60 protein-coding genes, 1 riboswitch and 1 other annotated feature (2 of these 62 running past the window's edge) are annotated in these 57,671 nt (G+C 40.3%); of the genes, 39 read left to right on the top strand and 21 right to left on the bottom strand.

What is annotated here, in order from left to right; genetic code table 11:
* On the bottom strand, positions 1–417 hold the 5' portion of the coding sequence (locus tag FIU87_RS16270; protein ID WP_152445554.1) for a metal ABC transporter solute-binding protein, Zn/Mn family. The gene continues 732 nt to the left of window position 1, outside the view; 417 of the gene's 1,149 nt are visible here — the first part of the coding sequence; it begins with the start codon at positions 415–417; its stop codon lies off the left edge, out of view.
* 91 nt (positions 418–508) lie between these two features.
* Positions 509–1,699, bottom strand: coding sequence for a GTP-binding protein (locus FIU87_RS16265; RefSeq protein ID WP_152445553.1), 1,191 nt, complete (start codon positions 1,697–1,699; stop codon positions 509–511).
* Between the two features lie 159 nt (positions 1,700–1,858).
* Here FIU87_RS16265 and FIU87_RS16260 point away from each other — a divergent pair, with 159 nt between their 5' ends.
* Entirely contained in the window at positions 1,859–2,422 is a 564-nt protein-coding gene (locus FIU87_RS16260) for a beta-class carbonic anhydrase (RefSeq protein ID WP_152446623.1), read from the top strand.
* Here the strand turns inward: FIU87_RS16260 and yidD are convergent.
* Positions 2,419–2,640, bottom strand: a complete 222-nt coding sequence (gene yidD, locus FIU87_RS16255; protein WP_152445552.1) for a membrane protein insertion efficiency factor YidD — start codon at positions 2,638–2,640, stop codon at positions 2,419–2,421. The genes FIU87_RS16260 and yidD overlap by 4 nt on opposite strands.
* 302 nt (positions 2,641–2,942) lie before the next feature.
* Here yidD and FIU87_RS16250 point away from each other — a divergent pair, with 302 nt between their 5' ends.
* The 3 genes from FIU87_RS16250 to FIU87_RS16240 all read left to right on the top strand — a co-directional run bounded on the left by FIU87_RS16250 (position 2,943) and on the right by FIU87_RS16240 (position 5,999).
* The gene (locus FIU87_RS16250; RefSeq protein WP_152445551.1) at positions 2,943–3,416 is read left to right on the top strand and encodes an S-ribosylhomocysteine lyase; all 474 of its coding nucleotides are present in this window, start codon (positions 2,943–2,945) and stop codon (positions 3,414–3,416) included.
* Between the two features lie 556 nt (positions 3,417–3,972).
* The gene (locus FIU87_RS16245) at positions 3,973–4,980 is read left to right on the top strand and encodes a permease (protein WP_152445550.1); all 1,008 of its coding nucleotides are present in this window, start codon (positions 3,973–3,975) and stop codon (positions 4,978–4,980) included.
* A 17-nt stretch (positions 4,981–4,997) separates the two neighbouring features.
* Complete coding sequence (locus tag FIU87_RS16240) at positions 4,998–5,999, top strand: TIGR03943 family putative permease subunit (RefSeq protein WP_152445549.1); 1,002 nt, start codon at positions 4,998–5,000, stop codon at positions 5,997–5,999.
* A gap of 49 nt (positions 6,000–6,048) precedes the next feature.
* Here FIU87_RS16240 and ytzI read toward each other — a convergent pair whose 3' ends face one another.
* Complete coding sequence (gene ytzI, locus FIU87_RS16235; RefSeq protein WP_152445548.1) at positions 6,049–6,201, bottom strand: YtzI protein; 153 nt, start codon at positions 6,199–6,201, stop codon at positions 6,049–6,051.
* A gap of 131 nt (positions 6,202–6,332) precedes the next feature.
* Between ytzI and FIU87_RS16230 the strand changes: the two genes are divergently transcribed.
* From FIU87_RS16230 to ytkD, 4 genes are all read left to right on the top strand, one after another.
* Positions 6,333–6,773, top strand: a complete 441-nt coding sequence (locus tag FIU87_RS16230; RefSeq protein ID WP_152445547.1) for a Dps family protein — start codon at positions 6,333–6,335, stop codon at positions 6,771–6,773.
* Positions 6,774–6,924: 151 nt separating this feature from the next.
* A complete protein-coding gene (locus tag FIU87_RS16225; protein ID WP_152445546.1) occupies positions 6,925–7,323 on the top strand; it encodes a phage holin family protein in 399 nt (132 codons plus the stop codon).
* A gap of 280 nt (positions 7,324–7,603) precedes the next feature.
* Entirely contained in the window at positions 7,604–7,924 is a 321-nt protein-coding gene (locus FIU87_RS16220; RefSeq protein ID WP_172971084.1) for a hydrolase, read from the top strand.
* Between the two features lie 151 nt (positions 7,925–8,075).
* Entirely contained in the window at positions 8,076–8,543 is a 468-nt protein-coding gene (gene ytkD / locus FIU87_RS16215; RefSeq protein ID WP_152445544.1) for an RNA deprotection pyrophosphohydrolase, read from the top strand.
* Between the two features lie 18 nt (positions 8,544–8,561).
* Here the strand turns inward: ytkD and FIU87_RS16210 are convergent, their stop codons facing one another.
* Genes FIU87_RS16210 through FIU87_RS16200 form a run of 3 tightly spaced genes read right to left on the bottom strand, consistent with a single transcriptional unit; the run spans position 8,562 to position 11,129 of the window.
* Positions 8,562–9,368 carry an ABC transporter permease gene (locus FIU87_RS16210; RefSeq protein WP_152445543.1) on the bottom strand — a complete coding sequence of 269 codons (807 nt, stop codon included), beginning with the start codon at positions 9,366–9,368 and terminating at the stop codon, positions 8,562–8,564.
* Positions 9,346–10,125, bottom strand: a complete 780-nt coding sequence (locus tag FIU87_RS16205; protein WP_152445542.1) for an ABC transporter ATP-binding protein — start codon at positions 10,123–10,125, stop codon at positions 9,346–9,348. Before FIU87_RS16205 ends, FIU87_RS16210 begins: the two co-directional genes overlap by 23 nt.
* An 11-nt stretch (positions 10,126–10,136) precedes the next feature.
* Entirely contained in the window at positions 10,137–11,129 is a 993-nt protein-coding gene (locus FIU87_RS16200) for an ABC transporter substrate-binding protein (protein WP_152445541.1), read from the bottom strand.
* Between the two features lie 121 nt (positions 11,130–11,250).
* Between FIU87_RS16200 and FIU87_RS16195 the strand changes: the two genes are divergently transcribed.
* The gene (locus FIU87_RS16195; RefSeq protein WP_152446622.1) at positions 11,251–12,021 is read left to right on the top strand and encodes an alpha/beta hydrolase family protein; all 771 of its coding nucleotides are present in this window, start codon (positions 11,251–11,253) and stop codon (positions 12,019–12,021) included.
* 18 nt (positions 12,022–12,039) lie between these two features.
* Positions 12,040–12,279, top strand: a complete 240-nt coding sequence (locus tag FIU87_RS16190) for a hypothetical protein (protein ID WP_152445540.1) — start codon at positions 12,040–12,042, stop codon at positions 12,277–12,279.
* A 44-nt stretch (positions 12,280–12,323) separates the two neighbouring features.
* On the opposite strand, the gene pckA is transcribed toward FIU87_RS16190, so the two are convergent.
* Positions 12,324–13,910, bottom strand: coding sequence for a phosphoenolpyruvate carboxykinase (ATP) (gene pckA, locus FIU87_RS16185; RefSeq protein WP_152446621.1), 1,587 nt, complete (start codon positions 13,908–13,910; stop codon positions 12,324–12,326).
* Positions 13,911–14,253: 343 nt separating this feature from the next.
* Positions 14,254–14,417, top strand: a riboswitch (SAM riboswitch).
* Between the two features lie 176 nt (positions 14,418–14,593).
* On the opposite strand from pckA, the gene metK reads away from it, so the two are divergent.
* Positions 14,594–15,793, top strand: coding sequence for a methionine adenosyltransferase (metK, locus tag FIU87_RS16180; protein WP_152445539.1), 1,200 nt, complete (start codon positions 14,594–14,596; stop codon positions 15,791–15,793).
* A 196-nt stretch (positions 15,794–15,989) separates the two neighbouring features.
* On the opposite strand, the gene abc-f is transcribed toward metK, so the two are convergent.
* From abc-f to FIU87_RS16160, 5 genes are all read right to left on the bottom strand, one after another.
* A complete protein-coding gene (gene abc-f, locus FIU87_RS16175; protein WP_152445538.1) occupies positions 15,990–17,870 on the bottom strand; it encodes a ribosomal protection-like ABC-F family protein in 1,881 nt (626 codons plus the stop codon).
* A 104-nt stretch (positions 17,871–17,974) separates the two neighbouring features.
* The gene (locus tag FIU87_RS21600; protein WP_301538634.1) at positions 17,975–18,106 is read right to left on the bottom strand and encodes an RAxF-45 family protein; all 132 of its coding nucleotides are present in this window, start codon (positions 18,104–18,106) and stop codon (positions 17,975–17,977) included.
* A gap of 91 nt (positions 18,107–18,197) precedes the next feature.
* Positions 18,198–19,340 carry a glycosyltransferase family 4 protein gene (locus tag FIU87_RS16170; RefSeq protein WP_152445537.1) on the bottom strand — a complete coding sequence of 381 codons (1,143 nt, stop codon included), beginning with the start codon at positions 19,338–19,340 and terminating at the stop codon, positions 18,198–18,200.
* A gap of 18 nt (positions 19,341–19,358) precedes the next feature.
* A complete protein-coding gene (locus tag FIU87_RS16165) occupies positions 19,359–19,895 on the bottom strand; it encodes a phosphatase PAP2 family protein (RefSeq protein ID WP_152445536.1) in 537 nt (178 codons plus the stop codon).
* 168 nt (positions 19,896–20,063) lie between these two features.
* A complete protein-coding gene (locus FIU87_RS16160) occupies positions 20,064–20,582 on the bottom strand; it encodes a gamma carbonic anhydrase (protein ID WP_152445535.1) in 519 nt (172 codons plus the stop codon).
* 81 nt (positions 20,583–20,663) lie between these two features.
* Between FIU87_RS16160 and FIU87_RS16155 the strand changes: the two genes are divergently transcribed.
* Together FIU87_RS16155 and FIU87_RS16150 are read left to right on the top strand one after the other, a co-directional pair.
* Positions 20,664–21,455: an alpha/beta hydrolase gene (locus FIU87_RS16155; RefSeq protein WP_152445534.1), complete on the top strand. Its 792-nt coding sequence runs from the start codon at positions 20,664–20,666 to the stop codon at positions 21,453–21,455.
* Between the two features lie 2 nt (positions 21,456–21,457).
* Positions 21,458–22,531: a tetraprenyl-beta-curcumene synthase family protein gene (locus tag FIU87_RS16150; protein WP_152446620.1), complete on the top strand. Its 1,074-nt coding sequence runs from the start codon at positions 21,458–21,460 to the stop codon at positions 22,529–22,531.
* Positions 22,532–22,952: 421 nt separating this feature from the next.
* On the opposite strand, the gene FIU87_RS16145 is transcribed toward FIU87_RS16150, so the two are convergent.
* A complete protein-coding gene (locus FIU87_RS16145) occupies positions 22,953–23,525 on the bottom strand; it encodes a tRNA 5-(aminomethyl)-2-thiouridylate-methyltransferase MnmM (RefSeq protein WP_152445533.1) in 573 nt (190 codons plus the stop codon).
* On the bottom strand, positions 23,522–24,496 hold the full coding sequence (locus FIU87_RS16140) for a tRNA modification radical SAM protein MnmL/YtqA (RefSeq protein WP_152445532.1): 975 nt from the start codon (positions 24,494–24,496) through the stop codon (positions 23,522–23,524). The genes FIU87_RS16145 and FIU87_RS16140 overlap by 4 nt, the downstream gene beginning before the upstream one ends.
* A gap of 142 nt (positions 24,497–24,638) precedes the next feature.
* On the opposite strand from FIU87_RS16140, the gene FIU87_RS16135 reads away from it, so the two are divergent.
* The 5 genes from FIU87_RS16135 to htpG all read left to right on the top strand — a co-directional run bounded on the left by FIU87_RS16135 (position 24,639) and on the right by htpG (position 29,564).
* Positions 24,639–24,902 (top strand): YtzC family protein, encoded by a 264-nt coding sequence (locus FIU87_RS16135; RefSeq protein WP_152445531.1) that lies wholly within the window; start codon positions 24,639–24,641, stop codon positions 24,900–24,902.
* A 15-nt stretch (positions 24,903–24,917) separates the two neighbouring features.
* A complete protein-coding gene (locus tag FIU87_RS16130) occupies positions 24,918–25,079 on the top strand; it encodes a glycogen biosynthesis protein GlgD (RefSeq protein WP_152445530.1) in 162 nt (53 codons plus the stop codon).
* 176 nt (positions 25,080–25,255) lie between these two features.
* Positions 25,256–26,455 (top strand): MDR family MFS transporter, encoded by a 1,200-nt coding sequence (locus tag FIU87_RS16125; protein ID WP_152446619.1) that lies wholly within the window; start codon positions 25,256–25,258, stop codon positions 26,453–26,455.
* A 413-nt stretch (positions 26,456–26,868) separates the two neighbouring features.
* Positions 26,869–27,528, top strand: coding sequence for a 2OG-Fe(II) oxygenase (locus FIU87_RS16120; protein WP_152445529.1), 660 nt, complete (start codon positions 26,869–26,871; stop codon positions 27,526–27,528).
* Between the two features lie 158 nt (positions 27,529–27,686).
* Positions 27,687–29,564 (top strand): molecular chaperone HtpG, encoded by a 1,878-nt coding sequence (gene htpG, locus FIU87_RS16115; RefSeq protein WP_152445528.1) that lies wholly within the window; start codon positions 27,687–27,689, stop codon positions 29,562–29,564.
* Between the two features lie 58 nt (positions 29,565–29,622).
* On the opposite strand, the gene FIU87_RS16110 is transcribed toward htpG, so the two are convergent.
* Positions 29,623–29,859: a hypothetical protein gene (locus FIU87_RS16110; protein WP_152445527.1), complete on the bottom strand. Its 237-nt coding sequence runs from the start codon at positions 29,857–29,859 to the stop codon at positions 29,623–29,625.
* Between the two features lie 103 nt (positions 29,860–29,962).
* Positions 29,963–31,714 carry a beta/alpha barrel domain-containing protein gene (locus FIU87_RS16105; RefSeq protein WP_152445526.1) on the bottom strand — a complete coding sequence of 584 codons (1,752 nt, stop codon included), beginning with the start codon at positions 31,712–31,714 and terminating at the stop codon, positions 29,963–29,965.
* A gap of 132 nt (positions 31,715–31,846) precedes the next feature.
* Here FIU87_RS16105 and FIU87_RS16100 point away from each other — a divergent pair, with 132 nt between their 5' ends.
* The 7 genes from FIU87_RS16100 (at position 31,847) to FIU87_RS16070 (ending at position 41,080) form a co-directional block, all read left to right on the top strand.
* Positions 31,847–33,214, top strand: a complete 1,368-nt coding sequence (locus FIU87_RS16100) for a sigma-54 interaction domain-containing protein (RefSeq protein WP_152445525.1) — start codon at positions 31,847–31,849, stop codon at positions 33,212–33,214.
* A gap of 234 nt (positions 33,215–33,448) precedes the next feature.
* Positions 33,449–34,771: a GntP family permease gene (locus FIU87_RS16095; RefSeq protein ID WP_152445524.1), complete on the top strand. Its 1,323-nt coding sequence runs from the start codon at positions 33,449–33,451 to the stop codon at positions 34,769–34,771.
* Between the two features lie 29 nt (positions 34,772–34,800).
* Complete coding sequence (locus FIU87_RS16090) at positions 34,801–35,577, top strand: 3-hydroxybutyrate dehydrogenase (RefSeq protein ID WP_152445523.1); 777 nt, start codon at positions 34,801–34,803, stop codon at positions 35,575–35,577.
* A 142-nt stretch (positions 35,578–35,719) separates the two neighbouring features.
* Positions 35,720–35,971 (top strand) — a binding site (T-box leader).
* Between the two features lie 44 nt (positions 35,972–36,015).
* Positions 36,016–38,433 (top strand): leucine--tRNA ligase, encoded by a 2,418-nt coding sequence (gene leuS, locus FIU87_RS16085; RefSeq protein WP_152445522.1) that lies wholly within the window; start codon positions 36,016–36,018, stop codon positions 38,431–38,433.
* Positions 38,434–38,528: 95 nt separating this feature from the next.
* On the top strand, positions 38,529–38,834 hold the full coding sequence (locus tag FIU87_RS16080; protein WP_152445521.1) for a rhodanese-like domain-containing protein: 306 nt from the start codon (positions 38,529–38,531) through the stop codon (positions 38,832–38,834).
* A gap of 606 nt (positions 38,835–39,440) precedes the next feature.
* On the top strand, positions 39,441–40,379 hold the full coding sequence (locus tag FIU87_RS16075) for a nuclease-related domain-containing protein (RefSeq protein WP_152445520.1): 939 nt from the start codon (positions 39,441–39,443) through the stop codon (positions 40,377–40,379).
* 59 nt (positions 40,380–40,438) lie between these two features.
* On the top strand, positions 40,439–41,080 hold the full coding sequence (locus tag FIU87_RS16070) for a hypothetical protein (RefSeq protein ID WP_152445519.1): 642 nt from the start codon (positions 40,439–40,441) through the stop codon (positions 41,078–41,080).
* Between the two features lie 223 nt (positions 41,081–41,303).
* On the opposite strand, the gene FIU87_RS16065 is transcribed toward FIU87_RS16070, so the two are convergent.
* Positions 41,304–41,834, bottom strand: a complete 531-nt coding sequence (locus FIU87_RS16065; protein WP_152445518.1) for a hypothetical protein — start codon at positions 41,832–41,834, stop codon at positions 41,304–41,306.
* A gap of 63 nt (positions 41,835–41,897) precedes the next feature.
* Between FIU87_RS16065 and FIU87_RS16060 the strand changes: the two genes are divergently transcribed.
* Together FIU87_RS16060 and FIU87_RS21595 are read left to right on the top strand one after the other, a co-directional pair.
* Complete coding sequence (locus FIU87_RS16060; RefSeq protein WP_152445517.1) at positions 41,898–42,077, top strand: sporulation protein Cse60; 180 nt, start codon at positions 41,898–41,900, stop codon at positions 42,075–42,077.
* A 145-nt stretch (positions 42,078–42,222) separates the two neighbouring features.
* Entirely contained in the window at positions 42,223–42,345 is a 123-nt protein-coding gene (locus tag FIU87_RS21595; protein WP_301538633.1) for a hypothetical protein, read from the top strand.
* On the opposite strand, the gene FIU87_RS16055 is transcribed toward FIU87_RS21595, so the two are convergent.
* Entirely contained in the window at positions 42,331–43,608 is a 1,278-nt protein-coding gene (locus FIU87_RS16055) for a BaiN/RdsA family NAD(P)/FAD-dependent oxidoreductase (RefSeq protein ID WP_152445516.1), read from the bottom strand. The two genes, FIU87_RS21595 and FIU87_RS16055, sit on opposite strands and share 15 nt — an antisense overlap.
* Positions 43,609–43,729: 121 nt before the next feature.
* Between FIU87_RS16055 and FIU87_RS16050 the strand changes: the two genes are divergently transcribed.
* The 3 genes from FIU87_RS16050 to FIU87_RS16040 all read left to right on the top strand — a co-directional run bounded on the left by FIU87_RS16050 (position 43,730) and on the right by FIU87_RS16040 (position 46,562).
* Positions 43,730–44,110 (top strand): hypothetical protein, encoded by a 381-nt coding sequence (locus tag FIU87_RS16050; RefSeq protein WP_152445515.1) that lies wholly within the window; start codon positions 43,730–43,732, stop codon positions 44,108–44,110.
* Positions 44,111–44,188: 78 nt separating this feature from the next.
* Positions 44,189–45,802, top strand: coding sequence for a putative polysaccharide biosynthesis protein (locus FIU87_RS16045; RefSeq protein ID WP_152445514.1), 1,614 nt, complete (start codon positions 44,189–44,191; stop codon positions 45,800–45,802).
* A 46-nt stretch (positions 45,803–45,848) separates the two neighbouring features.
* Positions 45,849–46,562: a pseudouridine synthase gene (locus tag FIU87_RS16040; protein WP_152445513.1), complete on the top strand. Its 714-nt coding sequence runs from the start codon at positions 45,849–45,851 to the stop codon at positions 46,560–46,562.
* 48 nt (positions 46,563–46,610) lie between these two features.
* On the opposite strand, the gene FIU87_RS16035 is transcribed toward FIU87_RS16040, so the two are convergent.
* A complete protein-coding gene (locus FIU87_RS16035) occupies positions 46,611–46,832 on the bottom strand; it encodes a DeoR family transcriptional regulator (protein ID WP_152445512.1) in 222 nt (73 codons plus the stop codon).
* A gap of 298 nt (positions 46,833–47,130) precedes the next feature.
* On the opposite strand from FIU87_RS16035, the gene FIU87_RS16030 reads away from it, so the two are divergent.
* The 4 genes from FIU87_RS16030 to FIU87_RS16015 all read left to right on the top strand — a co-directional run bounded on the left by FIU87_RS16030 (position 47,131) and on the right by FIU87_RS16015 (position 51,796).
* The gene (locus FIU87_RS16030) at positions 47,131–47,844 is read left to right on the top strand and encodes an ABC transporter ATP-binding protein (RefSeq protein ID WP_152446618.1); all 714 of its coding nucleotides are present in this window, start codon (positions 47,131–47,133) and stop codon (positions 47,842–47,844) included.
* Positions 47,841–48,968 (top strand): ABC transporter permease, encoded by a 1,128-nt coding sequence (locus FIU87_RS16025; protein ID WP_152445511.1) that lies wholly within the window; start codon positions 47,841–47,843, stop codon positions 48,966–48,968. The genes FIU87_RS16030 and FIU87_RS16025 overlap by 4 nt, the downstream gene beginning before the upstream one ends.
* A 7-nt stretch (positions 48,969–48,975) precedes the next feature.
* Complete coding sequence (pepV, locus tag FIU87_RS16020; protein ID WP_152445510.1) at positions 48,976–50,391, top strand: dipeptidase PepV; 1,416 nt, start codon at positions 48,976–48,978, stop codon at positions 50,389–50,391.
* A gap of 235 nt (positions 50,392–50,626) precedes the next feature.
* Positions 50,627–51,796, top strand: a complete 1,170-nt coding sequence (locus FIU87_RS16015) for an MFS transporter (RefSeq protein ID WP_152445509.1) — start codon at positions 50,627–50,629, stop codon at positions 51,794–51,796.
* 238 nt (positions 51,797–52,034) lie between these two features.
* On the opposite strand, the gene cysK is transcribed toward FIU87_RS16015, so the two are convergent.
* The gene (gene cysK / locus FIU87_RS16010; RefSeq protein WP_152446617.1) at positions 52,035–52,961 is read right to left on the bottom strand and encodes a cysteine synthase A; all 927 of its coding nucleotides are present in this window, start codon (positions 52,959–52,961) and stop codon (positions 52,035–52,037) included.
* Between the two features lie 227 nt (positions 52,962–53,188).
* Here cysK and thpR point away from each other — a divergent pair, with 227 nt between their 5' ends.
* The 5 genes from thpR to pulA all read left to right on the top strand — a co-directional run.
* Positions 53,189–53,776: an RNA 2',3'-cyclic phosphodiesterase gene (gene thpR, locus FIU87_RS16005; RefSeq protein WP_152445508.1), complete on the top strand. Its 588-nt coding sequence runs from the start codon at positions 53,189–53,191 to the stop codon at positions 53,774–53,776.
* A gap of 16 nt (positions 53,777–53,792) precedes the next feature.
* Positions 53,793–54,185, top strand: a complete 393-nt coding sequence (locus tag FIU87_RS16000) for a CidA/LrgA family protein (RefSeq protein WP_152445507.1) — start codon at positions 53,793–53,795, stop codon at positions 54,183–54,185.
* Positions 54,182–54,859 (top strand): LrgB family protein, encoded by a 678-nt coding sequence (locus tag FIU87_RS15995; RefSeq protein WP_152445506.1) that lies wholly within the window; start codon positions 54,182–54,184, stop codon positions 54,857–54,859. The genes FIU87_RS16000 and FIU87_RS15995 overlap by 4 nt, the downstream gene beginning before the upstream one ends.
* Before the next feature lie 16 nt (positions 54,860–54,875).
* Positions 54,876–55,814 carry an NERD domain-containing protein gene (locus FIU87_RS15990; protein ID WP_152445505.1) on the top strand — a complete coding sequence of 313 codons (939 nt, stop codon included), beginning with the start codon at positions 54,876–54,878 and terminating at the stop codon, positions 55,812–55,814.
* Between the two features lie 64 nt (positions 55,815–55,878).
* On the top strand, positions 55,879–57,671 hold the 5' portion of the coding sequence (pulA, locus tag FIU87_RS15985) for a type I pullulanase (protein ID WP_152445504.1). 349 nt of this gene lie beyond the right edge of the window; 1,793 of the gene's 2,142 nt are visible here — the first part of the coding sequence; the start codon lies at positions 55,879–55,881; its stop codon lies off the right edge, out of view.

Below are 57,671 nucleotides of genomic sequence, written 5' to 3'. Positions count from 1 at the left end.
GTCATGTTCGTCTTCATGCGCCTCATCAGCGTGCTCGGTATGCTCTTCACCACTATGCAATTCAATCCCTTGTCCAGCTGCCACAATTAGTACATTTTCTTTTTCTAAAACATCCTTTGCTTTATCAGCAAATCCTTCTGCACCGACACCACTGTATATAAAGGCATCTGCTGCAGCCATTTCGCTCATCGTTTTCGTAGATGGTTCAAAGGTATGTGCATCCGCACCGGGAGGAAAAACAGATTGTACTTCAACATGGTCGCCGCCAATCTTTTTAGTAAAATCCTCCAATGGGAAAATAGTCGTATATATTGTCAATTTTTCACTGCCGTCCGATGCTAAATTGTCCGAATTACAACCGATTAAAAAAGTGAAAACCGTAAGCATCGTGATGACAAAAATAGATTTTGTTTTCATTGTTGTCTCCTTTCATTTTTTATCCTAGGTAATTATATCGTAATTGTTACGATTTGAGAACAGGAAATTAAATTATTGTAAAATTGTTTCTTTATTCGTTTACAAAGGGTGGTATTGGATCATGGAACTCCGACCAATCTTCTAACATTTCTTTTTCTGTGAGCAGGCATGTATCTAGAGACCGTTCAATAAGTTTTTGTTCCATGTCAATACCGATAAAGACTAGCTCTGTCATTCTATCACCAAAGGTAGGATGCCATTTCTGAAGAAGCTCTGGTTCTTCTTTTAATGTTTGTTGTTTTTCTTGTTCACTATAGCTAGCAACCCATTCTCCAGCGCCTTGAAGCATAATAGAGGCACCAGCCTGAGAAAGGAGGCCGGCCATGTTGTTACGGGAAGCCAACCAGAAAAACCCTTTTGCGCGAACAATTTCTTCCGGCCAATTATTCATCCATTTCATGAAGCGTTCTGGGTGGAAGGGCCTTTGACGGCGGTACACAAAGGAGGAAATCCCATATTCTTCAGTCTCAGGTGTGTGCTCTTCGTTCAGCTCCTTTATCCATCCAGCGGCTTGACTCGCTTTTTCAAAATCAAACCTGTTCGTATTGAGAATAGCATCCAAGCTAACCTCACTATTTGTAGTTGGGATGATCATCGCTTCTGGGTTAATCTTTCGTAATAATGCTTGAAAGTCTGCAACATATTGTGGCTCTAGTAGATCTGTTTTGTTCAATAAAAGAATATCAGCAAATTCAATTTGATCCATTAACAGGTCAGAAACTTCCCGAGTGTCGTGTTCATCTGTACCTTGTTTTCGATCAAGCAAACTTTCTCCAGACTGATAATCACCATAAAAACGATATCCATCTACTACGGTAATCATCGCATCAAGTCTGCATTTGCTTGAAAGGTCAATATTCAACTCTTCGTCTAGGTATGTAAAGGTTTGTGCAACTGGAATAGGCTCACTTATTCCCGAGGATTCAATAACAATGTAATCAATATTGCCTTCGTCAACGAGGCGCTCGACTTCTTTCATTAAATCCTCTCTCAACGTACAGCAAATACAACCGTTCTGCATTTCTACTAGCTTTTCTTCTGTTCTGGTAAAACCACCTTGCTGAACCAGCGCTGCATCTATATTGATTTCGCTCATATCATTTACAATAACGGCAACTTTCAACCCTTCTCTATTAGCAAGAATATGATTTAAAAGAGTAGTCTTCCCGGCTCCTAGATATCCGCTTAACACGGTAACAGGTATTTTAGTAGTCAAATTCATAAACATCCTTTCTTTTTAAAACGTAATCTTTACGATTTATAAAATAATACTACTAAAGTATACAATAGAAAACAACACTAAAATTATTGTTATTTTAATGAAACTTTGTCATATTGGAAGAGTGGATAATAATCTTTTAATGGAGAAAGAGGTTTTATGATGAGACTACTGGAACAAATTTTGGATCATAATTTGGAGTTTGTTGATAAGGAAGAGTATAAACAATACCAAACCACGAAATTCCCAGATAAGAAACTAGTTGTTTTATCTTGTATGGACACCAGATTAATGGATCTATTACCAAAAGCGATGAATCTAAAGCATGGCGACATGAAGATTGTCAAAAATGCTGGAGCAATCGTTTCTCATCCATTTGGAAGTATTATGAGAAGCATCCTTGTCGCTGTGTTTGAATTGAAGGCAGATGAAGTGTTGGTTGTAGGTCACCATGATTGCGGAATGGGGAAAATCAACCCAGAAGGCATGCGTGAAAAAATGGAAGCAAGAGGCGTCACAAGTGACACTATTGAAGATTTAAAGTATGCAGGAATAGATGTAAATGGATTTTTAAAGGGGTTTGACAGCGTGGAGGAAAGCGTGCGCCAAAGTGTGGACATGGTTGCAAACCATCCCCTCATGCCAAAAGGAGTACCTGTACATGGGCTTGTCATTGACCCACATACAGGGAAATTAGACTTAGTTGTGAATGGTTACGAAAATTAATCTTTTTTCTCTGGAACATGATCGATGCCACCTGGATGAAACGGGTGGCATTTTGTGATTCTTCGGAGTGTCAACCAGCCACCTTTGAGGGCGCCAAATCTGCTTATCGCTTCAAGACCATACTGGGAACATGTTGGATAGAAACGGCAGGTTGGAGGAGTCAGCGGTGATATGAATTTTCGATAAAATTTTATTATTGCTAAAAAGACATGTTTCAAATTTTTTCACCTCAAGTAAGTTAATAATAAGCTGTTTTCGCATAATTTGTTACTACTGCGTATAGGTAAGACACCCGTAATCAATGTTGCTGTCGTGCTCTTTTCGTCGAGGAAGTTTAAAATATGTAGAAATTTTTCTTCAAATGATGACTGGAAAAAGTCTTAAAACCGACTTTTTCCTTGTTAATAGCAACAATCTTTTGGAAAAGAGCATAGTAATAAAACATATAAATCAGATAAATTTAATTGGAATTAAAATTGTGTTATAATGTAAATAACTTTGAAAAAGGGAGAGTGCAATTATGCCTTCAGTTGAAAGTTTTGAATTAGATCATGATGCAGTAAAAGCCCCTTACGTTCGTCATTGTGGAGTCCACAAGGTCGGAACAGATGGTGTTGTTAATAAATATGATATCCGTTTTTGCCAGCCTAATAAACAGGCAATGAAGCCAGATGCGATTCATACTCTAGAGCATTTATTGGCATTTAACATTCGTACACATGCGGAAAAGTATAGCCACTTTGATATTATCGACATTTCTCCAATGGGTTGTCAAACAGGATACTATCTCGTGGTGAGCGGCGAGCCGACAGTAGATGAGATTGTGGACCTTATGGAAGACACATTAAACGACGCTGTTCAAATTGAAGAGATTCCAGCGGCAAACGAAAAGCAATGCGGCCAGGCTAAGTTACATGACTTAGAGGGTGCAAAGCGTTTAATGCGTTTCTGGTTGGAACAGGATAAAGAGGATTTGAAGAAAGTATTTGGGTAAGTTTTTTAGGTGGTCACCATTGTTGTAGATGGTGACCATTTTTTTGCGTATAGGGAAATAGGCAAGGGGAGATGCAAATTTTGCCGCTTGGTGTCGAATGGCCTTTATATGCGTTCAAATGGACAATAATAAGAAAAAGCGGACAAATTATCATGGAGAGTGGACAATAAAAACGGAAAGTGGACAAATTATCATGGAGAGTGGACAATAAAAACGGAAAGTGGACAAATTATCATGGAGAGTGGACAATAAAAACGGAAAGTGGACAAAATATTATGGAGAGAGGACAATAAAAACGGAAGGTGGACAATATATCGTCGAGACTGGACAGTAAATAAAAATACTACCACAAATTCAACTGAAAAACAGCCTTCGCATCATAATACTGCCCCCATCGCCTACGAAAATCATCCCCCAATCAGCATCCTCATCCACCAACTTCACCAAAACTTATCATTTTCTCAATAAGACGGCATATATTTCTAGTAATAGCTAAAATAATTTGCTAGTTTCATATGATATAATACAAAATAGATTAAGGAATAGGAGAAATAGAATGAGGACAAGCAGTCTTTTTAAGGATCTAATCGGCCTTGTGTTAATAGGAGTATTCTTATATTTGTTCTTTTTTATTGACTTCAAAGAGATCAATCTAGATATTCCTGGCTCATGGCTAAATGTAAATACAATTTTTCTCAGCATCGTTATTGAAGCTGTTCCATTTATATTACTTGGTGTTTTCGCATCTGCACTTATTCAAACCTTTGTATCTGAGGAAACCATTAAAAAATTTCTACCTAAAAATGCTTTTGCAGCGATTATTCCGGCTGCCATCCTTGGAGCAATTTTTCCGATATGTGAGTGTGCAATCATACCTGTTGTGAGAAGACTTATCAAAAAAGGCATGCCGTTGCATGTTGGAGTTGTTCTATTAGTAGGTGCTCCAATACTTAACCCAGTTGTTGTGGCATCGACTTTTTATGCATTCAATGGCGATCCGACTATCTTGTATGGAAGATTTGGTCTCGCATTTGTTCTTTGTATTATCATAGGTTTATTGATGCTGTTATTGTTTGATAACAAAAATCAGCTTCGTTGGACGAAAAATGAGTTGCTAGGAAAACAGGACCCTGAGCTCGAGCAGCCTGCTTTGCAACAAAATAAATGGAAAGCGACTTTCTATCACGCCAGCGACGAGTTTTTTGATATGGGGAAATTTTTAATTGCTGGTGCGTTTATTGCCAGTTTGTTTCAAACCTTCCTTGACCGAAGCATCTTAACGGCGCTTGGACAAAATGAAGTCTTATCGCCTGCTGTGATGATGGCGTTTGGTTACGTGCTTTCTCTCTGCTCAGAGGCTGATGCCTTTGTGGCCGCATCCTTTGGTTCCACGTTTACAACGGGATCTCTTTTAGCATTTTTAATATATGGGCCTATGCTTGATTTGAAAAATACCTTTATGTTGTTTGCTTACTTTAAAACGAAATTTGTACTTGTCTTTATGGCGGTTGTGACCATAGTTGTTTATGCCAGCATACTAATTTTCCAGCAGCTTGTGCTGTAAGGAAGGAATGAAAACCGATGGAAAAAACAAGAGATTATGGTTTCCATATTTATCTACGAGGAATCATTCTTTTAGGGTTTACTTTGCTATTTTTTAAACTTTTAGCCACTGGGAATATCACAAACTTCATTGCGCCACGTATGATGCCGTTTATGTATTTTGCTGCTGCAACGCTATTTATTCTTGGAATAGTGCAGATTTGGCGAAGCGGTTCGAAAAATAAGGAGGAGCTTGTGTGTAATTGTGGCTTTGATCATGGCGAGTCCTCCACGCCAATACAATCCATATTAATCTATTCTATGTTTGTGCTACCTGTTGTCACAGGGTTTATGTTTTATGATAATGTATTAGACAGCTCCATCATTGAAAAACGTGGGTTTACAAGCTCAAAGCAGGTTGTAGAGAAACAACAACAAGCAGGTGCATTTGATGGATCGGGCGAAAAGGAAGAGTCCTCCACTTCAGATGCTTCTGATACTTCAAGGGCCGAAGCGTATCTTGATGATCCTGATTCCTATATGGAAAATCCAGAGGAAGCTAAAGAAGGCATTGATGAAAAGCTAGCAGATGCCCCGCTTGAGCATCCGGAAGGGTTTGAGGTACAGGCTCCACCGGAAGGGTATTATGAGGAGCTTAAAGCTGAAATGCTAGAGATGGATACGATTGTGGTGGATGATGACCGCTATATCCCAATGATGAATATCATTGACATGAATGTGAAAGAGTTTGTTGGAAAACGAATTGAAATACTTGGGTTTGTTTACCGAGAAAGTGATTTTACAAAAGATCAATTTGTTGTGGCGAGATTCGGTCTCTCCTGCTGTGTGGCAGACGCAAGCGTGTATGGTACATTATCTAATATGCCTGGTGCACAAGAGCTGAAGAATGATGACTGGGTAAAAGTAAGCGGGACCTTGACCTCTACCAATTACAACAATTTTACGTTGCCATATGTTCAAGTAGACACGGTAGAAAAAGTAGAGCAGCCAGACTCACCATACATTTATGAATATTACTAAAAGCTAGCACAAGACCCATTGAGCATGGAAAAAGCCAATGGGTCTTGTGTTATTTTTCGTTATCTTTTTGTTCATCTTTTTCATGCTTCGGTTCCAGTGGATCCACCTTGTGTTCATATTTGTAAGCTTTATTGGTTGATAGAAGTGTCAAAAATAGAATAACAAACACAATAATGATACAAACAATCAATATTTTAATCATGGCATGAAATACCTCCTTTAACTCCTCACTTTTCTTATTTTATCACTAAGGATAAGTCTTATGTTTATGGGTACGCTAATGGGGGTAAAAATTATAAGTAGGCTTTTGATATCAAGGAGGGAAAGACCAAGATGTCTAATCAATTAACAGAAGTGGTAAATAAGCAGGTAGCAAATTGGAGCGTTCTTTTCATCAAATTACATAACTATCATTGGTTTGTAAAAGGACCAGAATTCTTTACTTTGCATGAAAAGTTTGAACAGCTATACGGTGAAGCTGCCACGCATATTGACGAATTGGCAGAAAGGCTTTTGGCCATAGAAGGAACACCGGTTGGAACGATGAAGGAAATTCTTGAAATCTCTTCGATAAAAGAGGCAGAAGGGAAAGAAACGGCTGAACAGATGGTACAATCCATCGCAGATGATTTTGCTACCTTAAACGAAGAATTAAAGGCAGGCATGGAAATTGCCGATCAGTCAGGTGATGAAACGACAGGTGATATGCTGCTTGCCATTCATCAAAGTGTAGAAAAACATAGCTGGATGCTACATGCATTCTTAGGAAAGTAAACAAAACATGCCAGTGGCGAAAGCCGCTCGGCATGTTTTTTCTTTCTAGTAATTCTTGTAAAACAGGCTAAAAACTCGTAACCTTCTGCTAGAATCCCTCATAAAATAGATGTATAGATAAATACTGCGTAATTTTGGGGGTAGAAGCATCATGGACAAGTATCATTTATTGTACTTTAGTCTGGTATCATTTATTGGTTCTATTACATCTCTTATGTTCGGTGGATTTAGTAAAATTTTCATGTTTTTAGTGGTTTTTGTAGTAGTGGATTATATTACAGGAATCATGGCAGCTTATCTAGAGAAAAAACTCTCTAGTAGAGTAGGGTTTCGAGGAATAGCAAAGAAGGTTTTTATTTTTGCTCTTGTAAGCATTGCTCATGTTTTAGACACCATTATGGGAACAAACCTCATCAAGGATGTAACTATTTTATTTTATTTAGTAAATGAGTTCATTTCTATTATGGAAAATGCAGCTAAACTAGGTGTCCCGATTCCTAATGTGCTAAAAAAAGTAATAGAAGCGATAAAAAAGAAAACAGATTCGTAATGGGCGACTGGAGAAAAGGAGAGATTCTAACTTCAGTCTTTTATTATGTAAAGCTGTTTGTTTTCGTTAAGCAACACGTATTTAACATTGCTGTCGTGCTTTTTTCGTGAAGGTAGCTTTAAACTTGAGGCAATTTATCTTTCGCTTAATGATTGGAAGAGTCCTAAAGCCGACTTTTTCCAGGTTCACAGCAACGATCTTTAAAATAGAGCTTTATGTAAAGAATAAAGCGTGAATTTTGAGTGAAAATAAGGACAGTTAGTCTGAAAGGGTGGGAAAAATGGAGCGAAAAACATATTACATATCTATTGCTGATGGTGCCATTTCGCAAAATAAAACGGCAGCGTCTTGGGACTATCAGATTCAAGCAACAGATGAAGAAATTACGAAGCTGAGGGAAATTTTTGACCAAAATTATTCCTCTGATTGGCAAGGCTTCTGGAGAGCGCATATACCGTATCTTCAGTATCATCTTGACAGATCAAATGATGCCTATGATAATGGGCTGCAACTGGCGTTTAAGATGATTTATGAGTTAGGTGACGAGGAGACAAAGAACCATATTCGAACACAAGGACTGATGGATGATATTATTGAGTGAAGCTCTTTTCTAAAGGCTTGTTGCTTGAAAATAGGCTGGAGTTGAAAATTATTATAGGTTGGATGGTCTAAATAAGGTGTTTTATTCTCACATTTTCGATTGCCTTATGATAAGATGATATAGAAATAAAGAAAATTGGAGTTTCGATAGTATGTATGAGTTTGACGATATTTATCACAATCGAGTAATGTTATCCTTTGATGATCATCCTTTTTCCAAAACACCCAAACATGTTTGGGTTATTTGCCGATATCAGGACCAATGGCTATTAACGAGTCACAAAAACAGAGGACTGGAATTTCCGGGCGGTAAGGTAGAGCCTGGGGAAACCGCAGAGCAAGGTGCAATAAGAGAAGTGAAGGAAGAAACAGGTGGACACATCTCAAAGATGCAATACATAGGACAGTACAAGGTTGAAGGCAGAGAAAAGGTCATTATAAAAAATGTTTATTTTGCCAAGATTGACAGGCTGGATAAGCAAAGTACATATTATGAAACAAATGGCCCCGTCCTCATTAAGCATTTGCCGGAAAATATTCAAAAAGACAATAGATTTAGTTTTATTATGAAAGATGATGTGCTAACCTATTGCCTGGAAAAAGTAAGAAGGAGCTCTTAACGAAAAGAGGCTCCTTTTTTAATGATGCTTTACAAGCTTTTTCTCTAAAAATTCAACTAGTTGATACATAATGGTGGCAAAAACGGCAATGATTAAGAGGCTAAGAAGTACCAAGGTGAAATTAAAGACCTGAAAACCGTAAATAATCATGTACCCAAGCCCCTTGGAACTTACTAAAAATTCCCCAACAATTACCCCAACCCAAGCAAGGCCAACATTTACCTTCAAGGTCGATATGATGGTAGGATAGGAGGCGGGCAGGACGACCTGCTGAAACAGCTGTTTTCTAGAAGCGCCGAATGTTCGCAGTACTTTCAAATAGTTATCATCGACTTCCTTAAAAGCAGTGTACACCACAATTGTTGTAATAATAACAGAGATAATCGCTCCCATGGTGATGATGGAACCCATATTCGGACCAATCGCGACAATTAGAATTGGGCCAAGTGCTACTTTTGGCATCGCATTTAAAATTACGAGGTAGGGCTCTAGGACTCTTGAGGTCATCGGTGACCACCAAAGGATCGCTGCGAGTATGGTTCCTGCAAGCGTTCCTAAAATAAACCCAAAGACCGTTTCCGTTAGGGTGATACTTATATTGGATAAAAGTGTCCCATCTTGAATTTTTGCAAGAAAGAGGTTCCAAATCCTGCTTGGGTAGCTAAACAATAATGGATTAATCCAGCTGTATTTTCCCGCAAGCTCCCAAAAAGAAAAAAACGTAAGAAAAATAATCAACTGATAAAGACGCACCTTATAGGACGTTTTCTTTCTTTGTTTCAGGTAGCCATGATGCAATTGTTCAAGGTTGGCTTTGTTGTTCAAGCTGCTCCAACTCCTTCCAGATTTTTTGGAACAAGGAGGAGTACGCTTCATGCTGCCTTGCCTCAAAAGGTACGGTATTCCGTATTTCTTCGGGTACAACGAAGGTTTTTGCAATTCGCCCTGGATTTGCCTTTAATAGAATAATCCTGTCGCTCATCGCAATGGCTTCCCCGATATCATGGGTAACAAGCAATGCTGTTTTTTGAAAAGCTTTTAATGTAGTGAACACTAGGTCTTCAAGCTTTAGCTTCGTTTGATAATCTAAAGCAGAAAATGGTTCATCCAATAGCAAAAGTTGAGGCTCCGTGGCAAGTGTACGGACAAGCGCTACCCGCTGCCTCATTCCTCCAGATAGCTGTGATGGATACAGTTTTTCTACTTCAGGTAACCCCATTTCATTTAGAAGATTCAATGTCTTTTTTCTTTTGTCAGGATTAAGTTTTTCTGTAATCTTTAACCCGATTAATACATTCTCTTCAATCGTCTTCCATGGAAATAGATAGTCCTGCTGAAGCATATAACCGATCTCAGACACACAATCCTTGGAAGGCTTTTCTCTTAGAAAAACAGAGCCGACCGTAGGATTTAATAATCCTGCAATAATGGACAACAGGGTGGTTTTTCCACAGCCACTAGGGCCGAGAAAGGAGATGAATTCTCCTTCCTCTACAGTCAAGCTAATGTCCTCAAGAACCTTCGTGGCTCTCTCGGGTGTAAAATAAACATGTTCAATATTTCTTATTGATAATAAACTCATCGTTCATCATCCTATTCTTCCATAACCCCTTCTGCAATGGAGGTATTAACCAGTGTTTCATATTCCACATATTGTGGAAGCTCACCAGCTGTATCCATAATATCTTGTAGATTCTCCCATTCTTCCTTGTCAAGAATTGGATCAGTAGCATAGGACCCTTGACTCTTATAACGGTCCACTACTGTTTCAATTAGTTCGACAGAAGTGTCTTCAAAATATGGCAGGATTACCTTTGCAGTTTCAGAGGCTGGATTATTTTCCACCCATAGCTGGGCTTTATAAAGCGCACGTGTAAACTTCTCCACAGCTTCAGGGTTTTCTTTCATAAAGCTGTCTTTTGCCATGAAGGTAGTGTAAGGGATGTGGCCAGATTCCTCTCCAAAGGAAGCAACAATGTAGCCGATGCCTTCTGCTTCAAAAATACTAGCTTGAGGTTCGAATAACTGGACGAACTCCCCTGTGCCGGAAGCAAAGGCACTTGCAATGTTTGCAAAGTCTATGTTTTGAATTAAATCCAAATCATTTTGTGGATCAATGCCCTGTTTTTTTAGAACAAACTCCCCGGCCATTTGCGGCATGCCGCCTTTACGCTGTCCAAGGAAGGTGCTGCCTTTTAGGTCCTCCCATTTGAAATCTGTCAAATTTTCTCTGGCAACTAAGAAGGTTCCATCTGTTTGTGTTAACTGGGCAAAGTTAATGATTGGGTCATTAGAGCCTTGCGCATAAACATATATGGAGGTTTCTGAGCCCACTAATGCAATATCCGCACCATCTGCTAGGAGCGTCGTCATCGTTTTATCTCCGCCCCAAGTGGTCGTTAATTCAATCTCTAAACCTTCTTCTTCAAAAAAACCTTTTTCAATGGCAACATATTGGGGAGCATAAAAAATAGACCGGGTTACCTCTGCAATCCGAATCGTTTCTTTTTTGCCTCCGCAAGCAACAAGTGCGGTGATGACAACAAAAGTTAAAAGTAAAGTTAACGTGATTTTTATGCCTTTCATATTCAACCTCCTCTAAATTTACGCAAAAGCTTTGTATGTTTTTATAGATTAGCGTATGATTTGGGCTGAATATGTGTGATTGCCTAGTGCGTGAAAAGGGGGGAATATTTTGCAGGACGGAATGATTATCGAAAAGAAGGCTTTTCCTTCACCGAGTCCTACTATCAATGTATTTATGGTGACTTACTATAGTGAGGGTTTAAGGGTGAAAGGATTGATGGCTGAGCCTAAAGCAGAAGGGAAGTATGATGGTTTCCTATATTTAAGAGGAGGCATTAAAAGCGTTGGTCAGGTGCGGGTTGGCCGCATCGTTCAATTTGCCTCTGAAGGTTTTGTGGTGATGGCACCATTTTATCGTGGCAATCAAGGGGGAGAAGGGAATGAAGATTTCGCAGGAGATGATAGGACGGATGCGTTTTCTGCATTTCAGTTGTTGAAGGAGCATGAAAAGGTGCGGGCCGGTCGCATTCATGTGTTCGGCTTTTCACGCGGTGGGGTGATGGCACTAATGACCGGAATTGAATTTCCTGAAACGTGTTCTGTTGTCTCGTGGGGAGGCGTTTCCGATATGTTCCTTACCTATGAGGAGCGAGTGGACCTACGCAGAATGATGAAGCGGGTGATAGGGGGAACACCGAATAAGTATCCTGAGCGATATGAGTGGAGAACGCCACTTTTTGAGCTTGACAAGCTGATGGCTCCGATCCTGCTGATTCATGGTGTGAAGGATACGAATGTTTCGGTAGAGCATTCGTACCGTTTGGAGCGTTGTGCAAAGGAGCATGGAAAAGAAGTGGAAGCTTGGTACTTTGAGGAGTTTACGCATTACTTTCCGCCAAAAGAGAACAGGCGGATTGTGAGGGAGTTAACGGAGTGGATGAAAGGACGATAGGGAAGGTGGGAAGTGATCGTGAGATTGGAACGTCGGAAATTCATCAGCGGAATGGATGCGGTTATCAGCGGGAAATCACATTTATCAGCCCAAACGTTGCGATTATCAGCGGAAATTCCCATTTATCAGCCAAAACGTTGCGGTTATCAGCGGGAATTCCCATTTATCAGCCAAAACGAGTGCTTTATCAGCCGTTCGATTCTTGTCGGCAAACTTCGCCCCTCCACCCCAGCCCTCAAAACGGAGTCCTCCCAATAAAAAAAGTCACCGGAATCTACCGGTGACTCGACTAAAAAATTCTATTATACAGTGGGTCCACCAAGCTCAAGCACTTCACCTGGAACGTTCTCAAACTTTTTGAAGTTGTTTTTGAACTTTCCAGCTAGCTCACGAGCAGCAGTGTCATATTTTGCTTCATCATGCCATGTTTTCATAGGCTGTAACACTTCATCAGGTACACCAGGAACGTGCATTGGGACACTCACACCAAAGTATGGGTCTTGTGCTACTTCCGCATTCGTAAGGTCTCCTTCTAGAGCTGCTTGCACCATAGATCTTGTGTAAGAAAGCTTCATGCGGCTTCCAACTCCATAGCCTCCACCAGTCCAACCAGTGTTTACTAGATATACTTGTACGTTGTGCTCGTCAATTTTTTGACCAAGCATTTCCGCATAGGTTGTTGCTGGTAGCGGAAGGAATGGAGAGCCAAAGCAGGTTGAGAAGGTTGCTTGTGGAGACGTAATGCCACGCTCTGTTCCTGCTAGCTTACTTGTATATCCACTTAAGAAGTGGAACATTGCTTGTTCTTTAGAAAGTTTGCTGATTGGAGGCAGTACGCCTGTCGCATCAGCAGTTAAGAATACGATAGTAGTTGGGTGTCCTGCGATACTTGGTTGAACAATGTTTGTCATCGCATCAAGGGAGTACGCAGCACGTGTATTTTCAGTTAAGGTAGAGTTATCATAATCAGCGAGACGAGATTGACCGTCAATGACCACATTTTCTAAAACAGATCCAAAGCGGATGGCATCGAAAATTTGTGGTTCTTTTTCACGAGTTAACCCGATGCATTTTGCATAGCAGCCACCCTCGATATTAAACACACCAGTGTTTGACCATCCGTGCTCATCGTCTCCAATAAGCTTACGGTTAGGGTCAGCGGATAAGGTTGTTTTACCAGTACCGGATAAACCGAAGAATAGGGCGACATCACCTTCACGACCAACATTTGCAGAACAGTGCATTGGCATGATGCCGTTTTCAGGTAGTAAGTAGTTCATTACAGAGAAAATGGACTTTTTCATTTCTCCTGCATACTCTGTACCACCGATCAGGACAATACGCTTGCTGAAGGAAATGATAATGAAAGCTTCAGAGTTAGTACCATCTACAGCTGGGTCTGCTTTAAAATTTGGGGCAGAAATGACGCTGAATGCGGTTTCATGTTTTGCCAGCTGTTCTTCATCTGGACGAATGAACAATTGTTGTGCGAAAAGGTTGTGCCATGCAAATTCATTGATAACTTGGATTGGTAATTGATACTTCTCATCTGCACCAGCGAAGCCTTTGAAGACAAAAATTTCATCCTTTTGTTCTAAGTATGAAAGTACTTTATGATATAAAGCGTCAAAAACTTCTTCAGAAATAGGAGTATTTACACTACCCCAGTCAATTTTTTCTTTACTGATTGCTTCTTCCACAATAAACTTATCTTTAGGGGAGCGACCCGTGTATTTGCCAGTCGTTGCCACGACAGCACCAGTTGATGTTAAGCTGCCTTCGTTTCGGCTTAAGACTTTCTCCACTAATTGAGGAACAGACAGCTGTACCTGAACATTGCTTCCGTAAACTAATTTTGTCAACCCATTATCGATACCAACCGTTTTCATCATGGATAACTCTCCTTCAATTTATATATTAAATTAGTTGTTTTTCTTATCTGTTAAAAAGTATAACACATTTAACTTAATAGTCCATACTAATTAGGTTATTTTATGAAAATAAATCGTAAATCGTTAACATTTTGTGAAAAAAAGGCTTATTCAACGGTAATGTAACCGCTTTATTTCATTTGTTCTACAAGCAGAGTAACATGTTTTCATAGTGTTGGCGAATCTAAAGAAACACTAATGGAAGGCATGTATTTTTTTCCTGTAATTCCTTGTCGAATTCTTTGTCTTTTTTGTTGACATAGAAGGTTTTCCTACGATAATATAAAACCTTGAACGGATACTCTTATTCCGAGCTGGTGGAGGGGCAGGCCCTATGAAACCCAGCAACCTGCTCAAAGGATGAGCGAGCGCGAAATAGCACGCCGCTATGATTTTTAGACCAAGTATGGTCGCTTGAGAAAAGGTGCTAAACCTGAGCAAGGCACAGACCTTGACCGATAAGAGTGAAAGGCTGATTCTCGAACTTAAACCTTTCCTCAAATTTTGTGGGAAGGTTTTTTCTATTTTTACACAAGCTAACAACGTACATCACATAGGAACTGAGATCCGTATCAACTATAACAATTGTACGTGAAGAGGGGTAAGCTGCTTTTCATCTACAAAAGGAGGAACTTTTTTTAATGACTAAGCAACGTCGTTTATTTACTTCTGAGTCCGTAACGGAAGGACATCCGGATAAAATTTGTGACCAAATTTCTGATTCTATTCTAGATGCTATCCTGACAAATGATCCAAACGCACGTGTGGCGTGTGAAACATCTGTCACAACAGGATTGGTATTAGTTGCTGGAGAAATTACAACTTCTACTTATGTAGATATCCCAAAAATCGTACGTGAAACCATTCAAGGTATTGGTTACACGCGTGCAAAATATGGTTTTGATGCAGAAACTTGTGCAGTTTTAACTTCCATTGATGAGCAATCTGCAGATATCGCAATGGGTGTTGACCAAGCGTTAGAAGCGCGTGAAGGCCAAATGACTGATGCGGAAATCGAAGCAATCGGTGCTGGTGACCAAGGTTTAATGTTCGGATTTGCGTGCAATGAAACAAAAGAATTAATGCCGCTTCCAATCTCTCTTGCTCACAAGCTATCTCGTCGTTTAACAGAAGTAAGAAAAGATGATGTTCTTCCTTACTTACGTCCTGATGGAAAAACGCAAGTAACGGTAGAGTATGATGAAAACGATAAGCCTGTTCGCATCGACACCATCGTTATTTCTACGCAACACCACCCAGAGGTTTCTCTAGACCGTATTCAACGCAACATTAAAGAGTACGTGATTAAGCCTGTCGTACCTGCTGAGTTAATTGATGAGAACACAAAATACTTCATTAACCCAACTGGCCGTTTCGTAATTGGTGGACCTCAAGGGGACGCTGGTTTAACAGGACGTAAAATCATCGTTGATACGTACGGTGGATATGCTCGTCACGGTGGGGGAGCATTCTCTGGTAAGGATGCAACAAAAGTGGACCGCTCTGGTGCTTACGCTGCTCGTTATGTAGCGAAAAACATTGTAGCAAGCGGATTAGCTGACAAATGTGAAGTTCAATTAGCATACGCAATTGGTGTAGCACAACCAGTTTCCATTGCCGTTGATACATTTGGAACTGGCAAAGTTTCTGAAGAGAAGCTAGTGGAGCTTGTACGTAATAACTTCGACCTTCGTCCAGCTGGAATCATCAAAATGCTAGACCTTCGTCGTCCTATCTACAAGCAAACAGCTGCTTACGGACATTTTGGCCGTAACGATCTTGACCTTCCTTGGGAGCAAACAGACAAAGCTGACACACTGAAAGAGCAAGCAAACGCATAATATAGAAAAAACCCCGCTGTGTTGGCGGGGTTTTTTCTATAGGATGTATTCGTAAATTTTGTTGCTGTTGCGTATAGATATGACATCCGTAATCAACGTTGCTATCGTGCTCTTTTCGTGGAGGGAGATTTAAACATGTGGCAATATTTCTTCGAATAAAGAAGGAAAAACAACAATCTTCTAGAAAAGAGCCTTTCTATATTACTTCTTCAAGCTTTTGATAAATTTGTTCCTGCTGAGCTACCATAGATTCCAGCTCTTGCTGTAAATGCTGCAGAGTTTCTAAATCCTGTTCCACACTCATCTTTTCCTCAATTAGCAGAATGTCATGTTCTATCTTCTCTAATTGTTGCTCCAAGCATTCTAATGAAGGCTCTGGAGTTATTTTTCGTTTTGGAGAAACACTGATTTTCTTTTTACGTTCTTGTCGCTCAGTCACTATAAGGGAGAGTTTTTCCTCCCGTTTTTGCTTCGCATACTGATAATTTCCTTCGTAGATAGTTAGCTTACCTTCCTCTAGCCAGCATGTTTTTTCGAAGAATTTATTTAAAAAATACCTGTCATGAGAAACAGCAAGGATGGTACCATCAAAGTCCTCCAAAGCATCTTCAAGTACTTCCCTTGAATCGATATCCAGATGGTTGGTGGGTTCATCTAATATCAACAGGTTTATGTCTTGATGCATCAGTTGTGCCAGTCGAAGTCTCATTTTTTCCCCACCACTCAAATTTTCTACCTTTTTAAATACAGCACTTCCATAAAACAAAAATTTGGCCAGCACATGTCTTGCTTGTTCTAGTGTGATAGAAATGTCTTCCCTAAATGCCTCGATTAGCGTTTGATTAGGGTTATCTTCATACACATGCTGAGACAGATAACCAATTTTCACGTTGCTACCAAGTTGAACATGACCACTGTCTGAGGGAAGGTCACCGAGCATTATTTTTAGAAGCGTGGATTTTCCAGAGCCGTTTTGCCCAATTATTGCCGCTCTTTCTTGAAAATAAATGGCAAGATTAATTTCTTGAAACAGCCTTTTATTGCCAAATGATTTCCCCACTCTTTCTAGAACAACCACGTCCTTGCCGCTACGATCGCCTCCATCAAACTGAAGTCCCATTGTTTTCTTTTCCAGTGTAGGGCGCTTAAGCTTTTCTATCCTATCTAATGCCTTTTCCATGCTTTTGGCACGACGGTGCATGGCGGCGTTTGGCGGGTTGCTTTGATTGGCCCATTCTTTTAATCTTTTAATCGCTTCTTTCATCTTTTTGATTTTTTTCTGTTGTTCTTGATAGGCGGCAAACTCCAGTAGTAAACGTTCTTCTTTTTCCTTAACAAAACCAGAGTAGTTTGTGTGATATACATGTACTTCACCATCGTCTAAATCCAATATCTTTGTGGCAACTTCGTCAAGAAAATATCGATCATGGGAGATGGTCACTACCGTACCAGGGTATTCTTTCAGATATTGCTCCAACCATTCCACAGCAAAGATGTCCAGGTGATTGGTTGGCTCATCTAATAGCAACACATCAGGATTTTGGAGCAGAATATAACCGAGACAGATTTTTGTCTGTTCTCCGCCACTTAACGTGGAAAAAGGTTGAGGGAGAAGATCGGTTATTTTAAGGCCATTTGCTATCCGTGAGATGGTCGCTTCCATTTCGTATCCACCTAAAAACCCAAAGCGATCTTGTAAAATACCATACTCCTGCATGATTTTATTCAACTGGTATTCTTCTGTTACCATCGTCATTTGTTCTTCCAAGGCACGGAGCTTTGATTGAAGCTCTACCGTTTCTGCAAATGCAGAGCGTAATACCTCCTCACCAGTTGTATTAGAAGGAAAGGAAGGAATTTGTGCCAGGTATCCAATTTTGGTGCCTTTTTTTATGTGAATGGCTCCTTTATCAGGGGCTTCGAATCCACTAATTAGTTGAAAGATGGTCGTTTTGCCACTACCGTTTCTGCCTACCAATCCAATGCGCTCATGTTCATGTATCTCTAGAGAAATATTGTCAAAAACAAGGCTCCCTGCAAAGCTTTTCGATATATTATTTAACGTACAAATCATCATTTTCATGTTCTCCTTTATTTATAATAAAAGCACAAAAAAACCATGAGTAAGAAGAAGACTTCTTTCCCATGGTTTATATGCTTAGAGGGGTGAAAGATCTCTTACTATCTGTTATTCCTATTCAGCTGCTTAAAAATGGACAGACCCGTCCCGTTAGCAGCTGAATCATGAATTTGCGCACGACAAATATGCAGGTATGCCATGTATTGTGTGCAAGCACGAACAGATAGTAACATCTTTTTTCCCTCCTTTCGAACATGTAAGATGCTTCTATTATATAATGCTTTCTTTGTAAGTTGCAAATTTTTAAAAATTTGTAGGTATACCTTAGGCAAGACCTTGAAGTTTTTCTTCCATCAGTGCTGATTCGTAGTCCTTCAATAACTTTTCAAAAATTGCGTCCCAGGATTGCTCTAAAGCATACTGTCTACCGGCAATACTCATTTGATCACGTTTTTCATGATCACTTAGAAGACTATGAATGGCAGCGGCAAAGGATGATACGTCTTTTGGTTTACAAAGATGCCCTGTTACTCCTTGTTGAATGATTGTTCTTACTCCCCCAGCATCTGCACCGACTACCGGGGTACCTGATGCTAAAGATTCTAGCACCACATTTCCAAAGGTTTCGGTAGCTGAAGGGAAAACGAATAGGTCCGAACCCGCATAAATTTCTGAAAGGCCATCCCCAGATTGAAAGCCTGCAAAAGTGATGTTCGGAGGAGCTTTTTTGTGAAGCTCCTGTTTTAATGGACCGTCCCCAACGAGTAGCCAGTGAACATCATGACGAATGGAGGCAGGTAGTGCTGCTTGAATTTCAGGCAAAAGTGCAATGTCCTTTTCAGGTGCAAGCCTACCAACATAGGAGAGCACATATTTTTCCTTAATATGATATTTGTTTTTCAAATGATTGGATGAATGGGTAGGTTGAAAAATGGAGCAGTCCACTCCTCTTGGCCAGATAGAAGTATTGGTAAAGCCATGTTTTCTAAGGTGATCCTGTGTAGAGGTAGATGGAACAAAAATCTTCCGAAGTGGTCGATGAAACCAGCGCATATAGCTCCATAATACCTTCGTGAGAAATGGAAGGTCATAGTAGTCGAGGTATTTGTCAAAATCGGTATGATAGGAACCCACTACCGGAATGTTGAGTTTTTTTGCATAGTGTAATCCGCAAAGTCCGATATTAAAGGGGGTGGCAACATGGATGAGATCAGGTTGAAATTTCAGTAGCTCTGTTTTGACAGAGAGCATGTTTGGTATAGCAAGTCGACATTCTGGGTATAAGAAAAACGGTAAACTAGCAAATCGGTGGACCTGACTTGAAAATAAATCCTTACTAGGGCTTTCTGGAGCAAACACTCGGTATTCAATGCCTTTACTATCCAGATAGGTAGTAAATCTTTTTAAGGTTTTTGCGACTCCGTTTACTTCAGGGGTAAATGTGTCTGTAAAAATAGCAATTTTCATCGTATCCCTCCAATATTTTTATCCGAATAGGTGAACAAGATGATAAGATAGAACCCCGACACTACTGCCGAGTATCATGCCAACAGCCACATCTGATGGATAATGAAGACCAAGGTATATTCTTGAAACTCCAACGCAAATGGCAAGTGGAAGGAAGAACAGCGTCAGAGCCGGCATGAAAAGGATGAACGGAATGATGCTTGAAAAAATAGCCGTTGTATGACCTGATGGAAAAGAGTGATCCTTTAACGGATTGGCAGCAACTTTTATTTCTTGGAGTGCAAGGTACGGACGTCTCCTTGGATAAAGCTTTTTGGCAATGGCTACTGGAATGTGACTTAGCGCCAAGGATATACCTGCAGCGATAGCAGTAAGCTTGAGCGAGTAAGTACTAAAGAGAATGAGTAGCACAAGAATACTAATTGTAGACGTTGCGCCTCCTACATGGGTAATGTTTCGGAAAAACATGTTTACATATTTTCTTTCAAAGTGCTTGTTCACACTTCGAAACAGATGACATTCCAATTCGTAGAAATTAGCTAGTAATTTGGCCATGTTTAGGACTCCTTTATAGCTAGATTAAATTCTACTTCCTATTGTAAAAGGCAAATATTTAGGAAGTGCTAAGTCCGTGTAAAAAATAATTTGTTTTATCAGTAAAAATTTACAAACTATTAAAAATAAAACACACCACCTGTGAATAAGGTGGTGTGTGGTGGAATTTTATTTTTGGACTGATTTATAAAATTGCCCTTTTTCGACGTACTCTCTTCTTATTCTGGCCATATCTAACTTATCTTCCTCTGTTAGTTCCCTTACCACTTTAGCAGGGCGGCCAAAGGCTAGAGAGTTAGCAGGGATTTTTTTCCCGGGAGGAACGAGGCTTCCCGCTCCAATAAACGCTCCTTCTCCGATTTCGGCACCATCTAAAATGATCGATCCCATGCCAATCAAGGCGTTTTTTCGAACAATCGCACTATGTAAGGTACATTGATGTCCAACTGTGACATCATCTTCAATAATCATGGGGTTGTTAGGACTTTGGTGAAGCAGAGATTGATCTTGGATATTCACTCGGTCACCAATGATGGTTGGTGCAACATCCCCGCGAATGACAGTATGAAACCAGATGCTGCTCTCTTTACCTATCGTTACATCACCGGTGACTACGGAGAAGTCTGCTAGATAAACAGTTTCATCAATTTGTGGTGTTTTTTCAAGATATGGGTATATTTTATACATTGAGTTCCTCCAGCTTGTAAGAGATAATGGATATATTTTATTATATCAGAAAGCAATATATTTTTAAGGGAGTGTTAGGAAATGTGGAAATGGGAGGCGGAAAATCCAAAAGGTACCATTGTGATTGTCCATGGCGCACAAGAGCATCATGGCAGGTATACGTGGTTGATGGATCAGTGGAAGAAAAATGGATTTAGTGTCATCATGGGGGATTTGCCAGGGCAAGGACTTTCCACTCGTAGAAGAGGACATATTGATAACTTTGATGAATATATAGAAGAAGTGGAAAAATGGATCAAAGAGGCCTATCTTCTAAAGCCGCCTGTCTTTATTTTTGGACATAGTATGGGTGGACTTGCCGTAATTAGAACCCTTCAGGAAAAAAGTCCATTGTTGGTAGAGGGAGTTATTTTGTCTTCTCCATGCTTGAAGCTGCTTCACCATCCTACAAAAGGATTGGATGTTCTCTCAAAAGGGCTGAATTTTATTTTGCCGAAAATAAAATTTGAAACAGGTCTGACAATTGATAAAGCAACAAGAAATGAAGAAGTAAGAAAGGTTGCTTCTGGAGATGCTTTATATATAACTAAAGTTTCTGTTCGTTGGTACCGAGAGCTTGTCCAATCCATGAACCTGGCTTTTACCGGAATTGACAAATTTCCAGATATACCAGTTCTAATGATGCAGGCAGGGGACGATTTGATTGTAGATAAATTTGCTTCTGAGACATGGTTTAATTCCCTCGGAGTAAAAGAAAAAAACTATAAAGAATGGGAAGGACTTTATCACGAAATCTTTAATGAACCAGAGCGGGACCGGGTTTTCCGGTACGCCAAAGCGTTTGTGAACCTACAAATTGAAGGAAGTGATTAATGGTGAAAGTACCCACTCACCCTTTTTCGTTAATGAAGAGGGTGTACCGCGATGTGTTCCCTGTTGTTTATGAGGAGTTGGACTATTGGAAGAGGCGGGCAGAAGAAATTCCAGATAGGGAGCTTCGAAACCAAGCGCTTGCTAGCATCGAAAGTAAAGCCTTTCATTGTGAAGGTGGGGGAATTCTTTCGTTATTGGCAGGAGCTGATTTCAAGAGTGCCGTGAAATTTATTGTTACCTATCAGACCATCAGTGATTATCTCGATAATTTGTGCGATCGCAGTACGTCCCTTTGTCCAGACGATTTTACGGCCTTACATGAATCAATGCTAGATGCGTTAACTGTCGGAAACCCTTTACGTGATTATTATCGTTATCGGGAGGAGCAGGAGGACGCTGGATATCTTTCTGATTTGGTGTCTACGTGTCAGCGTGTGTTGGGGGAACTGGGGAGCTATTCAATAATTGCTCCACATCTGTTAAAGCTGGCAAGGTACTATTGTGATCTACAAGTACATAAGCATGTGGCCGTTGAGGAGCGGGTGCCGCGCCTTGAGAAATGGTTTTCGGATTATCAAGCAGACCTTCCACCAATGAAGTGGCATGAGTTTTCGGCCTGCTCAGGGTCCACGCTCGGAATTTTCTGTTTGGTGTCACAAGGGTACAGGGAAACATTTTCAGCAGAGCACGCGGAAAAAATTGTGAGTGGGTATTTTCCCTATATCCAAGGCCTTCATATTCTGCTGGATTATTTTATTGACCAGGAAGAGGATCTTGAGGGTGGGGACCTAAATTTTTGTACCTATTATGAAAATGAACAGGAGTTACTGGATCGCTTAAAGCACTTTATGGAACAGGCAGATGTTCATACAGCAGGGTTGCCTTTTGAAAAGTTTCACCGCCTGATTAACAGAGGCTTACTCGGCGTGTATCTCTCAGATCGAAAAGTGAGTGATTGTAAGGATACTTCGTCTATGGCAAAGAGCATCATTAAGGCTAGTGGTGGAACGGCATATTTCTTTTATGTGAACGGAAAGGCATATCGACGGTTTCAGGACTGGCGGGGTGTAATGTAAGGAGAATGATGGTGGCCGACTGTGTGTTTTGTGGGTTTGGCTGAAAATTACACGCTAGGTTTTGGGGTGGAAGAGATATTATGAATTCTAGAAGTCAATTTTAGTGGGGGAGAGCCGATTTTTGGCTCTCTTTTTTTATGGGAGGAGGTAATTTAGGTGAATGGGGAAGGCGTGGGAGGATAATTAATCCACTTTTTGAATAATTAATCCACTTTTTGAATAATTAATCCAACTTTTCGATAATTAAGCGACTTTAGAATTAATTAATCCACTTTTTAATTTATTTGTCCATTTGAGGCAAGATAAAGGCCATTCGACAATTTTCAGCAAATTTCGCAAGAACGCGTTCCCAAGTATCCACCACAATAAAAATCCCCCGCCAACCAAGCATCAGCGTGACTCACAGGGGATCAACACCACCTTACTTCTTCTCAATCGCAATAATAAACGGCGGATTGTTGACCTGATTCATAAAACGGTACTGAAGAACGTGGGCCCGCTTTTGGTCCAAACCACAAACATACTCAAGCAGCGCATCTCGCTCTATTGCACCTTCAGGATGACCATGATACACCACAATCACAATCACACCTTCTTTTTTCATCACAGATAAAAGCTTGTCGATTGCCTCAATAGTGCTTGATGGGACTGTTACAATTTCCTTATCTCCACCAGGAAGATACCCAAGATTAAACACGGCACCTCGAATGAGCGCATGCTTTTCAGCAGGTATGATATCTAATACATGCTGATGACCAGTGTGGTGTAAGCTGGCACGCTCTAAGAGGTGGTGCTCGTCCAAAAGGGAAGCGGTGCTAGAAATGGCCTCCTCCTGGATATCAAACGCATACACTTGACCGCTAGAACCAACAAGCTCAGCAAGATAAAGCGTGTCATGTCCATTACCAGCTGTACAGTCGACAGCAATATCTCCTTCTGAAACAGCTAAACCCAAAATCTTTTTACTATAAGGAAGTACTCGCTCTAATTTCACTTTAAGACACCACCAGTAGCACTGTAAAATTTCCCCTGCCAGCTATCACGCCTTTTCAGCTCCGCATCAATCGCGTTTAGCACCGACCATTTATCCACACTCCACATCGGGCCGATCATAATATCGATTGGACCATCGCCGGTTATGCGATGGACTATCATTTCAGGTGGTAAGATTTCTAATTGGTCACAAACAAGGTTTACGTATTCTTCAAACCCTAAAAACTCGAGCATCCCTTTTTCATATTGCTTTACCATTGGTGTTCCTTTCAATAGATGCAACAGATGAATTTTTATTCCCTGTACATCAAGCTTGGCAACCGCTTTGGCAGTATCCATCATCATATCGTAATTCTCCAAAGGAAGCCCATCAATAATATGGGAACACACCCGAATTCCATGCTTGCGCAGCTTGTTCACGCCCTCCACATAAGTATCAAAATCATGGGCACGATTAATGAGAAGAGCGGTACGTTCGTGCACCGTTTGTAAACCAAGCTCCACCCATAAATAGGTGCGTTCATTTAGTTCTGCCAAGTACTGCACCACATCATCCGGCAGGCAATCAGGGCGTGTTCCAATGGAGAGTCCTACCACTCCTTCTTGGTTCAGCACGGTTTCATACTTTTCCCGCAGCTCACTAACAGGCGCATGTGTATTCGTAAAGGCTTGGAAATAAGCCATGTATTTGCCATCTTTCCACTTATGATGCATCTTTGTTTTTATTTCATGGAATTGGGTTAGAAGATCGTCTGCTCTGTTCCCAGCAAAATCACCAGATCCTGCTGCACTGCAAAACGTACAGCCACCATGGGCAACGGTGCCGTCACGATTCGGGCAGTCAAAGCCCCCATCAAGGGCTACTTTAAATACTTTATGTCCAAAATGGTTTCGTAAATGATAGTTCCATGTATGATATCGTTTATCCTCAACGGAATATGGGAACGGATTGTGTTTGGTTGGATGCGTCATCCTTGTTCCTCCTCTTTTTGCACTGACAAATAATTTTATCATGATGGATTGACCTACTACAATGGCATCTATATTTTTCGCATGTAGCGTAAAAAATTGTACAAAATAATAGCGATACAAGAAAATTTGCGGGGTGAAAACTATGGCAACAAGAGATTCAGTCGAACAATTTATCCAGCAGTGTGAGGATACGTTAAGAACAGCACATGCTCAATACAGAGAGGCACAGCAATTAGAACACTACAATGGGACAGAATTCACACAAGCTCAAGAACAAATCGAAGCAACTTATAATGACTTAATGCACCTTTCCCAAAGCTGTAATGCTCAACAGCGTGAGCAGCTAAATCGCATGCGCTTGCAACTGCAAAGTCTTCAAAATGACATGACACTACTACGACAATAAAAGGAGTTTATTTTCATGAAAAAGCGATCCAAACAAAACAATCCTGAGCAAAAAACAAGAAATGCAGAAAATACAGTAGAGATGGGCGCAGAATATAATCCCGTACAGGAAGTAAAAAAGAAAAACTTAAAAAAAGCTCAACCAGTTCGTTCAAAAAATCGCAGTGAAAATGAATAGCCAAAAGTGGAGGCAGCCATTTGAGCTGCTCTTTATTTTGAAGGTAAATTTGCTAAAATAATCAGAAATATTACATTTCCTTCCACCGAAATATTTTTATTGAAACAGCTATAAAAAGGCCTTACAATTACTTTGGGTTTCGAAATAATAGTAAGGAGGGCATCCTCATGTTGAAAATGCCCCGGTCTCTGTGGTTATTGGTTATTGGCATGGCAATTAACGTTACAGGGGCCTCTTTTTTATGGCCGTTAAATACCATTTATATACACAATATTCTCGGGAAATCCCTTTCTGTAGCAGGGCTTGTGCTTATGCTGAATGCGGGGGCAAGCGTGATTGGAAACCTAATTGGTGGTGTCTTGTTTGACAAAATAGGAGGCTACAAATCGATATTAATAGGAATCTCCATTACCATCACAGCGCTTATTGGTATGACCATCAACCACTCATGGCCGTTCTTTGTGGTTTTTCTCGCTATCATCGGTTTTGGGTCAGGGATTGTTTTTCCTTCTATGTACGCGATGGCAGGCTCTGTTTGGAAGGAAGGTGGCCGCAAAGCGTTTAATTCAATGTACGTTTCGCAAAATCTTGGTGTGGCAATTGGAGCGGCACTTGGCGGACTTGTAGCAAATATTCGCTTTGACTACATATTTATCGCTAACACCGTTACTTATGCGATATTTTTCCTAATTGCCATGTTTGGGTATAAGAGCATACAGGCAAATCCTGCTGTTCAAACTTCTGTCCTCGATCAACAGAAAAAAATAAAAGATCATACAAAACTTTACGCACTTTTAACGATTTGCATTGGGTACCTGCTCTGTTGGATGGGCTACGTTCAATGGCAGACAACAATTGCGACTCACACGAAGGCACTAGGAATACCACTTACACAATACAGTATTCTCTGGACCATAAACGGGGCGCTGATTGTTTTGACCCAACCGTTGATCTCTTTTATCGTAAAAAAATATACAAAAACTTTAAAAACCCAGATCATCGTGGGACTTGTCATTTTTATTTTATCTTTTGCCTTAGTTGGCATAGCAGAGCAATACACAGCCTTTGTTGTAGCAATGATTATCATGACAATTGGGGAAATGTTTGTTTGGCCAGCTGTCCCAACCGTTGCCAATGAGCTCGCACCTAAAGGGCGGGAGGGGTTTTATCAAGGAATTGTTAACTCCACCGCTACAGGCGGACGGATGCTTGGTCCGTTAATGGGTGGTTTGCTTGTAGATTTTTATGGCATGGAAATGCTGTTTGGGGTGTTAATGGCCTTAGTGCTAGTGGCGATTTTCACTACATCGATATACGACCGAAAATTAAAGAAAACACCTGAGGCCGTCCACTCATTATCCAAAAGCGCCTCTTGAGATGAAACACAGTGTTTACTTAAAAAGTAGCACTGTGTTTTTCTAGTTGATTAGGAAATTATAAAAAAATGTCTGTGGATATTTGGAACAAAAGTAGCAGCGTCCAGCTCCATGCGCCAGCGACTAGCAAACTTCCCTCGCCTCCTTACGATAAGGCAACACGAAAAAGCTTCCGCTCTTCGTGTTTTCTTTATCTCATACGGCTCAGTGCCACGAAAAGTGAAGCGGCTCGTTCAGCCGCTGCAACTAGACAAAGTTTGTACGTCGCAAAGCGGGCGCATTGCGCTTTTGTTCTTTGGAAACAGAAAGATACTTCTTTTTTTCATGACGGCAGTGTAAAATTAGATAAATTAGATTCATAGTTTTATATTTTTCTCCAAAACATTCCGAATATTATAAAATTAAAGAGGTCGATGAAAAAATTGAATACGAAAAATACAGCGCTAAAAGAACAAGCTATTTTTCCACATGAAGGGACAACCATTTTTACGGATGATAGGGAAATACAAGTGATTGCTAAGGTAGAAGAGCCGCTCATCGTCGTTTTAGGAAATGTTTTAAGTGACGTTGAATGTGATCAACTAATACAGCTATCAAAGGACAGACTACAGCGTTCAAAAATTGGCAACTCTCGCGAAATAGATGAGCTCCGCACAAGCAGCAGTATGTTTTTTGAAGACGGAGAGAACGAATTTATAGAGCGAATTGAAAAAAGAGTGGCACAAATTATGGGAGTACCAGTGGAGCATGGTGACGGCTTGCAAATCCTAAACTATCAAATAGGACAGGAATACAAGGCGCATTATGACTATTTTACCTCTATTCATCGCCCTGTCAAAAACCCTAGAATAAGCACCCTTGTGATGTATTTAAATGATGTAGAAGAAGGTGGAGAAACCTATTTTCCCAAGCTGAATTTCTCGGTAGCTGCCAAAAAGGGAACAGCTGTTTACTTCGAATATTTTTATGATGAACAGCGCCTAAATGAGTTAACGCTCCATGGCGGCGCACCAATAACCAAAGGCGATAAATGGGCCGCGACCCAATGGATGAGACGAAAACCACAACGATAAATAGACGAGCTGGTACTCTATGAAAAAAGAGCACCAGCTTTTTGTTTTTATGTTGACATATTTTATCCAAATATGATAATTATTTTATAGAGCATTAGCACTCTGATGTTTAGAGTGCTAAAATAATAGCATACATATTTGGAAGGAGAAATCAGAGCATGAAGAAAGAATTCCAAGCAGAATCAAAGAGACTCCTAGAAATGATGATCAACTCCATCTACTCTCAGCGTGAAGTATTTTTGCGTGAGCTTATTTCCAATGCAAGTGATGCAATGGATAAGATTTATTACCGTGCACTTACAGACGACTCTTTGACATTTGATAAGGACAACTACTTTGTAAAAGTAACACGAAACAAAGAGGCGAGAACACTAACGATTACAGATACTGGTATCGGAATGACGAAGGAAGAGCTAGAAGCAAACCTTGGGGTAATTGCAAAAAGTGGCTCCCTTGCTTTCAAAAAGGAAAACGAAATCAAAGATGGCCATGACATCATCGGCCAATTCGGCGTTGGTTTTTATGCAGCATTCATGGTGGCGGATGTTGTAACCGTCACTAGTAAAGCACTCGGTAATGACGAAGCATTTAAATGGGAGTCAGAAGGTGCAGATGGCTATACGTTGGAACCGGCTGAAAAAGATACGGTCGGAACGGAAATTGTACTGAAAATAAAAGAAAATACAGAGGATGAGAACTTTGATGAGTACTTAGAAGAGTACCGCTTAAAAGCAATCATCAAAAAGTATTCTGATTTTATCCGCTATCCAATCAAGATGGATGTGACAACCTCAAAACCAAAAGCGGATAACGAAGAGGAGCTTGAGGAAGTAACAGAAGAACAAACGATCAACAGCATGGTGCCGATCTGGCGTAAAAATAAATCGGAGCTTACAGACGAAGATTACGAGAAATTTTACAATGAAAAGCACTATGGTTTTGATAAGCCATTAAAGCATCTTCATATCAGTGTAGATGGGACAATTCGTTATAACTCCATCCTGTACATTCCAGAGAGTATTCCATTTGACTACTACTCAAAGGAATTTGAAAAAGGCTTAGAGCTATACTCAAGCGGTGTGCTGATTATGAATAAATGTGCGGATCTATTACCAGACCACTTCAGCTTTGTAAAAGGGTTGGTAGATTCTGAGGACCTTTCTTTAAACATTTCACGTGAAATGCTACAGCAGGATCGCCAATTGAAATTTATTGCCAAAAACCTTGCCAAGAAAATCAAGAGTGCCCTACTTAGCATGCTAAAGGATGAGCGTGAGAAGTATGTGACATTCTTTGAAAGCTTCGGTCGCCAGTTGAAATATGGCGTTTATGCTGATTTTGGTGCGAATAAAGAACAGCTACAGGATTTAATTATGTTCTACTCTTCTACTGAGAAGAAGCTAGTAACGTTAGACGAATACGTTTCTCGCATGAAAGAGGACCAAAAGTATATCTACTACGCAACAGGTGCGTCTAAAGAACGAATCGAAAAGCTTCCACAAACAGAGCTTGTGTCAGACAAGGGCTATGAAATTCTGTACTTCACAGAGGACATTGACGAGTTTGCCATTAAAATGCTGATGAACTATAAAGAAAAAGAGTTCAAAAATGTTTCCAGTGGCGATTTAGGGATTGATTCAGAAGAGGATGATAAACAAACAGAATCCGAGCAGGAAGCAAACAAAGATCTGTTTGAAGCGATGAAGGAAATCCTAGCTGACAAAGTTTCGGCTGTGAAGGTGTCTAAACGCTTGAAAACCCATCCAGTCTGCTTATCCTCTGAAGGAGAAGTCACCATTGAGATGGAGAAAATCCTCAGCCAGATGCCGGACAACCAAAACGTAAAAGCAAACAAAGTGCTAGAAATTAACACGAACCATGAAGTGTTCGCGTCACTGAAAAATGCGCATGAAGCTGACCGTGAGAAGCTTGCGTTATACACAAACCTACTCTACAGCCAGGCCTTGCTAATTGAAGGTCTTCCAATTGAGGATCCAGTTGAATTTACGAATGATATTTGTAAAGTGATGGTTTAAAAAGAAACCCCCATACTCATTTTTTGAGCGTGGGGGATTTTTTTGTGCATTAATACTTTTACCATGGCACCTGAGAGGAGTGACATTTGAAAATTCCAAGCCATTCAGAAACAGCACAACCTGCTGTGAAGCCAGTGTTGCCGCTTTTCCAATCGCTACCTGTAGAAGTGGAACCGATGGTGCTTGCGGTTTTGGCAGCTTCTGCAGAATGAATAGAGTCGGATGCAACAAAACTTCCAAAAGTAAGTGCAAATACTGCCATAACAGCAATGACAACTTTTCTTAATTTTTTCATACGTTTCATCTCCCTCTAATCTATAGTTTTTAAAAATTCTGTTTAATAATATCAACGCAAAAGTGTTATTTCAATATAACTTAAGTCCCGGTTAAGAAGACATTTACTTGCTCTGAACAAGGTACTTATAAGAAAGAGATAACCCGATAATATATAGGAATAGGGCAAAATATGCAGGAGCCAAATGGATAAACGTTGTATAGCCAATTGAAAAATGTATGTAAATACCTGCAAAAAAAGCAGGGATACCTCCGATTAGAAATGTCCACCATACCCAATTGTTTCCTTGTTGATATCCCCATAATCCAAGCATTAATACTAGCAGTCCTACACTGAGTAAGGCGCTCCCAAATCCAGCCCGATCATGAGCAATTACTGGAATTAATTGTTGATTAAAGCTTTCTAACATCTCTGGGGGCATGCAAATAAATTGTATATCTGTAGAAACAAACACAGAAGTAACGCCAATCCAAGAAATAATGATTCCACCTGCTACAAACGAAAACCCTAAAAGTACAAATGCTAGTTGACCATAGATTCCAATACGCCATATCCGATTATTCCGAAGGTTAAATGACGTCGGAGTGCCATTAATGCCTGTAGTCTTCCAAAACCCATAGAGATAAAAAGGTAGTAATATTAGCCAAAATAGTAGATGTAACCAGTCAAAATAACCATACCCAATAAATGCAAAAATCCCAAGAAATCCTAAGATTGCAGCGATATCAATGGCTTGTTTTGCCCACTTTAATCTCTTTTTTACCCCATGCTTTGCTAGCTGCATATAGACGATTCCACCTGAAATCATCGTTCCTGCAAGTGTCATTCGGTCATGTGCCATAAAATTCATTATTCGTTCGTTAAAAGCCCAAAGCTCTTCTTTTTTCATAGCCAAAAAATACTCATCATATGGAAGAATGATAGAGGTTAAGCTAAAAAACAAAGCTAACAATCCTCCAAATATAATAAATAACCCAAATAACCAATAAGCGAACCATCCTGGCTGAACTTGTATTTCCATATTGTTTTTCTGTAAAAGTCCTTCTTTTATTCGTTTTGGAAGTCCAGGTCCAGAAAACACGTAGCCTTCTTTTAACAGAATTAAATCTGCTCCAGCTTCTATTAAATGAATTGCTTGATAAGGCTCAATGATTCCACCAGAAGTAAGAATACTTCCCTTGAATTCTTTTGCCCGTAAAGTTTTCACATCTTGACATAGCTGATCAAACCCTAGAGATTCCTCTAACACGATACCATCAAACTTTGAAGGTTCACTCCCCGCGATAGATTTTGTAGAAAGAAGGATCGGTTTATCTGAGAGTGAGTAGATCTCTGGAGATTTGACAATAAACCCATTCACAAAGGGCTCTAAGGCTAACGCCATTATCTGAACTTCACTTTTTGTTCCTTCTAAGCAAGCGAAAATAGGCTGTTTCTTGGTTAGGCGCTGTAACATTCTTTTAGTGGTTTCTAGGTCTACCGTTTCTTCAGAAAATTGAATTCGTTTCTTTTCATAATCAATACTTGGAGAGCAAACTTCTTCATTTTTCGTCATTCTTACCGGACCAATTTCTAAAAAACCAAAACCTAAGTGAGTAAAGGCCCTTAAGCCAGAAAGATTAGGATCAATTTCTCCAGATAGACCAATGGGATTAGCAAATTCCATTCCAAGTGTTGTCCTTTTTAGAGAAGGATGACTCTCCTCTCTTCCTAAGAAATTAATGATGAGGTAACCTAACCCAAATGGCAATGAAGCAATGGAATTCATGCTTTTATGAATAAGCTCTCTTGATGTTTTTGGTGGTAGTTTTTTTAAAATGGGAGAAAAAATCCCATGGTAGGACCAATCAGGCATGGTGCATTCCTCACGATCAGAATATAGTTACTTCTATTCTACCAGACTTGTAAAAAATGTATTTATGTAATCGCTCCCACAATCGTCAGAGTTTTGTGATATATTAAGGCTAGTTAAGCAGGAGGGGTAAAGATGGGAGTCAAAGAAAGCTTATTAACAGAAGAAATGATGGACACCATTATCGCTAATGCGTTTGAGTGGATTGTCGTTGTGAACCATGAGGGACATATCATATACATGAACGATAGCTACTGCAAATTTATTGGTGTGGATAATAAAAAAGTGATTGGTATGCATGTGACAGAAGTGATTGAAAACACGAGAATGCATGAAGTCGTGAAGAATGGGAAGGAAGAGCTTGCGGACCTTCAGTACATTAAGGGCAACTATATGATTGCCAATCGCGTTCCCATCTTTGATAAAGAAGGAAACGTCATTGGTGCCTATGGAACCGTTATTTTCCGCGACACAAGTGAATGGGACAAGATGAACACCCACGTTAAAAGCATGCTCGGCCGTATCCGTAATTACTTGCAGGAATATGAGCAGCAGACGGGTGTCAAATATACACTAGAAGATATTATCGGAAACTCCAAACTTATTAAGCTATTAAAAGACAAAGTTAAACAAATCGCAGCAAGCGATGTTTCCGTCTTAATACGTGGGGAAAGCGGGACAGGAAAGGAGCTTTTTGCCCATAGTATTCATCAGCTCAGTAACCGAAGCCAGATGCCATTTATCAAATTAAACTGTGCGGCCATTCCTGAACATTTATTGGAGTCCGAGCTTTTTGGTTATGAAGAAGGTGCCTTTACGGGAGCGAAAAAAGGTGGCAAAAAGGGGAAATTCCAGTTAGCGGATGGTGGCACACTATTTCTCGATGAGATTGGCGATATGTCCCTGCCTATGCAAATAAAACTATTGCGCGCACTCCAAGAAGGAGAAGTTGAACCGATTGGAGCTACCAAACCAATCCAAGTTAACGTACGGGTCATTGCAGCGACAAATCGACCACTAGAAAAGATGATGGAGGAAAAACGCTTCCGAGAAGATCTATACTATCGAATTCATGTTATCCCGTTTGAAATTCCTTCATTGCGAGAAAGAACCGAAGATATTCCTATGCTAGTAGGGCATTTTATTGAAAAAATATGCAAGCGAACAGGTCGAAGGATCTCAGGAGTAACCGAAGATGCATTGCAATCATTATCACGTTACCGATGGCCTGGAAATATACGGGAGCTTGAAAATGTCATACAAGCTGCTGTTCATCTTTCCACAGGTGCAAAGCTTTCTCTTGAGGCACTTCCTGACTATGTAACAAATGCCTTTGCTCTTCCTTTAGGCTCGAATACGCTAAAAGAAACATTGGAAGATGCAGAAAAACAAGCAATCATCCAAACACTAGAAAAAATGCAGCAAGACAAATATCAAACGGCCAAACAACTCGGAATTAGTAAATCAAGTCTTTATGAAAAGATAAAAAAATATCAACTCTAATTAGTCCAGAATCTCGGAAATCAATCCAGATTTCTGGACTCCTTTGTATTCAAGGGTCTGTCTGCTTTTTTGTCCAGAATCTTGGAATAACTTTTTGTTCGAAATATTGAAACAATTAGAATTGCAAGTTGGCACGCTTCTTGCATTAATGATTTCGGAAGACAACAATAGTCGGTACGTTACATGAGGAAATTTGTAAGCGTTTACTGACGAAAAACAAAGGGGGAAAGAAACATGTGGAGTATGATTGGTCTGATCGGTGGTTTGGCATTATTAATTATTTTAACGATGAGAGGCATGAACTTATTAGTAGTTGGTCCACTTTCAGCATTATTTGTAGCAGTTCTCAGTGGAATGCCATTGTTTCCACAGCTTGTTGCAGAAGGAGAAGTGAACTTTGTTAGCAGTTATATGGGAGGATTCTCATCCTTTGTTACTGCCTGGTATTTAATGTTCTTACTCGGTGCCATTTTCGGTAAGGTAATGGAGGATAGCGGGGCAGCAGATTCCGTATCCAAGCTAGTTGTTGATAAATTAGGAATGAAATTTGCGGTTTTGGCGATTGTTGCAGCTTGTGCAATTTTAACCTATGGAGGAGTTAGCTTATTCGTGGTTGCCTTCTCTGTTTACCCAATGGCAATCAGCTTATTCAAACAGGCTAATCTACCAAGACGTTTCATCCCAGCGGCTCTTGCCTTTGGTTCTGTTACTTTCACGATGACGTCTGCAGGCTCACCGGAGATTCAGAACTGGATCCCGATTCCTTACTTAGACACTACTCCTTATGCAGGTTTGGAAGTAAGTGCGCTTGTTGCAGTGTTTATGATGATTTTCGGTTACTGGTGGTTGAAACGCATGATTTCCAAAGCAGTTGGAAGAGGGGAAACTTTCGTTTCAAGAGATTCTGATCCAACCATTGATGGAGAAAGACCACTTCCAAATCCGTTCTTGAGTTTTATTCCACTTGCAGTTGTTTTAATAATTTCGTTTATTTTCCATGATAGTTTAAAGCAGTCTGCGTTAATTATTGCCCTATTAGGCGGTATCATTATGACTTATATCCTTGGCAGAAAATACTTTAAAAACTTTTGGAATGCCATTTCAGAAGGAACAATGGGTGCGTTAATCGCAATTGGTAACACAGCAGCTGTAGTTGGTTTTGGTGGAGTTGCTAAAGCAGTCCCTGCCTTTGGAACAGTAGTAGAGGCTATGACAAATATCCCTGGTAGCCCGCTAATTGGAGCAGCCATCGCAGTCAGTGTCATCGCAGGTATGACAGGATCTGCTTCTGGTGGGCAGGTTATTGCCCTTCCGTTAATTGCGCCACATTACATGGACATGGGAGTCAACCCAGAAGCGCTTCACCGTACTGTCGCCATCTCTTCTGGTGCACTAGATTCGCTGCCTCATAACGGATATGTTGTAACAACAGTTCGGGCCATTTGTGGCGAGACTCACCAAGCGGCTTACGGACCAGTAGCAGCCCTAACGGTCATTGTGCCGTTAATTGGATTAGCACTAGCGATAGCCCTATTCTCTATGGGTCTTGGAATCTAAATTGCAGATAGAGAGGAGAAAATGCAGCAATGGTTAAAGATAAGGTGGTTCTCATCACTGGAGCAGCGCAAGGGATAGGCTATGAAATTGGCAAACAATTTGCAGAAGCTGACGCAAAGGTGATGCTAACCGATTTAAATGAAGAACATGTCGTAGAAGCTGGAGAAGAGTTGCATCGTCAAGGATTAACGGTAAAAGGGATGCGCTGTGACGTAACTTCAGAAGACGATCTTAAATCTGTAATCGATGCTACGATAAGCGAGTTTGGTAGACTGGATGTTTTAATTAATAACGCGGGACTTCAACATGTCTCCATGATTGAAGAATTTCCAACCGAAAAGTTTGAACTATTGACTAGGGTCATGCTTGTTGCTCCTTTTGTGGCAACCAAGCATGCTTTCCCCATCATGAAAAAACAAGGCTTTGGCCGCATCATCAATATGGCGTCCATTAACGGCCTGGTTGGATTTGCGGGAAAAGCAGCCTACAACAGCGCAAAACATGGTGTTATTGGACTAACTAAGGTATCTGCATTGGAAGGAGCGGCCCATGGGATAACGGTGAATGCCCTTTGCCCAGGGTACGTGGACACCCCACTTGTTCGCAACCAGCTAAAGGACCTTGCGACAACCAGAAATGTCGAGCTTGAAAAAGTAGTAGAAGAAGTCATCTACCCATTGGTGCCTCAGAAGAGACTTCTACAAGTAAAAGAAATAGCCGACTATGCGATGTTTTTAAGTAGCGATTCAGCCGGTGGAGTAACCGGTCAGGCAGTCGTTATAGACGGTGGATATACAGTTCAATAAAGAAAAGTCCCGGTGTTGCATCTGCACTGGGACTTTCCTTTTGTATAACTTTTTCCGATTTGTTCATAATGATTAGAGAAATAGGGAAAATACCCCTTGCAGTTTTTTTTAGAATTCATTACAATACAAACTAACAACTAAATTGTATACGTTGAAAAGGATTAGTAGTGAACGAAACGAGCAAAGAGAGTTGACGGGTGGTGAAAGTCAACAAACGAGCGTTCATGAACTCACCTTGGAGTAGCAAATGTGAACACTTCAAATCTGAAGCTAGTAAGGTTTTGCCGTATCATCCGCGTTAAGGATTTCGAGTGATTATCACCATAAAAAGTGATAATAATTTGGGTGGTACCGCGGAAGGTGAATAAGTATATTCAAGCCTCTCGTCCCTATTTTGGGATGAGAGGCTTTTTTATTTTGATTTAGGAGGAAAATTTTATGGCGTTTCAACATCAATCTATTGAACAAAAATGGCAAAAGTACTGGGAAGAAAACAAAACAAATAAAACACATGAGGACAATGGAAAGGAAAAATTCTATGCTTTAGATATGTTTCCGTATCCCTCTGGTGCAGGCCTACACGTAGGTCACCCAGAAGGCTACACGGCAACAGACATCCTTTCACGCATGAAGCGCATGCAAGGCTATAATGTGCTTCACCCAATGGGCTGGGATGCATTTGGTCTTCCAGCTGAGCAGTATGCACTTGATACTGGGAATGACCCAGCAGAGTTTACCGAACAAAACATCAACACATTCCGCAGGCAAATCAAAGAACTAGGTTTCTCCTATGATTGGGACCGCGAAGTGAACACTACAGATCCTAACTTCTACAAATGGACACAATGGATTTTCACAAAGCTTTACGAAAAAGGGTTAGCCTATGTGGATGAAGTACCTGTAAACTGGTGTCCAGCTCTAGGAACAGTACTAGCGAACGAAGAAGTAATCGATGGAAAATCAGAGCGTGGCGGCCATCCAGTCGAGCGCCGTCCAATGAGACAGTGGATCTTGAGAATCACTGAATACGCAGACCGTCTACTTGAAGACCTAAACGAGCTTGATTGGCCAGAAAGCTTAAAGGATATGCAACGTAACTGGATCGGCCGTTCAGAAGGAGCAAACGTCCACTTTGGAATTGATGGTACAGACGAAAGCTTCACCGTTTTCACCACACGCCCTGATACACTTTTTGGCGCTACTTATGCTGTTCTTGCTCCCGAGCATCCATTAGTGAAAAAAATTACCACTGATGAGCAACGTGAACAAGTAGATGCTTATGTTGCGAAAATTCAAAGCAAGAGTGACCTTGAGCGTACCGAGCTTTCTAAAGAAAAATCAGGGGTGTTCACTGGAGCCTATGCTGTTAACCCAGCAAATGGTGAAAAGCTACCAATCTGGATTGCCGATTACGTATTAATGAGCTATGGGACTGGTGCTATCATGGCAGTTCCGGCACATGACGAGCGCGACTGGGAATTTGCAACAAAATTCGACCTTCCTATTATCGAGGTTGTTGCAGGTGGTGATGTATCTAAAGAAGCCTACACAGGCGACGGCGATCATGTGAATTCCGATTTCTTAAACGGCCTTGGAAAAGAAGAAGCCATCACAAACATGATTGAGTGGTTAGCTTCAAACGAAAAAGGGGAAAAGAAAGTATCCTACCGTCTTCGTGATTGGCTATTCAGCCGTCAGCGCTACTGGGGGGAGCCAATTCCAGTCATCCACTGGGAAGATGGCACAACAACAGTTGTTCCTGAAGAAGAGCTTCCACTTGTGTTGCCAAAAACAACAGAAATCCGTCCATCAGGTACAGGCGAGTCTCCACTTGCTGCTATTGAGGACTGGGTAAATGTAGTCGATCCTGTAACAGGCAAAAAAGGTCGTCGTGAAACAAACACCATGCCACAATGGGGTGGAAGCTGCTGGTACTACTTACGCTATATCGACCCACATAATAGTGAGCAACTTGCAGATCCAGAAAAACTAAAAGAATGGTTGCCGGTGGACATCTACATCGGTGGAGCGGAACACGCGGTACTTCACTTACTATACGCGCGCTTTTGGCACAAATTCTTGTACGATATCGGTGTGGTACCAACAAAAGAACCATTCCAAAAGCTTTTCAACCAAGGAATGATTCTTGGCGAAAACAATGAAAAAATGAGTAAATCCAAAGGCAATGTCGTAAACCCGGATGAAATCATTGCTTCACACGGGGCAGACACTTTACGCCTTTACGAAATGTTCATGGGGCCACTTGAAGCTTCCATTGCTTGGTCTACTAACGGACTAGACGGATCCCGCCGCTTCCTAGACCGCGTATGGAGATTGTTTGTCGAGGAAAATGGCAAAATAAGCTCAAAAGTGGTAGAAGTCGCCGAAAGTGATACCCTTGAAAAAACATACCATGCAACCGTGAAAAAAGTGACTGAAGACTACGAAGGCTTGCGCTTCAACACAGCCATTTCTCAAATGATGGTATTCATCAACGAAGCATACAAAGCAGAAACAATCTCAAAAGAATACGTAGAAGGCTTCGTCAAAATGCTTTCCCCAGTTTGCCCGCACATCGCAGAAGAACTTTGGGAAAAGCTAGGCTACGAAGGAACTGTCACATATGAGGCTTGGCCAACATTTGACGAATCCAAACTAGTCGAAGACGAAATCGAAATCGTGGTCCAAGTAAACGGCAAGCTTAAAGCCAAACTACACGTCCCAGCTGATGCTACCCGCGAGAAAATGGAAGAAATCGCACTTGCAGATGATGTGGTAAAAGATTCGATTGAAGGCAAGACCGTTCGCAAAGTAATTGCTGTGCCAGGCAAGCTTGTCAACATTGTAGCGAACTAGCATAAAGCAAGGCTGCCATTCCATTTGGCAGTCTTGTTTTCTTTTTGTTAAAATAAAGCTAGCTTTCCTATACAAAAGAAACGAGGTTTTCATTTATGTCAGACATCCAAACCATCACAACCGACGAGCTACAGAAAAAGCTTGATGCAGGCGAAGAGCTATACCTAGTCGACGTTCGCGAAGACGAAGAAGTAGAATCCGGCAAAATCAAGCAAGCTGAGCACATTCGCATGGGCGATATCCCAGAAAGCTTAGACAAGCTAGACAAAGAAAAAGAATACATCTTCATCTGCCGCTCTGGCCGCCGCAGCGAAAATGTCTGCCACTACCTCCAAGACCAAGGCTACAAAGTCCGCAACATGGTCGGCGGAATGCTCGAGTGGGAAGGTAGCGTAGAATAAGTTGAGTTGAACCACTGACCGGTGGGCGAGAATAAGCGCCGCTGATTGGTGGTTTTTTTATTTATTGTGGAGGGAAAGTTCAAAACCGGGTAGGAGGCTTTGCGTGAGAAGTGGGGTTGTTGGTAGGGGATTGACATATGGTTGGTGGGGAAACCAGTAGAGCCCGCTACATGTGGAGAGATGGGGTTGTTGAAATAAGGTAATTTGGGGACTGACTTAGGGTTAGAGCTGGAACTAGTGGATATCGCTACATGTGGAGAGATGGGGTTGATTAAAAAAAGGTAATTAGGAGTTAAATGGGGTTAAGTGAGGCGGGATTTTATTCTGGAATCCGAAATATCACAATAAAGGGTGAAAAACTCACAATAACACTCAAAAAACTCACAATCATCGGAAAAAAAGTCACAATAACTCTCCAAAAAGTCACAATCACGATAGAAGACCAAAGTATCTTAATTTAAGCACATATTTTCACAGAAATTTTTACGGTGAATAAGGGAGGATTTTGTGGAAACATGTCTAATACTATTAATAATCCAAAGTAGAGGTGATATATTGATAAAAAAACACAGGAGAATCCCCTTAAGAGTTCACATTTTAAGGGCAATGAAGAGAAGGGTACAGCCAAAGCACGAAAAGTATGAAGAAATATTAAGTGAACTAGGAATGAAAGAAGCAGGGATTTATGGTGAACAATCACTAGACTATTATTTAACACTCCTCCCAGAAACAGATACCCCGTACTATATATTCCATGATTTAAGGCTTCCATACAGAGATAGTCATTTCCAAATAGACACGCTTATTTTATTTTCAACGTTCTGTTTACTCCTTGAAGTAAAATATCTACGTGGAATTATCCACTTTGATCCAAAAAATCAACAACTCATACAAGAAGTGGAGAATAAACCACTAAAAGCTTTACAGGATCCCATCCTTCAGGTAAGTAATCAATGTCATAAGCTGGAGTCATGGATGAAAAATAAAAACTTAGCTATTGCTCCTACTGAAAAGCTGGTTGTGTTAACCAATCCTAAAGTAATTGTTAAAGCCCTCTCCTACCCAAGCATCGTAGAAAAGCATGTAATTAAAAGTCCAGGACTATCAGTAAAAGTAGACCCATATTTAAGAAAACACTCCTTCATCCACTATGACAAGAAAACCCTCAATAAAATCTCAAAACAATTAAATAAAGACCATACCCCACTTCAGAGTTCACCTATAGGACAATACAAGGTTTTCCCGTCAGACATACTAACTGGAGTATTATGTCCAGACTGCAATCCTAATGTAGTGATGCAAAGAATCCACGGGAAATGGAAATGTCCTGTTTGTTCATTGATTTCTGCCGACGCCCATATTCAAGCTTTAATAGATTATGCTTTGTTAATCAGTACGGTAATCACAATGTCAGAACTAAAAAGGTTTTTACGCATTAATAATAATCATGTCATCAGACTCATTATTAGGAATATGAATTTATCAGGAAATGGCCAAACTAAATCCCGCACCTACAACCTAACCCCACTGCTCCATAAACTCTGAAACCTTTCCCAGCCTCAAACGTAAATGAATCAACAGATAAAAAGAAGGAGGCACCAAGTATGCAGATGCAATTTATCCAAGAACACCTACTAGCAATCTTTCTCATTTTTCTTGGAGCAGCATTAATCTATGATGGCTGGGATAGCTATCGTCAAATGGGAGTATCCACCTCTACCACCCTAGATAGATTCAAGGGTGTCTTATTTTCGATCGTTTTTGCTATCATTATCATTTTTACCTTTTACTCTGGAAAAGAGATAGATGATACAACGCGGACCTTCCTAGTGGGAATTATCTTATCTGCGGTTGCCACCACAGTCACCAGGCTGAAAAGGGCGGAGCTTCATCTCAAAAAATACGAACCGAAATCCTTCTTCCAAATTTTCGAAAAGAAACTGGAAAGCAGCAACTATCAATATACAAAAAAAGAAAAAGCAAACGACGAATACATCAGTAGTAACTACATCACACATTATTATATGGAGCACTCAGATGAGGTCATTAAAGTGAATTGGAAGGACCTTGATAAAAGCAGCATGGAAGTAGAGTTTAAAAGATTCCGTGACAAGGAACTGTTAATAGAGATAGCCCAAGAACTTAGAGATGCAAGACCGCAACTTTCTTATTTCAAGTTTAATAAAATTTCATTAATAGTTTCTGTCATTTTCATGTACGTAGGATTCATGATGATTTTCACCTAAAGGCTGTTTTCGTAAACTTTGTTGCTACTGCGTATAGATAAGACACCCGTAATCAACGATCCTGTCTTGCTCTTTTCGTGAAACAAGATTTAAACATGTGGCAACTTTTCTTCGTATACAGATTGGAAAAAGTCTTAAAGCCGACTTTTTCCAGGTTTATAGCAACAATCTTTTGAAAAGACCCTACCTAAAAAAGCCGAAAAGTCTTCCTTTTCGGCTTCCGCTATTCCCGCTCGATATATCTTACATTTATGTAAGAGCTCTCTTTCGTGACAAGCCAATCCTTTTCAGAAAAGATAAAAATCATCGGCAGCCGTTCATCAAACTCACCTTTTCCAATCTTCTCTCGTTTAAATTGAAAATGATAAGTTCGATCTTCGTGGTCCGTTAGCCCAAATACCATCTGGTGTCTGGTAGAGCGCTCCTGACTCAGTGAATAATTACCAGAAATCAAGTTATTCATACCAAGGTAGATAGAATCATAAGGATAATCTATTACAAGAAAGTTCCGTTCATCACGGAGGCTGTCTTCCAGCCTTACAGTAATATTAAGGGTTTCTCCATCATTTTCTGCATAGTACCAAGCATCAAACTTTTCATTAAACTTCTTCGTCCGCTCCCAGCTCACACCATGATAGATAAAAACGCCAAAAAAATAAATGCAAAGTAGACTACCTACTATTACACGTTTAGTAGCAATTACTTTCATAACACGTAACCTCCACATCATCCTTCCTTTATTTTCCTCATCCATGTATAAAACTCCTGCTTTCCATCTATACATAGTAATAAAACATGCCTAGGAGGTCGGATTTACGTGGTACAGGTAAGGGTTTTTGATGAAGAGCATGAACGGGATTTAGAGGATGCGATTAATCATTTCTTAAAAGATATTTCAGACCGAGATTTGATAGATATTAAATACCAGGTGGGATGTATTTCTGATGAGGAGGAGCAAATCTATTGTTTTTCTGCGATGGTAATATTTAGAACCTGATAAACATGTAGAAAGGATGTTTATCAGGTTCTTTTTTGTGGGTATAGATAAATATCTGAAACAAATTAATAATAACTGAAACATTTTAGCAACACAGTTCGTCTAATATAGTAGATACTACAAAAAAGGAAAGGATGTTGTAATCATGAATCACCACACACAAAACGAAGTAATGGCTGAGGAAAGCAAATCTTTCTTTAATGAGTTTGGCATGTATGGAGTTGGACTAGCAATTGTAACATCGTTTGTGTTATTAATTACGACGTAGGCTGGACGCCTTTTTCCCGGCGTTCAAGCCTGCCAATCTTCCTGTCACAAGTGCTGAAGTAATATTATAACCACCAGTATATCCATGGATATCTAGTACTTCCCCACAAAAATATAACCCGTCCATTAGCTTCGAAGCCATTTCTTTCGGGTGGATTTCTTTTACGGACACACCTCCGCCAGTTACAAATGCTTTTTCAATGGAGAGTGTACCATTAACTTCAAAGCGGAACTGCTTGCACATTTTCGCAAGCTCTCTTATTTTTTCATGGGAAAGTGTTGCGCCAATTTCCACTTCATCAATTCCGCATCTTCCAAGCAAAAACAATAAATAGCGTTCAGGTACAAGCCCTTTAAGAACATTCTTGATGGCTTTTTTTGGTTCGTCCTTTAGTGCTTTTTGTAGCTGCTGAAATACCTGTTCCTCATTTTCAGAAGGCATTACATCAAGGCTCATTGTCACCTTATCCACACCGAACTTCTTCATCGTTTTTACGACATACTGGCTGCAACGCAATACTGCAGGTCCAGACACACCAAAATGGGTAAAAATCATATCCATCTGATGGGTTTTTACAATTTTTTCTTTTGGATTTAACACAGATAATGCCACATCTCGCAAGGACAAGCCCTGCAATTCCTTGGAACGAATAAATCTCTCATTGGAAGTTAGCGGAACCTCTGTTGGAAAAAGATCTGTAATGGTGTGGCCGGCTTTTCGTGCCCAAGGATATCCATCACCTGTAGAACCTGTATGAGGAACGGATTTTCCGCCAACTGCAGTCACTACACAACGGCACGTCAAAAACTCCCCATTTTTTAATAACACGCCATCTGTACGTCCATCTTTATATTCTATTGTTTCAACGGAGGTATTTGTGCGCATCTCAACCTTTAAGTCTTTCAACCTCGTCAGTAATGCATCTACCACACTTTGGGCTTTATCAGAAACGGGAAACATCCGTCCGTGGTCTTCTTCCTTCAATTGGATGCCAAGCTTTTCAAAAAAACGAATAATATCTTCATTATTAAACTCAGAAAAAGCGCTATATAAAAAGCGGCCGTTTCCTGGGATATGCTTGATGATTTCATCCACAGGTAAGCGGTTTGTTACATTGCAGCGGCCACCACCGGAGATTGCTAGTTTGCGACCGAGCTTATTTCCTTTATCTATTAAAAGCACCTTTGCTTTTTGTTCTGCTGCAGCGATAGCGGCCATCAGTCCAGATGGTCCTCCACCTATTACAATTACATCGTAATTCACTTTTGTTCACCAACCAATTCTATTTCTTCTCTTTATGCCCCATTATACCCCAGGTTGGACAAAACGACACAACTTCCGTATGATTTAATAGGAAAACAAGCGTAATGAAATGAGGGAATTTATGAGCTATACACCAAATTTATCAGAGGCACATATCCCTTTTGATGGGGGCTGGACAGAGGAAAATGGCCAACCTGTTTTACTTTTGTCTGTACCAACATTGCCACTTCAAATGGAAACCAAAATACATACATTTTCCTATACATGGCTGTTTGAAAAAGAAATGAATGCCTATGTGCTTTGCATGTTAGTCAACAAGGAAGAGGAGTTTGGGTTGATTTTTAGCCAGAAGGAAGCAGGGCAACTGCTGCTTGATGCCGATGCATATGGAGAATTTACAGTTGTGTTGACGAAAGATGAGCTTGATCAACTAGAAGAGGACACTCCATATCTTTCCTTTTTGAATATAAATCTGCAAAGAACTCTTCATGCTGGCTGGTAATATTTTTCGTTCTCACATGAAACTATGATAAAATACAAAGGTTAAAGAATATGTTACAAGATAATAGGTAGGGATTTTATGTCAACTTCAAATATATTGAGAGGTACACTGATTCTGACAGTAGGAACGATGCTGTCACGGGTACTCGGTTTAGTTTATATTTTTCCATTCCATGCCATGGTTGGAAATGATGGTGGAGCTCTTTATTCGTATGCTTATGTGTTATATTCTGTTTTCTTAAGTATGGCTACACTTGGTGTGCCACTCGCGGTATCCAAGTTTGTCGCAAAGTATAATGCTATGGGTGAATATAGTGTTGGCAGAAAACTTTTCCGTTCCGGTATTATAGTCATGAGTATTACAGGGGTTGTTTCGTTTCTAACGTTGTTTTTGTTAGCACCGTATCTATCTCCTATGATCATTAAAGAAGGTAAGCATTCTTATGAAGATATAACATTTGTTGTAAGGATGGTAAGCGTGGCTTTGCTGGTGGTTCCTATCATGAGTTTGATACGTGGCTTTTTTCAAGGTTATGAATCCATGGGACCAACGGCAATTTCTCAAGTTGTGGAGCAGCTAGTAAGAATTATCTTCCTATTGGGAAGTTTATATTTCATACTCGAAGTTCTAAAGGGGGATATGACCGTTGCCATTGGTTTTGCAACATTTGCGGCTTTTATCGGCGCGATAGGGGGTCTTGCGATTCTAGTATGGTACTGGTTTAAACGAAAGAAAAACCTGGATTCCATGCTTGAAAAAGATCCTGATTCAGTAAATCTGTCTTATAAAGAGATGTATAAGGAATTAATTTCTTATGCCATGCCATTTGTTTTCGTGGGGTTGGCCATGCCTCTTTTTCAATTAATAGATACTTTCTCTTTTGTTAGAACCATGATATTAGCTGGGTACACCGATAAATTTGCAGATACCGCTTTTGGTATCATCAACAATTACGGTCAGAAACTAATTATGATTCCTATTACGTTGGCGACAGCTTTTGCACTGAGTCTGCTTCCTGCTATAACGAAGTCATTTATCAGTCGTGAGCATCAAAGTTTGCAAAAGCAACTTAGTATGACGTTGCAGATTTTACTCTTTTTGACTGTCCCGGCTTGTGTAGGATTATCGCTTCTCGGAGGACCAGCATATGCAGCCTTCTTTTCCTATGATCCCATAGGTGGGGAGCTATTAACTTGGTATGCACCGACCGCTATACCATTGGCAATTTTCACCGTTACTGCCTCTGTATTGCAAGGCATCAACAAACAGAAATATACGGTTATTGGACTTGCGATTGGATTGCTTTTGAAACTGATACTAAATTATCCGCTTATCCTATTGATGGGCGCGGAAGGTTCTATAGTAGCAACCGCCATTGGATATACTGCAAGTGTTGTGATAAATCTCTGGTCCATCCAAAAGTTCACAGACTTTAATTATAGCATGGTCCTAAGACGAGGCTTCCTCATGTTACTATTCAACACTGCCATGATTGTTGTCGTCCTTATTGTTCTACAACTCTTAAGTGGTGTAGTTTCATACAGCGAAGGCCGTCTTCAAGCAATTATCGTCGTTGGGGTCTGCGCCTTAGCAGGAGCAGGTGTGTACTTTGCTCTAAGCTATCGAAGCGGCCTATTAATGTACCTGTTCGGAAACCGATTTAAGTTTTTAAATAGAGGAGCAAGAGGATAGAGGTCTCCCTTCAGAGGCCTCTTTCCATATGAAAGGAGCAACAACCATGAGATTGGATAAGATGCTTGCCAACAGTGGATTTGGCACGAGAAAAGAAGTAAAAAAACTCCTGAAAACAGGTGTGGTAAAAGTAGATGGAGTAGTGATAAAGGATGCAAAGCAGCATGTGGATCCAGATGTGAATGAAGTAATGGTGGTCGATGAATTGGTAGAGTACCGGGAATTCATTTACTTAATGATGCATAAGCCTCCTGGTCTCCTATCTGCCACAGAGGATCATCGCCAGGAAACGGTGGTGGATATTTTAGAAGAAGAGGATAAAATGTTTGAGCCATTCCCAGTAGGAAGGCTTGATAAGGATACGGAAGGGCTGTTGCTTTTAACAAATGACGGTCAGCTAGCTCACCAGCTTCTTTCTCCGAAAAAACATGTGCCAAAAACGTATTATGCAACCATTGATGGTGAGGTAACAGAAGCGGATATTGCGGCATTTAAAGAGGGTGTCACTCTAGATGATGGCTATGAAACCTTACCTGCCGAATTGACGATCCTACAAACGGGACCAGTCTCCGAAATAGAGATTACCATTGTGGAAGGGAAATTTCATCAGGTCAAGCGGATGTTCCAGGCAGTTGGCAAAACAGTTACTTACTTGAAGCGCTTGAGCATGGGAGAACTAAAGCTTGATGAGACATTAGAGCTTGGAGAATATCGTGAGCTGACAGATGAGGAATTGGAGCTTGTAAAACAGAATAAATAAATAGAAGCCCCACATCTCTAGAGGTGTGGGGCTTGAGTTTATGTAGCTTTATGAAGTCAACCTAACTTTTTTCTGCGTAGTAGTCCACTTGCCTTTTGTTGGACTTTCCACCAGGTCATTAAATGCAAGCACATTTAAGTCACGCTGAACGGTACGGGGAGTAATCCCAAATTCATCGACCAGCTGCTGGGTGGAAACTGTTCCTCTTTCATGAATAAACATGTAGACGGCTTTAATACGGGTTAGCATACGGTTAGTTGAAGGCTTCAAAAAACCACTCCTTATCCGGTATTTAACATGGTACTACTAGCTACATTCTTGATGGAAGGCATTAGGTATTAAGTTAGTTTCTATTGTACACGATTATGAGAAAAAAATTCTAGAATAATGATGCAATTTACACAATATTAACAATAAATTACGGATGTGTCACTTTTAATCCTTCAGTTACATGTGACTATATACATTATTTTACACTACTCGACAGTAAACCGCTAGTAATTTTTAGAAAAATATGAAACTATTGTCCTAACTATATCGTAAAAAGTATAGAAAGGAGTGACTGGTGGTGCAATTGTTAGCGATAAAATTACATAAAGCAGGCTATGATGATGAGATGTCTGTATTGCAGAATATTAATTTTGTGGTGAATAAGGGCGAAATGGTTGGCCTCATTGGTCCCAATGGTGCAGGAAAGAGCACAACGATTAAAACAATTCTTGGGTTGAATCCGAATTTTGAAGGGGAAATATCACTTCCTTCCAATCAATCCTATGCTTATATCCCAGAAAAGCCCGTTTTTTATTATGATATGACCTTATGGGAGCATATTGATTTAATGGCATCCCTTTTCGAGATGGAAGAGGCTGTTTGGAAAAAGAGAGTGGAGGAGTTGCTTGAACGATTTGATTTGAAGGATGCTGTCCATGAATCTCCTGCGACATTTTCCAAAGGGATGCAGCAAAAAGCCATGTTGATCTTTGCCATCATGCAAAAACCATCCTTGTATATTGTCGATGAACCTTTCATAGGACTGGATCCAATTGCAACGAAAAGGCTTCTGGAGTTGTTTGAAGCTGAGCAACAACGAGGTGCAGGCATTTTGCTATGTACACATGTGCTTGATACAGCGGAAAAAATTTGTGATAGGTTTATTCTTCTTTCAGATGGCAGAGTGAAATCTGAAGGAACTCTAAGAGATATTCAAACTACCTGTAAGCTTCCTGAAGGTTCGCTGTTAGATTGCTTTTATACTCTTTCAGAAAAGGAGCTATCTAAATGAGCGCGTTTCAACTGTTTAGGAAACGCCTAAAACAAGAGCAGCGCTATCAATGGAAGAATACAATGGCAATTTTAGATTGGACCATTGTGTTTTATTTATCCCTTTTCATCCTATTCATGGGGGCCATGTTTTATGATATGCTGCCGGGTATTTTAGGAATATTAGAGGAGACACCTAGTATACTCATCCTTGTGATGCTTTATTTTTTTGCTTGGAATGGCTCAATAAGAATCTATTTTCAAGAGGCAGATAGCTATTTTTTTATCAGGCGTTCTGATTTATTGAAAGGGATAAAACTCTATAGTTTAATCGCATCACTTTTTAAAACACTACTTAAAGCTATTTTGTTGGGAAGTGTTTTTTACTATCTACTAATGCTTTCTCAGTCCTTTCAACTAAAATTTATAGATTGGCTACTATCCTATTGTATTCTATCGCTTTTTTTGGTGATGGTACGTACGTGGATAGAGTTGCTCTGGTCGGCATGGTGGAGAACTAGTGTATCGCTGCTGTCATTCATTGTGTTTGGATTGGTGTATTATTACTTGCTTAATTCGTTTGTGTGGGTGATTGGAGCGTTTTCTCTGACTGTGATAATGGGATGGCTCTACTTAAAAAGGGACACTTTTACTCAGGATATGGAGAATAACGAGAAAATTCGTCAAAAGTATACGGGTATGATTTTTTCGTTTTCAGAGTACGTTCATATTCCAAAGGCCTCTAATCGATCAAAACCATTTTTGTTTAAACATTCCCAAAGAATTTTTGAAAATAGAAGTCCACACTATGCGTTAACAGAGCTGTTCTTTAAATATTTGCTTCGAAATTATCGACATATTCTCTCCTATCTCAAAATAATTGGTATTACAATTGGAGCAATGTCCCTTCTTCCTTTATGGACAAAATATGGCGTATTCCTAGCATTTTTCTTTTTCATGAAAGAGTGGTTAAATATAGTATATGATGAACTCGTTGCACACCCTTTTTTGGATATGCAAAAGGGGAAGCAACTGGTGAAAGAGCACTATCAGCACCTTGTCACTCGCTGGTTATACTACCCAGCTTTAGGGGCTATAGGGTTTGCGCTTATGTTGAATACGCTTATTCATTTTTTATTGAGGTGATAAGAAGATGACAAAGATTAATTGGTTAGAAGAAGTAGAAAAACGAAAAGACGAAATGATCAAAGACACCCAAGAATTCCTGCGAATTAACAGTGTGTTAAATGAGGAAGAAGCAACGGAGGAAGCACCTTTTGGAAAAGGGATTGAAGAGGCGTTGCAGTTTTTACTACAACAAGGAGAGAAAGATGGCTTTCTTACCAAAAATGTAGACCATTATGCAGGACATATTGAACATGGGCAAGGAAAAGAACTTGTTGGGATACTATGCCATGTGGATGTGGTTCCGGAAGGAGATGGCTGGACAGATGATCCGTTTAGCGCTACCATCCGGGACGGGAAAATCTTTGCACGTGGGGCAATGGATGATAAGGGTCCGACCATGGCTGCTTATTACGCCTTGAAAATTGTAAAGGAGCTGGATCTGTCCTTATCCAAACGTGTTCGAATCATTATTGGAACCGATGAGGAAAGCAATTGGCAATGTGTAGAGCATTATTTTAAACATGAAGAAATGCCAACGATGGGCTTTGCTCCTGATGCAGACTTTCCCATTATCTATGCAGAAAAGGGAATTGGGGATATACAGCTACAGCAAAAATTAGATTTAGAAAACACAGCCTCTCAAGTTACCTTACTTACCTTTGATGCAGGTCGCCGCTTAAACATGGTTCCTGATCATGCGAAAGCAACCTTGGAAGTTACTGACGAAATGGATAGCATCACCCATGCTTTCAATACATATATAGGCGAGAACGACATCGAGGGTGGTTATACGAAGGAAGGAAATGTGATTACACTTTCTATAAAAGGTGTTTCTGCTCATGCGATGGAACCGGATAACGGAGTGAATGCTGGGTATCATTTGGCAAGTTTCTTACATTCATTAGCACTTGATGGGAAGGGTAAAGGCTATGTGAAATTCATCAGTGAAATGCTAGCGTTTGATTCACGTGGGAAAAACCTTGAAATTGCCTTTCATGATGACATTTCCGATGACTTAACGATTAACACTGGCGTTTTCCATTATGTGAACGAAGCATCTATTGGAGCGTTAGGTGTCAACATCCGCTTTCCTGTTACATGTGACACAGACGCTGTAAAACATAAATTAGAGAGAATAGCGGAAGAATATGGCTTTGATTTAAATAAATTTAGAGTATCAGCTGCACATCATGTGCCACAGGACCACGAGCTAATCCAAACTTTGCAAAGGGTGTACCAAGAGCAAACAGGCGAGGAGCCAAAGCTTCTTTCCATTGGTGGAGGTACCTATGCTCGTTCACTTGAAGCAGGTGTTGCCTTTGGCCCACTGTTTCCTGGCAGAGAAGATGTTGCTCACCAGAAGGATGAATATATTGTCATCGAGGATCTAGTAAAAGCAACGGCAATCTATGCCCAAGCAATCTATGAGCTTGCAAAATAACCACTTCACTTTGAAGTATTTGTGGTAGAATGTTAAGGTTACCTGCAATTTAGCAGGTAACCTTACTTTTATTGAAGCTCTTTTCTAAAAGATTGATGCTATCAACAAGGAAAAAATCGGCTTGAAGACTTTTTCCTTATCTAAGCAAACAAAAATTGCTTCAAAATTATATCTTCGCAGAAGAAACAAAGTTTGCGAAAAAAGTCACTATTTAATAAAGAAAGAAGGACAGAAAATGGGCAGTGCCACTAATACAACGAGATATTTTTATAGCTATTATTTCCTGACATTCTTCAGCTTTGGTGCACTTTTTCCATTATTAACAGTCTACCTGCAGGAAGATGTTGGCTTGACTGGATCGCAAATCGGTATGATTATGTCCATCAGTCCGGTTGTGATGATCTTTGTACAACCTTTGTGGGGAGTATTCAGTGATTACACACAAAAACCGAAGCAAATTCTTGTCTGGACACTCTTTTTAACTGCGCTCTCAGGTCTTGTGTTTTCCTTCATGGGAAGCTATCCTGGGTTATTAGCACTAGCGTTTCTCCTCGCAGTCACGCAAAGTGCCCTTGTGCCGATTTCTGACAGCATAACATTAAATTATGTTCAGCGTGTGAAAGGTAACTATGGTTCGATTCGTCTTTGGGGAGCGGTTGGATTTGCGATTGCTGTACTTATAGCGGGCTGGCTTTCTGATTTCTTTTCATTAAAAGTTATTTTTTATACGTTTGCAGCAGCGCTATTACTGGCAACATTTTTTACTACTTTTCTCCCAAAGGAAAGTCAGAACATAAGTGTCAATATTAGAGATGGAGTGGGCACGCTGTTAAAGATGCCGAAGTTTGTGATGTTTTTAGTTACGACGTTTCTTATTTTCGGACCTGTATTTGCCAATAACTTTTACTTTGGCTTGTTTATTACGGAAATAGGCGGGACTGTAACTGGTGTTGGAATTGCCTTTTTGCTAGCTGCTGGAAGCGAAGCACCTTTTATGAGGGTAGCTGGCAAGTGGATTTCTAAATTTGGACTTCATGCCATTATGATAAGCGCTGCAAGCATTGCGATGATTCGCTGGGTGCTTTATTTCTTTGAGCCACCGCTGTATTTGGTATATGCCACCACCATTGCACAAGGCTTTTCTGTTGGTCTTTTCATACCAGCCGCCTTGCAGTTTGTCCGGGATATCGCACCTAGCTCCGCTAGAGCAACGGCTGTTTCCTTGTATACAGCTGTAGGGAATGGTCTTGGCAGCTGGTTCTGTACCTTTTTAGGAGGATTTCTTTTAGAATATTATTCCGTGATGCATGTATACCTCTTCTTTGGTTTATTGACGTTTGGAGGCGTCATTTGCATTGCGATGATTCATCAATTAGATAAGAAGCTCTTGGCGAGGGCATCATAAGAAAATCCCGGCACTGGTAGTGGCCGGGATTTTCTTACTTTTTCTCGTAATCGAAGGCTGTCTTCGCAAACTTTGTTGCTACTGCGTATAGTGAAGACACCCGTAATCCACGTTGCACTCGTGCTCTTTTCGTGGAGGAAGAGTGAAACTTGTGGCAATTTTTCTTGGCATAAAGATTGGAAAAAGTCTTAGAGTCGACTTTTTCCTAGTTTATGGAAACAATCCTTTAGAAAAGAGCCTAATCGAATAAATCTGTCGACAGGTAACGTTCTCCTGTATCACATGCGATACAAACAATTATATCTTCTGGTGTCAGGCGTTTGGCTACTTCGATGGCGGAGTAGCAGGCAGCTCCTGAGGAAGGTCCAACTAAAATTCCTTCATGAAGGGCAAGCTTTCTTGCAACATCGTAAGCGTCCTCGTCTTTAATTTTGAAAATTTCATCATACACTTTTTGATTTAATATATCTGGAATAAAGCCAGGACTTGTTCCAACAAGCTTATGTTTACCAGGTTTTCCTCCAGACAATACAGGCGATCCGGCAGGCTCTACCACATGTACGGTAAGCCCATTGTAATGCTTTTTCAACTCTTCCCCTGTACCTGTGATGGTGCCGCCAGTTCCAGCAGTAGCTACGAAAGCAGAAAGGGGTTTCCCGATTTTCTCCATCGCTTCAATAATTTCAAGAGCCGTAGATTTTCTGTGGGCGTCTGAGTTGGCATGGTTCTCAAATTGCATGGGCATGAAGCTGTTTGGAATTTCCTTTACGAGTTCCTGCGCTTTTTTAATCGCTCCTGGCATCTTTTCATCACCAGGAGTTAACACAACCTCCGCACCATATGCTTTCAAAAGATTTATCCGCTCAGCAGACATCGTATCTGGCATCACAAGAACAGCTTTATAGCCACGTGCTGCGGCATTCATGGCAAGTCCAATTCCGGTGTTACCGCTAGTAGGTTCAATAATAGTAGCACCAGGGGAGATGAGACCATCTTTTTCAGCTTGAACAATCATATTAAAAGCGGCTCTGTCTTTTACGCTGCCACTTGGGTTTTGAAATTCGAGCTTTACATATACTGTTGCTGCTCCTTCTGGTACAATTCTGTTTAATTTAACCAGTGGTGTGTCGCCGATAAGCTCGGCCATATTAGATACAACTTTCACAAGTGCACACAACCTTTCTTTATGTAGCATTATCTAGGAAATATTGTATCATAAAAATGAAATTCTAACTAAATGGATAGATTATAAGGGGTATGTACAAAAGAAGATTGGTGCTAAGATAGATAAAAGCTGTTTTTCCGAACTTTGTTGCTCTGCGAATATTTATCGCCTTCGTAATCAACGTTTCAATTATGCTCTTTTCTCTGGAGAAGTTTTAGCTTTGAAAAATGAATTGGAAAATCTGGAAGGATGGAATGATGGATACACATACACATTATTTTCTCGCGCTACCTATACCGATGGAGCTGAAAGAAAAGCTTTCCCTATCCATGAAAAATATGAAAAACGAGCTTCCGTTTACGCGTTGGGTTCATCCTGACGATCTTCATTTAACTTTAGCTTTTTTAGGTAGGATGGAACCTTCACAAAAGAAGCGGATAATGGAATTGCTACCAAACGTTGTGAAACAGCATGAACCTTTTACAATCGTGTTAAATAATCTTGGAACTTTTGGTAATCCGCAATCTCCACGGATTTTCTGGTATGGTGTGGAGGAATCTGAACAACTTTTCAGCTTACGAAAATCTGTTTATGATGTTTGTCAAAATATTGGTTTTACGCTTGATACAAGGCCTTTTCATCCACATATCACACTTGCTAGAAAGTGGAAAGGACCTGGCTCGATGACTGAGGACAAGCTACAATCATCCAGTAGCCTCTCTCAAAGCTTCCAAGTTAATAACGTGATATTGTATGAAACACATTTAGATAGAATGCCAAAATATGAAGAAAAAGAAGAATTTCCGTTAATATAAGGAGTAGGATTGGGTTATGAGGGGAATGAAGATTGTAGGTCAAACATTGATACTATACATATTTTACAAGCTCGGATTGTTCATAAAAGAAGGATTAGACCTTCCAATACCAGGGAGTATCATTGGTCTTATCTTGCTTTTATCCCTGTTATTAACGGGTGTGATGAAAGAAAAAGCACTAGAGGATGGTGCTGGCTTTCTCTTGCTTTATTTACCGTTATTTTTTGTTCCTGCCACAGTTGGAGTAATGGATTACTTTGGTTTTTTAACAAGCAGTGCAGGAATGATGATGTTAGGTGCATTATTTATCGGCACACTCTTAGTAATGCTTAGTAGCGCACTAGTATCTCAAAAAGCGGTGGAAATGGTCGATAAAAATACAAAAGGTGCAGGAGGGAATCCATCATGATTGGCGTTGGCATGATTCTTGCTACTGTTACTCTTTTTATGGCCATGAGAAGCCTTTACCGCAAATTCCAATTTACGATATTAAATCCTGTCGTTACCACCACAGGAGTCCTCATCATTTTTTTATTATTATTAAACATTCCGTATGATACTTACATGGACGGAGGGTATTGGATACAGGAATTGCTTGGTCCTGCTGTTGTGGCATTTGCTTATCCTTTGTATCGGCAAAAGGATAAAATCATCCGCTACCGCTTTCCGCTCTTTGCGGGGCTTTTAACAGGGATTTCAATTGGAATAGGTTCAGGGTTTATGTATGTGAAGCTAGCAGGACTTTCAGCAGAGCATGCTGTCACCTTTTTGCCCAAATCTGTCACTTCCCCGATTGCGATGGATATTACTAGTCTCACAGGAGGCATACCGAGTCTTGCAGCGGCATTGGTTATATTAAGCGGATTAATGGGGGCCGTCACTGCTCCTAAACTTCTAAACTATGTAAACATAAAACACTATTTGAGCGTGGGTGTTGGGCTTGGCTGTTCGGCACATGGAATAGGGACAGCGAAAGCGATGGAATATGGAGAGGAAGAGGCGGCATTTAGTTCGATAAGCATGACAATTTCCGCATTGTTGTATGCGCTTGTATTACCAATTACGATACATTATTTTCTATAGAAATGAGTGACCATCTGTGGCGCAATTAATAAAGTTACAAGATTATATCACCCGCTATGAAGCGGATATATATCGCTATCCAAGTCAGTATATTCGTTTAAAAAAGCAAAAATGGGAATCCTTTCAAGAAATGGCCAAACGACCTGCTGAACAAATTTCCGTACTTTCTCCCTTAGAAGAAGGAGTGGAGGGGAAAGAAAGCAAGCGAATGTCGTTCCTAAACCCATTTAGAAGAAAAGAAGAAAAAGAGGAAGAGCTTTTTACCGGAAAAGTAACAGATGGAGAAAATCAAGACGAGGAATGGGAACTACCTGCAATTCCCCCAAATAAGACGACGGAAGAGAGAAAACAACTTTTCCTCGATTCGCTTCTCCCACTGCAACTAAAATGGGCAAGTTCCACAATACGGGACATATCGTACATGCAGAAAAATTACAAAAAAGATTCCTTGTTAAAATTCTTTTTGCAACGATTTCCTGATACCTATTTTGTCATGTATAAGCCGATTTTTCTTGTAAAACAGGCTCCAGTCGAGCTTGAAATTATCCTCATTACTCCTGGGAATATATTTGCACTGTACTATATGGAAGAACAAGAAGGTAGTGTGGTGCTTGGAAATAACGATCGCTTTTGGTCTATTCGTGAAAAAGAGCAAGAACGAAAAATAGTGAATCCAACGATTAGCCTGAACAGGATGGGAGCAGTCATTAGAAATATCCTTACTAAATATGACACAGATCTCCCGATTACAAAGTATTTGCTTCATCCAAAGGGCTATATTGATATTTTTGACGGCCCTACAGATATCCAGGTGGTGGATAAACGTTCGTATGAGAAATGGTTTGAAATGATGAGAGAGAACAAGCTGCCTCTAAAAGCTGGACAGTTAAAAGCTGCAGGAGCACTCCTTTCTTATTGTCAATCCACTTATATGAGTCGTCCGGAATGGCAATAATAATTATTTCAGCACAATGAGAATAAACTTATTAGGTAGGAAATGTTAGAAGGGGAGGGACAGCATGATTTCCATCAAGAGAGAGTTTGAAGCCTATTTAGATGAAATGGACTCGATTACGATTTTGTTGCCCCTTGATGTTCATCAAGGGGAATCTGCATCCTTCACCCTTTTGCATCATGAAAGGGAAACAGAATTACCTATAGTAAGCAAAAGCATGCTGCCACATGCAATCAAATATATTTGCAAGACTTCAGAGCCTATTTCCATTGGCTTAAAGTATTCCATTATCGATGAACATAAAAGAAGAACAGATCTTCAGATTGGTGCAGTTATCCGAACAAAACCGTTCGATGCCTATTTTTACTATGAAAAAGACGACCTAGGTGCTCGCTATCGAAAGGAGCAAACTACTTTCACGATTTGGGCACCAACTGCAACTGCTGTAAAAATTAAATTGCAAAGGTCCACAATGGAAGAAGCTAGCCTGTTTAGTCTGATTCGAGAAGAAAAAGGAATTTGGCGGGTGACGATAAAGGGGGATTTGGAGGGGTATCGCTATACCTATCTTGTGTGTGTGAATCTTATTTGGCGAGAAGCGGTGGATCCTTATGCAATAGCTTCTAGCATTAATAGTGAAGCAGGAATCGTAATCGATCAAGAGAAGGTGGCCGTACCGAACATTCCACTCTCTCCTCTTCCAGGGGCAACAGAATCCATTATTTACGAGCTTCATGTTCGCGATTTTTCTTCCCATTCAGATAGCGGAATCGTGCACAAGGGAAAATATGCAGCGTTTATGGAAGAACCAAAAGCAGGTTTACTTGGAAAAACGGGTTTCCCTTATCTCAAGGAGCTTGGTATCACTCATGTGGAGCTACTTCCTATCAATGACTATGGCGGAGTAGATGAAGAAGATGCGGAAAAGAGTTATAACTGGGGCTACAATCCTTTGCTTTTTAATGTGCCAGAAGGAAGCTATTCTCTTCAGCCAGAGGACCCTTACGCAAGAATCCAAGAATTAAAAGCCTTGATTACAAAGCTACATCAACATCAACTAAGGGTTATATTGGACGTTGTGTATAATCATGTGTTTATAAGAGAAACATCTTCGTTTGAAAAAATAGTGCCTGGATACTACTTTAGACATGATGATCATGGCATGCCATCGAATGGAACAGGAGTAGGGAATGATATTGCTTCTGAGCAGAAGATGGTAAGGAAATTTATTATTGACTCTGTTAAGTATTGGCTAGTGGAGTATGATGTGGATGGATTTCGGTTTGATTTGATGGGAATTTTAGATGTCGAAACGATGAATAGCATCTATCAGACGGTTCAGAGAATCAAGCCTGGCGCTATTATACTTGGAGAAGGGTGGGAATTAAACACGCCTTTGCCATCGGAGCAAAAAGCGATGCTATGGAACGCCAAGAAAATGCCGGGAATTGCCTTTTTTAATGATATGGTCAGAGACTCGGTAAAGGGAAGCACTTTTAATTTATTTGATAGAGGTTTTGCTCTTGGTAATACACACAAAATTCCTTTTTTAAAGCAAACTCTGACTGGTAGTAGCCCTTTTGATTCTAAGGGACTTTTCTTAGGTCCTGCTCAGTCAATAAATTATGTGGAATCTCATGATAATCATACACTTTGGGATAAGATACTAATTTGTAATAGTCATGAAGAGGAAAAAATTAGAATGAGTCGGCACCGTCTTGCAACAGCAATTATCCTCCTTGCTCAAGGAATTCCCTTTCTCCATGCTGGTCAGGAGTTTTTTCGGACCAAAAATGGAGAGGAAAACAGCTACAAGTCACCTGATTCCATAAATAGCTTGAATTGGGAGCGAAAACA

It is taken from the genome of Bacillus sp. THAF10 (genome assembly GCF_009363695.1).
Taxonomy (GTDB): Bacteria; Bacillota; Bacilli; order Bacillales; family Bacillaceae_I; genus Sutcliffiella_A.
Note: the sequence above shows the minus strand (reverse complement) of the source record. Positions and strands in the feature narration are given on the sequence as shown.

Coding starts and splice junctions, on each gene's coding strand:
- FIU87_RS16245 (WP_152445550.1), top strand. CDS start 3,973: ATGAGGACAAGCAGTCTTTTTAAGGATCTAATCGGCCTTGTGTTAATA.
- FIU87_RS16160 (WP_152445535.1), bottom strand. CDS start 20,582: ATGTATAAAATATACCCATATCTTGAAAAAACACCACAAATTGATGAA.
- FIU87_RS16075 (WP_152445520.1), top strand. CDS start 39,441: ATGAAGAGAAGGGTACAGCCAAAGCACGAAAAGTATGAAGAAATATTA.
- FIU87_RS16105 (WP_152445526.1), bottom strand. CDS start 31,714: ATGCCTGATTGGTCCTACCATGGGATTTTTTCTCCCATTTTAAAAAAA.
- FIU87_RS16135 (WP_152445531.1), top strand. CDS start 24,639: ATGGCAACAAGAGATTCAGTCGAACAATTTATCCAGCAGTGTGAGGAT.
- FIU87_RS16000 (WP_152445507.1), top strand. CDS start 53,793: ATGAGGGGAATGAAGATTGTAGGTCAAACATTGATACTATACATATTT.
- FIU87_RS15995 (WP_152445506.1), top strand. CDS start 54,182: ATGATTGGCGTTGGCATGATTCTTGCTACTGTTACTCTTTTTATGGCC.
- ytkD (WP_152445544.1), top strand. CDS start 8,076: ATGTATGAGTTTGACGATATTTATCACAATCGAGTAATGTTATCCTTT.
- htpG (WP_152445528.1), top strand. CDS start 27,687: ATGAAGAAAGAATTCCAAGCAGAATCAAAGAGACTCCTAGAAATGATG.
- ytzI (WP_152445548.1), bottom strand. CDS start 6,201: ATGATTAAAATATTGATTGTTTGTATCATTATTGTGTTTGTTATTCTA.
- FIU87_RS16050 (WP_152445515.1), top strand. CDS start 43,730: ATGAGCTATACACCAAATTTATCAGAGGCACATATCCCTTTTGATGGG.
- FIU87_RS21600 (WP_301538634.1), bottom strand. CDS start 18,106: ATGTTACTATCTGTTCGTGCTTGCACACAATACATGGCATACCTGCAT.
- metK (WP_152445539.1), top strand. CDS start 14,594: ATGACTAAGCAACGTCGTTTATTTACTTCTGAGTCCGTAACGGAAGGA.
- FIU87_RS16110 (WP_152445527.1), bottom strand. CDS start 29,859: ATGAAAAAATTAAGAAAAGTTGTCATTGCTGTTATGGCAGTATTTGCA.
- FIU87_RS16165 (WP_152445536.1), bottom strand. CDS start 19,895: ATGGCCAAATTACTAGCTAATTTCTACGAATTGGAATGTCATCTGTTT.
- FIU87_RS21595 (WP_301538633.1), top strand. CDS start 42,223: ATGAATCACCACACACAAAACGAAGTAATGGCTGAGGAAAGCAAATCT.
- FIU87_RS16120 (WP_152445529.1), top strand. CDS start 26,869: ATGAAAAAATTGAATACGAAAAATACAGCGCTAAAAGAACAAGCTATT.
- FIU87_RS16025 (WP_152445511.1), top strand. CDS start 47,841: ATGAGCGCGTTTCAACTGTTTAGGAAACGCCTAAAACAAGAGCAGCGC.
- FIU87_RS16195 (WP_152446622.1), top strand. CDS start 11,251: ATGATTATCGAAAAGAAGGCTTTTCCTTCACCGAGTCCTACTATCAAT.
- FIU87_RS16265 (WP_152445553.1), bottom strand. CDS start 1,699: ATGAATTTGACTACTAAAATACCTGTTACCGTGTTAAGCGGATATCTA.
- FIU87_RS16125 (WP_152446619.1), top strand. CDS start 25,256: ATGCCCCGGTCTCTGTGGTTATTGGTTATTGGCATGGCAATTAACGTT.
- FIU87_RS16040 (WP_152445513.1), top strand. CDS start 45,849: ATGAGATTGGATAAGATGCTTGCCAACAGTGGATTTGGCACGAGAAAA.
- FIU87_RS16065 (WP_152445518.1), bottom strand. CDS start 41,834: ATGGATGAGGAAAATAAAGGAAGGATGATGTGGAGGTTACGTGTTATG.
- FIU87_RS16015 (WP_152445509.1), top strand. CDS start 50,627: ATGGGCAGTGCCACTAATACAACGAGATATTTTTATAGCTATTATTTC.
- FIU87_RS16170 (WP_152445537.1), bottom strand. CDS start 19,340: ATGAAAATTGCTATTTTTACAGACACATTTACCCCTGAAGTAAACGGA.
- pepV (WP_152445510.1), top strand. CDS start 48,976: ATGACAAAGATTAATTGGTTAGAAGAAGTAGAAAAACGAAAAGACGAA.
- FIU87_RS16230 (WP_152445547.1), top strand. CDS start 6,333: ATGTCTAATCAATTAACAGAAGTGGTAAATAAGCAGGTAGCAAATTGG.
- FIU87_RS16095 (WP_152445524.1), top strand. CDS start 33,449: ATGTGGAGTATGATTGGTCTGATCGGTGGTTTGGCATTATTAATTATT.
- FIU87_RS16250 (WP_152445551.1), top strand. CDS start 2,943: ATGCCTTCAGTTGAAAGTTTTGAATTAGATCATGATGCAGTAAAAGCC.
- FIU87_RS16155 (WP_152445534.1), top strand. CDS start 20,664: ATGTGGAAATGGGAGGCGGAAAATCCAAAAGGTACCATTGTGATTGTC.
- FIU87_RS16240 (WP_152445549.1), top strand. CDS start 4,998: ATGGAAAAAACAAGAGATTATGGTTTCCATATTTATCTACGAGGAATC.
- FIU87_RS16090 (WP_152445523.1), top strand. CDS start 34,801: ATGGTTAAAGATAAGGTGGTTCTCATCACTGGAGCAGCGCAAGGGATA.
- FIU87_RS16140 (WP_152445532.1), bottom strand. CDS start 24,496: ATGACGCATCCAACCAAACACAATCCGTTCCCATATTCCGTTGAGGAT.
- FIU87_RS16220 (WP_172971084.1), top strand. CDS start 7,604: ATGGAGCGAAAAACATATTACATATCTATTGCTGATGGTGCCATTTCG.
- FIU87_RS16225 (WP_152445546.1), top strand. CDS start 6,925: ATGGACAAGTATCATTTATTGTACTTTAGTCTGGTATCATTTATTGGT.
- pckA (WP_152446621.1), bottom strand. CDS start 13,910: ATGAAAACGGTTGGTATCGATAATGGGTTGACAAAATTAGTTTACGGA.
- FIU87_RS16080 (WP_152445521.1), top strand. CDS start 38,529: ATGTCAGACATCCAAACCATCACAACCGACGAGCTACAGAAAAAGCTT.
- abc-f (WP_152445538.1), bottom strand. CDS start 17,870: ATGATGATTTGTACGTTAAATAATATATCGAAAAGCTTTGCAGGGAGC.
- FIU87_RS16205 (WP_152445542.1), bottom strand. CDS start 10,125: ATGAGTTTATTATCAATAAGAAATATTGAACATGTTTATTTTACACCC.
- FIU87_RS16260 (WP_152446623.1), top strand. CDS start 1,859: ATGAGACTACTGGAACAAATTTTGGATCATAATTTGGAGTTTGTTGAT.
- FIU87_RS16200 (WP_152445541.1), bottom strand. CDS start 11,129: ATGAAAGGCATAAAAATCACGTTAACTTTACTTTTAACTTTTGTTGTC.
- FIU87_RS16045 (WP_152445514.1), top strand. CDS start 44,189: ATGTCAACTTCAAATATATTGAGAGGTACACTGATTCTGACAGTAGGA.
- FIU87_RS16100 (WP_152445525.1), top strand. CDS start 31,847: ATGGGAGTCAAAGAAAGCTTATTAACAGAAGAAATGATGGACACCATT.
- thpR (WP_152445508.1), top strand. CDS start 53,189: ATGAATTGGAAAATCTGGAAGGATGGAATGATGGATACACATACACAT.
- FIU87_RS16070 (WP_152445519.1), top strand. CDS start 40,439: ATGCAGATGCAATTTATCCAAGAACACCTACTAGCAATCTTTCTCATT.
- leuS (WP_152445522.1), top strand. CDS start 36,016: ATGGCGTTTCAACATCAATCTATTGAACAAAAATGGCAAAAGTACTGG.
- FIU87_RS16130 (WP_152445530.1), top strand. CDS start 24,918: ATGAAAAAGCGATCCAAACAAAACAATCCTGAGCAAAAAACAAGAAAT.